This is a genomic window from Pseudomonas sp. BF-R-24 (genome assembly GCF_019947335.1).
GTDB lineage: Bacteria > Pseudomonadota > Gammaproteobacteria > Pseudomonadales > Pseudomonadaceae > Aquipseudomonas > Aquipseudomonas jessenii.
In genome coordinates this window covers 1-57,671 of sequence record NZ_JAGYGG010000009.1, presented here as the reverse complement: position 1 = coordinate 57,671, position 57,671 = coordinate 1, and the positions used below count along the sequence as shown (strand labels likewise).

47 protein-coding genes (1 of these 47 running past the window's edge) are annotated in these 57,671 nt (G+C 61.4%); 29 read left to right on the top strand and 18 right to left on the bottom strand.

What is annotated here, in order from left to right:
* The 10 genes from KGA98_RS09755 to KGA98_RS09710 form a co-directional block, all read left to right on the top strand.
* Nucleotides 1–163: the 3' end of an AAA family ATPase gene (locus KGA98_RS09755; protein WP_090455052.1), read on the top strand. The gene continues 818 nt to the left of window position 1, outside the view; 163 of the gene's 981 nt are visible here — the last part of the coding sequence; the start codon falls outside the window, past its left edge; it ends in the stop codon at nucleotides 161–163.
* Nucleotides 160–1,095, top strand: coding sequence for a DUF58 domain-containing protein (locus tag KGA98_RS09750; protein WP_223502200.1), 936 nt, complete (start codon nucleotides 160–162; stop codon nucleotides 1,093–1,095). Before KGA98_RS09755 ends, KGA98_RS09750 begins: the two co-directional genes overlap by 4 nt.
* On the top strand, nucleotides 1,092–1,676 hold the full coding sequence (locus KGA98_RS09745) for a DUF4381 domain-containing protein (protein ID WP_223502199.1): 585 nt from the start codon (nucleotides 1,092–1,094) through the stop codon (nucleotides 1,674–1,676). The genes KGA98_RS09750 and KGA98_RS09745 overlap by 4 nt, the downstream gene beginning before the upstream one ends.
* Nucleotides 1,663–2,655, top strand: a complete 993-nt coding sequence (locus tag KGA98_RS09740; protein WP_223502198.1) for a vWA domain-containing protein — start codon at nucleotides 1,663–1,665, stop codon at nucleotides 2,653–2,655. Before KGA98_RS09745 ends, KGA98_RS09740 begins: the two co-directional genes overlap by 14 nt.
* Nucleotide 2,656: 1 nt before the next feature.
* A complete protein-coding gene (locus KGA98_RS09735) occupies nucleotides 2,657–4,237 on the top strand; it encodes a VWA domain-containing protein (RefSeq protein ID WP_223502197.1) in 1,581 nt (526 codons plus the stop codon).
* Nucleotides 4,234–5,655, top strand: coding sequence for a hypothetical protein (locus tag KGA98_RS09730; protein WP_223502196.1), 1,422 nt, complete (start codon nucleotides 4,234–4,236; stop codon nucleotides 5,653–5,655). The genes KGA98_RS09735 and KGA98_RS09730 overlap by 4 nt, the downstream gene beginning before the upstream one ends.
* A complete protein-coding gene (locus tag KGA98_RS09725) occupies nucleotides 5,652–6,677 on the top strand; it encodes an HAD family hydrolase (RefSeq protein WP_223502195.1) in 1,026 nt (341 codons plus the stop codon). The genes KGA98_RS09730 and KGA98_RS09725 overlap by 4 nt, the downstream gene beginning before the upstream one ends.
* A 73-nt stretch (nucleotides 6,678–6,750) precedes the next feature.
* A complete protein-coding gene (locus KGA98_RS09720) occupies nucleotides 6,751–8,331 on the top strand; it encodes an arylsulfatase (protein ID WP_223502194.1) in 1,581 nt (526 codons plus the stop codon).
* 189 nt (nucleotides 8,332–8,520) lie between these two features.
* Entirely contained in the window at nucleotides 8,521–11,034 is a 2,514-nt protein-coding gene (locus KGA98_RS09715; RefSeq protein WP_223502193.1) for a fused MFS/spermidine synthase, read from the top strand.
* A gap of 224 nt (nucleotides 11,035–11,258) precedes the next feature.
* The gene (locus KGA98_RS09710) at nucleotides 11,259–13,619 is read left to right on the top strand and encodes a tetratricopeptide repeat protein (RefSeq protein ID WP_223502192.1); all 2,361 of its coding nucleotides are present in this window, start codon (nucleotides 11,259–11,261) and stop codon (nucleotides 13,617–13,619) included.
* A 121-nt stretch (nucleotides 13,620–13,740) separates the two neighbouring features.
* Here the strand turns inward: KGA98_RS09710 and KGA98_RS09705 are convergent, their stop codons facing one another.
* Together KGA98_RS09705 and KGA98_RS09700 are read right to left on the bottom strand one after the other, a co-directional pair.
* Nucleotides 13,741–14,220: a DUF934 domain-containing protein gene (locus tag KGA98_RS09705; protein ID WP_223502191.1), complete on the bottom strand. Its 480-nt coding sequence runs from the start codon at nucleotides 14,218–14,220 to the stop codon at nucleotides 13,741–13,743.
* Nucleotides 14,217–15,890, bottom strand: coding sequence for a nitrite/sulfite reductase (locus tag KGA98_RS09700; RefSeq protein ID WP_057714988.1), 1,674 nt, complete (start codon nucleotides 15,888–15,890; stop codon nucleotides 14,217–14,219). The genes KGA98_RS09705 and KGA98_RS09700 overlap by 4 nt, the downstream gene beginning before the upstream one ends.
* 359 nt (nucleotides 15,891–16,249) lie before the next feature.
* On the opposite strand from KGA98_RS09700, the gene ccoN reads away from it, so the two are divergent.
* Both ccoN and KGA98_RS09690 read left to right on the top strand, forming a co-directional pair.
* The gene (ccoN, locus tag KGA98_RS09695) at nucleotides 16,250–17,677 is read left to right on the top strand and encodes a cytochrome-c oxidase, cbb3-type subunit I (protein WP_090455042.1); all 1,428 of its coding nucleotides are present in this window, start codon (nucleotides 16,250–16,252) and stop codon (nucleotides 17,675–17,677) included.
* The gene (locus tag KGA98_RS09690; RefSeq protein WP_150813829.1) at nucleotides 17,677–17,898 is read left to right on the top strand and encodes a cbb3-type cytochrome c oxidase subunit 3; all 222 of its coding nucleotides are present in this window, start codon (nucleotides 17,677–17,679) and stop codon (nucleotides 17,896–17,898) included. The genes ccoN and KGA98_RS09690 overlap by 1 nt, the downstream gene beginning before the upstream one ends.
* A 57-nt stretch (nucleotides 17,899–17,955) precedes the next feature.
* Here the strand turns inward: KGA98_RS09690 and KGA98_RS09685 are convergent, their stop codons facing one another.
* The 4 genes from KGA98_RS09685 to KGA98_RS09670 form a co-directional block, all read right to left on the bottom strand.
* Nucleotides 17,956–18,450: a hypothetical protein gene (locus KGA98_RS09685; protein ID WP_154908955.1), complete on the bottom strand. Its 495-nt coding sequence runs from the start codon at nucleotides 18,448–18,450 to the stop codon at nucleotides 17,956–17,958.
* Between the two features lie 145 nt (nucleotides 18,451–18,595).
* Nucleotides 18,596–19,117: a GNAT family N-acetyltransferase gene (locus KGA98_RS09680; RefSeq protein WP_223502190.1), complete on the bottom strand. Its 522-nt coding sequence runs from the start codon at nucleotides 19,115–19,117 to the stop codon at nucleotides 18,596–18,598.
* A 173-nt stretch (nucleotides 19,118–19,290) separates the two neighbouring features.
* Nucleotides 19,291–20,271: a LysR family transcriptional regulator gene (locus KGA98_RS09675; RefSeq protein WP_223502189.1), complete on the bottom strand. Its 981-nt coding sequence runs from the start codon at nucleotides 20,269–20,271 to the stop codon at nucleotides 19,291–19,293.
* A 73-nt stretch (nucleotides 20,272–20,344) separates the two neighbouring features.
* On the bottom strand, nucleotides 20,345–20,785 hold the full coding sequence (locus KGA98_RS09670) for a carboxymuconolactone decarboxylase family protein (protein WP_057714994.1): 441 nt from the start codon (nucleotides 20,783–20,785) through the stop codon (nucleotides 20,345–20,347).
* Nucleotides 20,786–20,989: 204 nt separating this feature from the next.
* On the opposite strand from KGA98_RS09670, the gene KGA98_RS09665 reads away from it, so the two are divergent.
* The 5 genes from KGA98_RS09665 to KGA98_RS09645 all read left to right on the top strand — a co-directional run bounded on the left by KGA98_RS09665 (nucleotide 20,990) and on the right by KGA98_RS09645 (nucleotide 25,163).
* Nucleotides 20,990–22,423 carry a PLP-dependent aminotransferase family protein gene (locus KGA98_RS09665; protein WP_090455038.1) on the top strand — a complete coding sequence of 478 codons (1,434 nt, stop codon included), beginning with the start codon at nucleotides 20,990–20,992 and terminating at the stop codon, nucleotides 22,421–22,423.
* A 123-nt stretch (nucleotides 22,424–22,546) separates the two neighbouring features.
* Nucleotides 22,547–22,840 carry a putative quinol monooxygenase gene (locus tag KGA98_RS09660; RefSeq protein ID WP_218496030.1) on the top strand — a complete coding sequence of 98 codons (294 nt, stop codon included), beginning with the start codon at nucleotides 22,547–22,549 and terminating at the stop codon, nucleotides 22,838–22,840.
* Between the two features lie 239 nt (nucleotides 22,841–23,079).
* Complete coding sequence (locus tag KGA98_RS09655) at nucleotides 23,080–23,499, top strand: cupin domain-containing protein (RefSeq protein WP_223502188.1); 420 nt, start codon at nucleotides 23,080–23,082, stop codon at nucleotides 23,497–23,499.
* Between the two features lie 229 nt (nucleotides 23,500–23,728).
* A complete protein-coding gene (locus KGA98_RS09650) occupies nucleotides 23,729–24,442 on the top strand; it encodes an ATPase (RefSeq protein WP_223502187.1) in 714 nt (237 codons plus the stop codon).
* A 145-nt stretch (nucleotides 24,443–24,587) separates the two neighbouring features.
* On the top strand, nucleotides 24,588–25,163 hold the full coding sequence (locus tag KGA98_RS09645; RefSeq protein WP_223502186.1) for a hypothetical protein: 576 nt from the start codon (nucleotides 24,588–24,590) through the stop codon (nucleotides 25,161–25,163).
* A 90-nt stretch (nucleotides 25,164–25,253) separates the two neighbouring features.
* On the opposite strand, the gene KGA98_RS09640 is transcribed toward KGA98_RS09645, so the two are convergent.
* Nucleotides 25,254–30,152: an NAD-glutamate dehydrogenase gene (locus KGA98_RS09640; RefSeq protein ID WP_223502185.1), complete on the bottom strand. Its 4,899-nt coding sequence runs from the start codon at nucleotides 30,150–30,152 to the stop codon at nucleotides 25,254–25,256.
* A gap of 503 nt (nucleotides 30,153–30,655) precedes the next feature.
* Between KGA98_RS09640 and KGA98_RS09635 the strand changes: the two genes are divergently transcribed.
* From KGA98_RS09635 to KGA98_RS09590, 10 genes are all read left to right on the top strand, one after another.
* Complete coding sequence (locus tag KGA98_RS09635; RefSeq protein WP_057715001.1) at nucleotides 30,656–31,009, top strand: hypothetical protein; 354 nt, start codon at nucleotides 30,656–30,658, stop codon at nucleotides 31,007–31,009.
* A gap of 286 nt (nucleotides 31,010–31,295) precedes the next feature.
* Complete coding sequence (locus KGA98_RS09630; RefSeq protein WP_057715002.1) at nucleotides 31,296–32,255, top strand: AAA family ATPase; 960 nt, start codon at nucleotides 31,296–31,298, stop codon at nucleotides 32,253–32,255.
* Nucleotides 32,256–32,260: 5 nt separating this feature from the next.
* Nucleotides 32,261–33,205, top strand: a complete 945-nt coding sequence (locus tag KGA98_RS09625; protein ID WP_057715003.1) for a DUF58 domain-containing protein — start codon at nucleotides 32,261–32,263, stop codon at nucleotides 33,203–33,205.
* A complete protein-coding gene (locus KGA98_RS09620) occupies nucleotides 33,202–33,696 on the top strand; it encodes a DUF4381 domain-containing protein (protein WP_057715004.1) in 495 nt (164 codons plus the stop codon). Before KGA98_RS09625 ends, KGA98_RS09620 begins: the two co-directional genes overlap by 4 nt.
* Entirely contained in the window at nucleotides 33,689–34,771 is a 1,083-nt protein-coding gene (locus KGA98_RS09615; RefSeq protein ID WP_223502184.1) for a vWA domain-containing protein, read from the top strand. The genes KGA98_RS09620 and KGA98_RS09615 overlap by 8 nt, the downstream gene beginning before the upstream one ends.
* Nucleotides 34,768–36,501, top strand: a complete 1,734-nt coding sequence (locus KGA98_RS09610) for a VWA domain-containing protein (RefSeq protein ID WP_223502183.1) — start codon at nucleotides 34,768–34,770, stop codon at nucleotides 36,499–36,501. Before KGA98_RS09615 ends, KGA98_RS09610 begins: the two co-directional genes overlap by 4 nt.
* The gene (locus KGA98_RS09605) at nucleotides 36,498–38,147 is read left to right on the top strand and encodes a BatD family protein (RefSeq protein WP_154908946.1); all 1,650 of its coding nucleotides are present in this window, start codon (nucleotides 36,498–36,500) and stop codon (nucleotides 38,145–38,147) included. The genes KGA98_RS09610 and KGA98_RS09605 overlap by 4 nt, the downstream gene beginning before the upstream one ends.
* Nucleotides 38,148–38,436: 289 nt before the next feature.
* On the top strand, nucleotides 38,437–39,681 hold the full coding sequence (locus tag KGA98_RS09600) for an exonuclease SbcCD subunit D C-terminal domain-containing protein (RefSeq protein ID WP_223502182.1): 1,245 nt from the start codon (nucleotides 38,437–38,439) through the stop codon (nucleotides 39,679–39,681).
* A complete protein-coding gene (locus KGA98_RS09595) occupies nucleotides 39,678–43,319 on the top strand; it encodes an AAA family ATPase (protein ID WP_223502181.1) in 3,642 nt (1,213 codons plus the stop codon). Before KGA98_RS09600 ends, KGA98_RS09595 begins: the two co-directional genes overlap by 4 nt.
* Nucleotides 43,316–43,912 (top strand): glutathione S-transferase, encoded by a 597-nt coding sequence (locus tag KGA98_RS09590; protein ID WP_223502180.1) that lies wholly within the window; start codon nucleotides 43,316–43,318, stop codon nucleotides 43,910–43,912. Before KGA98_RS09595 ends, KGA98_RS09590 begins: the two co-directional genes overlap by 4 nt.
* 114 nt (nucleotides 43,913–44,026) lie before the next feature.
* Here KGA98_RS09590 and KGA98_RS09585 read toward each other — a convergent pair whose 3' ends face one another.
* The 9 genes from KGA98_RS09585 to KGA98_RS09550 all read right to left on the bottom strand — a co-directional run bounded on the left by KGA98_RS09585 (nucleotide 44,027) and on the right by KGA98_RS09550 (nucleotide 50,985).
* Complete coding sequence (locus KGA98_RS09585) at nucleotides 44,027–44,284, bottom strand: hypothetical protein (RefSeq protein ID WP_057715011.1); 258 nt, start codon at nucleotides 44,282–44,284, stop codon at nucleotides 44,027–44,029.
* Complete coding sequence (locus KGA98_RS09580) at nucleotides 44,281–44,493, bottom strand: hypothetical protein (protein WP_223502179.1); 213 nt, start codon at nucleotides 44,491–44,493, stop codon at nucleotides 44,281–44,283. Before KGA98_RS09580 ends, KGA98_RS09585 begins: the two co-directional genes overlap by 4 nt.
* A gap of 115 nt (nucleotides 44,494–44,608) precedes the next feature.
* On the bottom strand, nucleotides 44,609–44,734 hold the full coding sequence (locus KGA98_RS28435) for a hypothetical protein (protein ID WP_263287831.1): 126 nt from the start codon (nucleotides 44,732–44,734) through the stop codon (nucleotides 44,609–44,611).
* Nucleotides 44,735–44,950: 216 nt separating this feature from the next.
* Nucleotides 44,951–45,130, bottom strand: a complete 180-nt coding sequence (locus tag KGA98_RS09575) for a hypothetical protein (protein WP_057715012.1) — start codon at nucleotides 45,128–45,130, stop codon at nucleotides 44,951–44,953.
* 156 nt (nucleotides 45,131–45,286) lie between these two features.
* Nucleotides 45,287–46,456: a lactonase family protein gene (locus KGA98_RS09570; protein WP_223502178.1), complete on the bottom strand. Its 1,170-nt coding sequence runs from the start codon at nucleotides 46,454–46,456 to the stop codon at nucleotides 45,287–45,289.
* Nucleotides 46,449–46,787 carry a DUF5629 family protein gene (locus tag KGA98_RS09565; protein WP_057715014.1) on the bottom strand — a complete coding sequence of 113 codons (339 nt, stop codon included), beginning with the start codon at nucleotides 46,785–46,787 and terminating at the stop codon, nucleotides 46,449–46,451. The genes KGA98_RS09570 and KGA98_RS09565 overlap by 8 nt, the downstream gene beginning before the upstream one ends.
* A 133-nt stretch (nucleotides 46,788–46,920) precedes the next feature.
* On the bottom strand, nucleotides 46,921–48,501 hold the full coding sequence (locus KGA98_RS09560; protein WP_223502177.1) for an aldehyde dehydrogenase (NADP(+)): 1,581 nt from the start codon (nucleotides 48,499–48,501) through the stop codon (nucleotides 46,921–46,923).
* A gap of 10 nt (nucleotides 48,502–48,511) precedes the next feature.
* The gene (gene araD1, locus KGA98_RS09555) at nucleotides 48,512–49,504 is read right to left on the bottom strand and encodes an AraD1 family protein (protein ID WP_223502176.1); all 993 of its coding nucleotides are present in this window, start codon (nucleotides 49,502–49,504) and stop codon (nucleotides 48,512–48,514) included.
* A gap of 158 nt (nucleotides 49,505–49,662) precedes the next feature.
* Nucleotides 49,663–50,985 carry an MFS transporter gene (locus KGA98_RS09550; protein WP_223502175.1) on the bottom strand — a complete coding sequence of 441 codons (1,323 nt, stop codon included), beginning with the start codon at nucleotides 50,983–50,985 and terminating at the stop codon, nucleotides 49,663–49,665.
* 194 nt (nucleotides 50,986–51,179) lie between these two features.
* Between KGA98_RS09550 and KGA98_RS09545 the strand changes: the two genes are divergently transcribed.
* Together KGA98_RS09545 and KGA98_RS09540 are read left to right on the top strand one after the other, a co-directional pair.
* Complete coding sequence (locus tag KGA98_RS09545; RefSeq protein WP_223502174.1) at nucleotides 51,180–52,916, top strand: IlvD/Edd family dehydratase; 1,737 nt, start codon at nucleotides 51,180–51,182, stop codon at nucleotides 52,914–52,916.
* Nucleotides 52,917–53,087: 171 nt separating this feature from the next.
* A complete protein-coding gene (locus tag KGA98_RS09540; protein ID WP_032829613.1) occupies nucleotides 53,088–53,807 on the top strand; it encodes a FadR/GntR family transcriptional regulator in 720 nt (239 codons plus the stop codon).
* Nucleotides 53,808–53,978: 171 nt separating this feature from the next.
* Here the strand turns inward: KGA98_RS09540 and KGA98_RS09535 are convergent, their stop codons facing one another.
* Nucleotides 53,979–56,363 carry an efflux RND transporter permease subunit gene (locus tag KGA98_RS09535; RefSeq protein ID WP_102671985.1) on the bottom strand — a complete coding sequence of 795 codons (2,385 nt, stop codon included), beginning with the start codon at nucleotides 56,361–56,363 and terminating at the stop codon, nucleotides 53,979–53,981.
* A gap of 28 nt (nucleotides 56,364–56,391) precedes the next feature.
* Nucleotides 56,392–57,444, bottom strand: a complete 1,053-nt coding sequence (locus tag KGA98_RS09530) for a WD40/YVTN/BNR-like repeat-containing protein (RefSeq protein ID WP_057715021.1) — start codon at nucleotides 57,442–57,444, stop codon at nucleotides 56,392–56,394.
* Nucleotides 57,445–57,671 lie beyond the last annotated feature (227 nt).

Sequence of the window (57,671 nt, the reverse complement as noted above, 5' to 3'; positions counted from 1 at the left end):
CTGGTTGCAGGGTCAGGATTTCGTTTCTCCGGACAACGTCCGCGCCGTGGTGCACCCGGTGCTGCGCCATCGTCTGCAACTGAGCTACGACGCGGTGGCCGATGGTGTAAGCGCCGATCAGGTGCTCGACCGTCTGCTCGATAAAGTGGCGATTCCTGCGTGAACACCGACGGCCTGGTGTATGTCTCTCTGGCGCAGTTGATGGCCCTGGAGTTCAAGGCCCGTGACCTGAGTTTTCTGGCGCGTCAGCCCCAGGGCAGCATCCTGGCTGGCAACCACGCTTCGCGTTTGCGTGGCCGGGGCCTGAACTTCGATGAACTGCGGCGCTATCAGCCGGGGGACGATTTGCGTCACCTCGACTGGCGCGCGTCCCTGCGCACCGGCAAACCGGTGGTACGGACATTCACCGAAGAGCGCGACCGCCCGGCGCTGATCCTCGTCGACCAGCGCATGTCGATGTTCTTTGGTTCGCAACGCAGCTTCAAATCCGCGGTCGCCGCCGAGCTCGGCGCCCTGGCGGCGTGGATGGTGTTCAACGCCGGCGACCGCGTCGGTGGACTGGTCTTCAACGATCAACGCATCGACAGCATCGCCCCGCTGCGCAGCCGCAAACGGATCGAAGCGCTGTGCAGCCGCATCACCCAGCAGAACCAGGCGCTCAATGCCGCCAACCCGGACGCCGAGGGCGAAGACCAGCTCGACAAAGTCCTGCAGCATTGCCTGGCCGTGGCCGGTCACGATCACCTGATCTGCATCGTCAGCGACTTCGCCGGGGCCGGCGAACGCACCTTGCAACTGATGCGGCAACTGGCGGCGCACAACGATGTAATTGCCATGCAGGTGTATGACCCGCTGGCGCTTAACCTGCCGAAAAACGGCCGCGTGCTGGTCACCCAGGGGCAATTGCAGGTGGAGCTGGCGGTGGATCGGCAACAGGTGCACCAGCCGCTTGGGGATTTTCTCAGCGGGCGGCTCAAGGATGTCGCGACTTTGCTGCGCCGCAGCCAGGTGCCACTGATGATGTTCAGCACCGCCACAGAGCCCCACGAACAACTGCGCGCCGAACTGGGCAAGCTTACCGGAGGGCGCCGATGAACCCCGCTATCCCGAGCATCGACCAACTCAAGGAAATGGCGCTGCCGGTGCCGGTCAGTTATGCACCGCAAACCTGGGGGTGGTGGGCGTTGCTGGCGTTGTTGATCGTTACGCTGGTGGTGACCGGCGCGCGGCGCTACCGGCAATGGCGGCGCGATCGCTATCGGCGCGAGGCGTTGGTGCGGCTGGAGGAATTGCAGCAGCGCAGCAATGACCTGAGCGCGTTGCGTGAGCTTCCTGAGTTGCTCAAGCGCGTGGCCCTTTCCATGCCCTCCGCATCCCCTGTGGGAGCGGGCTTGCTCGCGAAGAGGGCCTTAAACGCAACATCCATGTCGACTGACCGGACGCATTCGCGAGCAAGCCCGCTCCCACAGGGCAATCCAGCGGGGTTGGGGAAAGAGGACTGGCAGGCATTTTTGCAGCGGCACAGTAAACAGCCGCTACCCGTCGACTTCAGCCAACAACTGTCGCTGCTGGCCTACGCCCCCGACGCAACATTGCGGGCCATGCCCAATGAACAGCGCCAACAGCTGTTCAGCACCTGCAAAACCTGGGTGGAGCGTCATCATGTGGCAGCTTGATTACCCCTGGCTGCTGATCCTGCTGCCGCTGCCGTGGTTCGGCTATCGCTACCTGTCCGACTACCGCGAAGCGCGCAGCGCCGTGCGTGTACCGTTTTTCGGGGCGATGAGCCGCGCCGTCGGCCAGGCACCGAGCCAGGCCGGCACCCGCAGCAACGGCTGGCAATTGCTCCTGAATCTGCTGGTCTGGACGCTGCTGCTGGTGGCGGCGAGTCGGCCGGTGTTGGTGGAAAAGCCCATCGAGCGCCAGCAGCCGGTGCGGGACCTGATGCTGGCCATCGACATTTCCCAGTCGATGGAAACCACCGATTTCACCGATGCCAACGGCCAGAAAATCAATCGCCTGGCCGCAGTCAAGGAAGTGGTGCACGGGTTCATCGACAAACGTAAAGACGATCGAATCGGACTGATCGTGTTCGGCACAGGTGCCTATCCACAGGCACCGCTGACCCTAGACCACGCCAGCCTGTCGCTACTTCTGGACGACACCGGCATCGGCATGGCCGGCCCCAACACCGCCATCGGCGACGCCATCGGCCTGAGCCTGAAACTGCTGGCCCAGGCCCACGAGCAGGAAAAAGTGCTGATCCTGCTCACTGACGGCAATGACACCAGCAGCGCCATTACCCCGGATCACGCGGCCGCCATGGCCGCGGCCAAAGGCGTGGTGATTCACACCATCGGCATCGGCGACCCGACTGCCGAGGGCGAAGCCAGGGTCAACCTGCAAGGCTTGCAGGACATTGCCCAAGCCACGGGCGGGCGTTTCTTCCGCGCCGAAGACCGCAACGCCCTGGATCAGGTCTACAGCACTCTGGACAAACTCACCCCGCATCAGGTGAAAACCCTCAGCCACCAGCCCAAACGCGAACTGTTCTGGTGGCCGCTGGGCGCTGCCATTGCCCTGCTGGCGCTTTATCACCTCGGCGCCCTGCTGCTTCCACGGCTGATGCTCGCCCGTCAACGGCAGGAAGCCTGACATGGACATCAACCTCAGCGACTTCCATTTCCTGCGCCCACTGTGGCTGTTGCTCGCGGTGTTCGGCGCATTGCTGCCATTGCTGTGGCGGCGCAACCAGGACCTGCAACGGCGCTTGCGCAGCAACATCGCCGCGCACCTGCTGCCGCATCTGCTGATCACCCCGCAGGACCGGCAACGTCTGCGTCCCGTGCATCTGGTATGTGCGCTGCTGGTACTGGGCGCCATCGCCGCCGCCGGGCCGACCTGGGAACAGGATCGGCCGGACTTTCTGGAAAACCGTGCGCCGCTGATCATTGCCATCGACCTGTCGCCCTCCATGGACGCCAGCGACGTTCCACCCAGTCGCCTGGAAGCGGTCAAGCACAAGCTCCACGACTTGATCCAGCGCCGCGCCGGTTCGCGCAATGCCTTGATTGCCTACGCCGGCAGCGCGCATCTGGTGTTGCCCGCCACCGACGACCCGGCGCTGCTCGATACGTTCATTCAGGCCCTGAGCACCGACCTGATCAGCAAACCGGGGAAAAATGTCAGCGCGGTCATCGATCAGGCCAAGCGCCTGCTCGCCGCCGAGAAAACGCCCGGCACCCTGCTGTTGATCACCGATGGCGCCGACATCTCGGCACTGGCCGGGCTGGACAAGCAACTGGCAGACAGTGCGCTGCAAGTGCTGATATTGGTGGCCGGCAGCAGCGACGGCGGGATCATCCGCGATGCCAGCGGCCAGCCACGCACCGACAGCGACGGTCGCCCGCAACTCGGCAGCTTCGATCAGGACGCCCTCAAGCAGCTTGCCTCAACGCTGGACGCCCCGCTGGGCAGCCTGACCCTCAACGATGACGATCTGGACTGGATCGAACTGCACGCCGAGCAGCACTTCCAGGCAGCCAGTGACGAGCAGCGCGAATTGCACTGGAAAGACGCCGGTTACTGGCTGTGCTGGCCGCTGTTGTTGCTCGCCTTCTTCAGCGTACGCAGGGGCTGGAGCCTGAACTGGATGGCTGGATTCCTGCTGGTGGTGGGCCTGGGCCTGCAACCGGTGCCGGCACAGGCCAACGCGCTGACCGATGCCTTTTTCACCCGTGACCAGCAAGGTCGCTGGGCCTTTGAACATGAGCACTACCCTCAGGCGGCGGCACTGTTTGTCGATCCGTACTGGAAAGGCGTGGCCGCCTACAACGCCGCCGATTTCGACCTGGCTCTGGCCAGCTTCGCTCGGCTCGATACACCGCAGGCGTATTTCTACCTGGGCAACATCTACGTGCGCCGGTTCAAGTTCGATCAGGCCATCGCGTCCTACACCCAGGCGCTGAAATTGCAACCGCAGTTCCCGGAAGCCACGGCCAACCTGGCCCTGGCCATTGCCTTGCAGAAAGACACCGAAAGCGCCGAGAAAAACACGCCTGAGGTCAAACCCGACGAAATCAAGATGGACAAGGCGCCGGGTAAAGGCCAAAGCAAAAAGGTGGAAACCCAGCAAGCGGCCTCGGATGAGCAATGGTTGCAGAACCTCACCACATCGCCGGCGAAATTCCTCAAGCAGAAATTCAGCTTGCAGGATCAGGCGGGGGCCAAGCCATGAGCGTTATTCGGCAAGACCGCGTCGCGGCATTCGCGAGCAAGCCCGCTCCCACAGGGGGCTTGTGGTGTCCTTGTGGGAGCGGGCTTGCTCGCGAAAGGGCCCGACCATTCGCCACAAAACTCGGCGCCCTGCTCATTAGCCTGATCAGCCTCAACACATTCGCCGCCGACCCTCAGTTGAAAGTCCAGGCCAGCCTGCAACCCGCCGACCCCGTCATGGTCGGCAGCCTGGTCAAGTTGCAACTCGATGTCTTCACCGACTCCTGGTTCACCAACGCCCCCACCCTTCCCGACCTGAAACTGCCCGGCGCATTGGTGATGCCACCGGACGGCCATGCCCAGCACATCAACCAGACCTTCGACGGCCAGTCCTTCAGCGGCATGCGCTACAGCTACCTGATCACCCCGAACCTGGCCCAAGGCTACGACATTCCGGCGCTGACGGTACAAGCCACACCGGGTCAGGCCAGCCACGAACTCAGCGCCCAAAGCCAGCCTTTGCACTTCAACGCCGCGCAACCACCGGGGTTCCAGCCCGGTGAGGCGGTGCTGGTGGCTCAAGGGCTGCGGTTTACCCAGAAGACCGTCAATTCGGCCACGCCGCTGAAGGTCGGCGACAGCATCACCCGGGAACTGACCTTGCAGGCCGATGGTGCCCTGGCCATGTCACTGCCGACACCGACGCAGGATGTCATCAAGGGCCTGAGCCGCTACCCGAAAGCACCGCAGATCCGCAATCTGGATGACGGTCGCGGCAACTTCAATGGCGGCCAGCGCATCGACAGCGTGACTTATCGAATCGACACCGAAGGCCACTACAGCCTGCCATCCGTCGAAATCAAATGGTGGGATGCCAGCAGCCAGCAAACCCGTACGGCCACGGTGCCTGCCGTGACCTTCGACGCGGTGGCCAACAGCGCCTACAAGCCGGTGTTTTCCATTACCGAAGACCTGAAAAAACTCGGCCAGCAGAATCGCCTGCACCTTTCCGGGCACTGGTTCGGACTATTGACACTGGTGTTGGCGGTAATGGCACTCGGCTGGTTCAGTCGCCCGCTCGTACACCGCACGCACCTCAAGTGGCAAGCCCGACGCCGCGCCCGACATGCCGCCTGGCTGGAGTCCGCCGACTACGCGTGGCGGCAGATCCCGCCGCAGATCGAAGGCAAACCGGTGCAACTCAGCGCCCTGTACCTGTGGACCCGACGCAGCCGCCGGGGCCTGAAACTGACCGGCCTCGGCCCACGCCTGCAAACCTTCCTGCGCGCCTGTTATAGCCGCGAACCGGACAAAGACCAGGCGCTGCGCCAAATCAGGGAATCCTTGTCTACGCTGCATAGTCAGGCCGAGCGTAACAGGGAATCAGTCGCACCTGCCCTGCGCCCACTCAACCCGGTTCACGAGAAGGAATTCCCATGACAAATCCGATGACGTTTCGCCACCCGGGCTTCAAGTTTTTGCTGACCCTGGCCTTGAGCCTGCCGCTGCTGGTCCAGGCAGCCGAGCCACTGCCCTCCTGGAACGACGGTCCGTCGAAAAAGCAGATCATCGAGTTCGTGCAGACGGTCACCGATCAAAACAGCAAGGACTTCGTCAAACCCGAGGACCGCATTGCCGTGTTCGACAACGACGGCACCTTGTGGAGCGAGCAACCGATGTACTTCGAGTTGCTGTTCGCCCTGGAAGAAGTCAAACGCACCGCGCCGCAGCACCCGGAATGGAAAACCACCCAGCCGTTCCAGGCCGTGCTGGAAAACGATCACAAGGCACTGGCCGCCAGCGGCATGGAGGGCCTGCTGAAGATCTTCGGTGCGACCCACACCGGCATGACCACCGAAGCGTTCGATGACTATGCCAAGACCTGGCTGAGTCAGGCCAGGCATCCGAAAACCGGCAAGCCGTACACCGAAATGATCTTCCAGCCGATGCTTGAGATGCTCGACTACCTGCGCGGCAAAGACTTCAAGACCTACATCGTCTCCGGTGGCGACACCGGGTTCATGAGAGCCTTCGCCGAGAAGGTCTATGGGGTACCGCCCGAGCAGGTTATCGGCACGACCTTCGTTACCACCTTTGAATACAAGGATGGCAAGGCGTCGATCCTGCGCACGCCGAAACTGGCCCACAACGACGATGGCCCGGGCAAACCGGAAAGCATCGACGCGGTGATCGGTCGTCGGCCAATCCTCGCCTTCGGCAACTCCGACGGCGACTTGCAAATGCTCCAGTGGACCGCCGCCGGTCCCGGCAAACGTTTCATGGGCCTGGTGCATCACACCGACGCCAAGCGCGAATGGGCATACGACCGGCAGTCGCAGATCGGTCGTCTGGACAAGGCCCTGGACGAAGCAAACAAGCGTGGCTGGACGGTCGTCGACATGGCGTCCGAATGGCGTCGGATCTACCCGTTCGATGCCGCCACTTCCGAGCAAGTGCAATAAAAAGACGTTACGCAGGACCGCAATGAACGTTTGTCGCAGCACGCGACGCAAGTGAGCATAAGGAGCCAGTCAGATGACTCGCATACGTAAGTGGATACCGAAACTCGCCTTGGTGGCGACTACGGTCATGGCGTTTTCGGCAACCGCCGGGGCCGCTGAGAAACCCAACATTCTCGTGATCTTCGGCGACGATATCGGCCAGACCAACATCAGCGCCTATTCCATGGGTGTGGTCGGCTACAAGACTCCGAACATCGACCGCATCGCCAAAGAAGGCATGATGTTCACCGACTATTACGCGGAGAACAGCTGCACCGCCGGCCGGTCGTCGTTCATCACTGGCCAGACACCTTTGCGTACCGGCTTGTCGAAAGTCGGCATCCCGGGTGCTCCGGTGGGTTTGCAAAAGCGTGACATCACCATTGCCCAGGCGCTGAAGTCCCAGGGCTATGCGACCGGCCAGTTCGGCAAGAACCACTTGGGCGACAAGGATGAATACCTGCCGACCAACCATGGTTTCGACGAGTTCTTCGGCAACCTGTACCACCTTAACGCCGAAGAAGAACCTGAGCGTCCGTACTGGCCAAAAGACGATGCCGAGTTCCTCAAAGCCAACACCCCGCGAGGCGTGATCCACAGCTTCGCCGATGGCAAGATCGAAGACACCGGCGCGCTGACCACCAAGCGCATGGAAACCATCGACGACGAAACCACTGCGGCGGCGCAGGCATTCATCGAGAAGCAGGCCAAGGCGGACAAGCCGTTCTTCGTCTGGATGAACACCACACGCATGCACTTGTTCACCCACGTGCGCGAGTCGATGAAGGGTCAGAGCGGCATGCCCGGCAACGATTACGCCGATGGCATGATCGAGCACGACGGTGACGTCGGCAAACTGCTGAAAACCCTCGATGACCTGAAAATCACCGACAACACCATCGTCGTCTACACCACCGACAACGGGCCGAACCAGTTCTCCTGGCCGGACGCGGCGACCACGCCGTTCCGCAACGAGAAAAACTCTAACTGGGAAGGTGCCTATCGCGTGCCGGCAATCGTTCGCTGGCCGGGCAAGATCAAGGCCGGTGAGGTGTCCAACGAGATGTTCTCGGGCATGGACTGGTTCCCGACCTTGCTGGCCGCCGCTGGCGATGCCGACGTGAAAACCAAGCTGCTCAAGGGTTGGGCACCGACTTCCGGCGGCACCAACTTCAAGGTGCATCTGGACGGTTACAACCAACTGCCGTACCTGACCGGCCAGGCGCCCAAGGGTGAGCGCAAGGAGTTCTACTACTTCAACGATGACGGCGTGCTGGTGTCGATGCGTTTCGACAACTGGAAAGCCGTGTTCTGCGAACAGCGCGCACCCGGCGGCTTCAAGGTCTGGAGCGAACCCTTCGTATGCTTGCGCGTACCGAAGATCTTCAACCTGCGGATGGACCCGTATGAACGTGCCGACGTGGTTTCCGATCAGTATTACGATTGGCAAACCAAAAACGTCTACCTGGCCGGTCAAGCGGTACAAAAGTCTGCCGGATTCCTGCAAACGTTCATTGAATACCCGCCGAGCCAGAAACCGGCCAGCTTCAGCATTGACCAGATCCGTGCTGCGGTAGATGCCAAAATCGCTGAAAAAATGAAAGCTGCACAGTAAGACCGCTGGACCACCGCTCGCCCTAATCGGCGAGCGGACTTTTTTGACTTGGGACCGCGTCGGCCCCAATCGCGGGCAAGCCCGCTCCCACAGGGATTTTGTCGTACCGAAGATCCAGTGTGGGAGTGGGCATGCCCGCGATGAGGCCCGCACAGTCGCAGTTTTCTTGAATTGCAAAGGCAATCCGCAATGACCTCACGTGTCGCCAGCAAATCGTCGGCCATACCTGCCCCGCAAGTCGCCTCCCCGGCGCTGTTGATCCCCGCCCTGCTGCTGTTTGTCTCCGGCGCCGCGGCGCTGGTGTATCAGGTACTGTGGATCAAGCAGTTGTCGTTGGTCGTAGGCGTCGAGGTCTATGCCATCACCACCGGGATCAGCGCGTTCTTTGCCGGGTTGGCCCTGGGTGGCTTGCTGTTCGGGCGCTGGGCGGACCGGATGCAGCAACCGGTTGTGCTGTACGCCGGGCTGGAAGTGCTGGTGGCCGTGCTCGGTGTCGCTGCGACCTTTGCCATGAGCCTGGCGGCCAGCCCGTTTGCCTGGCTGGAAGCACACGTGGGCTTGCTGGCCTGGGTGCTGCCGTTCGCGCTGGTGGGTATTCCTGCCCTGTTGATGGGCGGCACCCTGCCGGTGCTGGTTCGCTCCCTGGCCACTGACCCGCAACACCTGGGCAAGGCCGGCGGGCAGCTGTATGCGGCGAACACCGCCGGAGCCATCGCCGGCACCCTGCTCGCCGCGTTCGTGCTGATTGCCACCCTCGGTGTGCGCGGCAGCGCGCTGGCCGCCGCCATGCTGAACCTGCTGGCCGCCGCAGGGGCCTTGTGGTTCCAGCGCCAGCGCGGGGTACCCGTCGATGCCCCGGTGAAACATCACACTGAAAAAGCCCCCGACCGCCTGGCCCTGTGGCTGTACTCCATTGCCGGTGGCGTAGCCCTGGGCTACGAAGTGGTGTGGTCACAATCGATCGTGCAATTCATGAGCACCCGCACCTACGCCTTTGCCGTGGTGCTGGCGACTTACCTCACCGGCTTGTTCCTGGGCAGCATGCTGCTGGCCCGTCGGGTCGATCGCCTGCGCGATCCCTGGGGAGTGTTCGGCGTGCTGATTGCCGCAGCCGGCGCGATTGCCTTGCTGGAAGTGGCGTTGCTCGGACGCTGGCTGGTGCTCGCCCAGACCCTGGCCGAATCCTGGGTATTGTCATTGGGCGGCAGTGAACTGGCTGGCATGAGCACGCGGTTTGCGGTGGCTGCCTTGAGCATCGTGTTTGTGCCGACCCTGTTGCTGGGAGCTGCGTTCCCCTTGGCCCTGCGCTTGAGCGTCGGCGGCGAACAGGTGGGGCGCCATGTCGGCGAAGTCGTCGCGTTCAACACCCTTGGCGGGATTGTCGGCGTGATGCTCTGCGGCTTTGTCCTGATCCCGATGCTGGGTCTGGTACGGACCCTGGGCCTGCTGGCGCTGATTGCCGCCGGTATCGCGTACCTCGCCGTGCGCAAGGGCCATGGTGTGAAGAAAGGCCGGCGTCAGGCGGTGGTTGCCATTGGCCTGGTGTCCCTGGCGCTCGCCGTGTTCACGCCGGTCAGCAAGCTCGCCAGCCTGCTGCCGGGCGCGCGCAATGGCACGCTGACGTTCTACGAAGAAGGCCGTGGCGGCACCGTCGCCGTGGTCACCCAGGGCAAGGGAGAAAGGGCATTCCAGCGTTTGTACATTCAGGGCGTGTCCAATACCGGTGACGCCATGCCGTCCCTGCGCTACATGCGGATCCAGGCGCTGCTGCCCCTGCTGATCCACAACGGTGAGCCGCGCTCGGCACTGGTGATCGGGTTCGGTACCGGCATCACCGCGGGCGCCCTGACCCGCTATCCCGGCCTGGAACATCGCGTGGTTGCCGAACTGCTGCCTTCGGTGGTCAAGGCAGCCCCCTTGTTCAAAGGCAATTTCAACGCCGCGACCGATCCGGGGGTCGATGTGCGCTTGCGTGACGGTCGCCAGGAACTGCTGCGCAATCCGCAGCGCTACGACCTGATTACTCTCGAGCCACCACCCCCCTCCGCTGCCGGCGTGGTCAACCTGTATTCCCGGGACTTCTACCAACTGGCCGCCAGCCGTTTGCACAAACAAGGCCTGGTCGCCCAATGGCTGCCGCTACCGACGCAGAACATCGACGACTCGCGCTCACTGGTGCGCAGCTTCCTCGACGTGTTCCCGTACGCGACCCTGTGGACCAGCGAGTTCCACGAGATGCTGCTGGTGGGTTCGATGGAGCCGATTGAGCTGGATTCAGCAAAGATCAACGCGCGCTTCCAGCAGGACAGCGTTCGCAGCACCTTGCAGGATGTCGGCGTCGGTTCGGCCGCAGCATTGCTCGCGACATGGGTGACTGATCGTGAGGGGCTTGAACGCTTCGCTGGCGATGCGCAACCGGTGACGGACGATCAACCGCACATCGAGTACGCACCCTGGGTTCGCTCGAAAGAGATCAGCCGCGTGTTGCCCGCCCTGCTCGCCCTGCACCAGTCGCCAGCCGTGTTGAACGCCGACGCCGGGTTCATCGAGCGCATGAACACCCAGCAACAACGCCTGATGCAGTTCTATCGGGCGAGCCTGCATGCGTACGACGGAAACCGTGACGCTTGGGCCAGGGATATGCGCGAGGTGATGCGTGGGGATTCCGGGAATCCGTATTACCGGTGGTTTGTCGGGGAGTGACGTGGCGCCTGACAGATCGCCTTCGCGGGCAAGCCCGCTCCCACAGGTTCGGTGTCGATCACAACATTTGTGCACGACACAAGACCTGTGGGAGCGAGCTTGCTCGCGATGGGGGCATCAGCTTCACAACATCCGCCATTTGACACACGCCGACCATCCGGCAAAGCTGCATCGAGCGTCATCGCGCGCCGCAAGGCAATCGCACCTGGACCATGGAAGTCGTAATGCCGAAACATAAAAATAAAGCTGCAACCCCAAACCCTGATTCGCAACCGACCCTGATCAAGCGTTATCTGTTCCCTGTCACCATCGGCATCCTGCTGCTGGCTGTGGCGGGTATTGGCTGGTTTTTGCTGAGCAGTACACCGACGCCGCTCAAGCCAGTCCCCGTCAGCGCGCCTGCCGTGCAACCGGCCAAACCGCAACCGGTCGCTGTCGAGCCTGCGAAAATGGTCGATGAGCAACAATGCCAGGGCTGCCACGGCAAGCAGGTCAAGGATTGGCAAGGCTCCCATCACCAACTGGCGATGCAGCAAGTCAACGCGGACACCCTGCTCGGCGACTTCAACAACGTCACCTTCAAGGCCGAAAAGGAGACCACGGTGTTCTCGCGCAAAGGCGACGAATTCTGGGTCAACACGCCGGGTATCGATGGCAAGAATGCCGATTTCAAGGTCGCCTATACCTTTGGCATCGCCCCCTTGCAGCAATACCTGATCGAGGTCGGCGAAGGCCGGCTCCAGGCCCTCGGCGTGGCCTGGGATACCGAGAAGCAGCGCTGGTTTCACCTCTATCCGGGTCAGGGCGTGACCTTCAAGAACCCGTTGCACTGGAGCAAGCCGAGCCAGAACGCCAACTTCATGTGCGTCGAGTGCCATACCACCGGTTACAAGCGCAACTTCGATGCGGCGAAAAACACCTTCGACAGTCACTGGAACAGCCTCGGTGTCGGCTGCCAGGCCTGCCATGGCCCGGCGTCCAATCACCTGGAATGGACCGCGAAGAAAACCGACCTGATCCACGTAGGCTTTGCCGTCGACCTCAAGGACAAGAACGCCACCGTCGAAATCGAAACCTGCGCCCGCTGCCACTCTCGCCGCGCGCCCCTGGACGATGGCTACACGGTCGGCAAACGGCTGATGGACGACTACCTGCCGAGCGTCCTGACCCGCGAGTTGTACGCGCTGGACGGCAAGATCAAGGACGAAGTGTTCGAACACGGCTCCTTTGCCCAGAGCAAAATGTTCGACAAGGGCGTGCGTTGCAGCAACTGCCACAACCCCCACAGCACACAGTTGAAGGCACCCGGCAACGGCGTTTGCCTGCAATGCCACAACACCGCTGGCAGAACCACCGTGGAAGGCGTCGACGGCAAGGGCCTGCAAGCGAAAAACTACGATTCCATCGAACACACTCGCCACACCATGGGCCAGCCGGGTTCGCAGTGCGTGGATTGCCACATGCCCGGCAAGCTCTACATGGGCAACGACTTGCGGCATGACCACAGCTTCAGCATTCCCAATCCTGAGCGAGCAAAGAAACTCGGTACGCCTGACGCCTGCCTGACCTGCCACAAAGGCAAGGCCGGCGACAAGGTCACCGAGCAGTTCAAGCTGTGGAACACCGCCAATGCCAGCACGGTACAAGCCCCTCGCTACGACGACAGCCTGTGGCTGATTCGCAACGGCCAGCCCGGCGCCGCGCAGGCGTTGTTCGAGCAACTGCAACGCAGCAACCTGCCGGCGATTCAGCGCGCGACGCTGCTGGCCGAACTGCCGGCGTACCCGAGCGAACAGGCGTTGAAACTGGCTACCAGGGACCTGGGCAACCCGGCGCCACAAGTCCGCGAGAACGCGGTGCGGGCTGTCAGTGCCTTCCTGCCGCCTGCGGAGCGCGCGCCATTGCTGACGCCGTTGCTGAGCGACCCGGTGCGGGCTGTGCGCATCGCCGTCGCCCGGGACCTGCTCAGCGTCGCACGCAATGGCTTGGGCAGCGCCCAGGACGCCTGGAATGCCGCCATTGCCGAGTACGAAGCGGTGCAAAAAAGTCTGGCCGAGCGTGCCGAGGCCAACCTGAACCTGGCCATGCTCTATCAGGCCGATGGCCGCAGCACAGAAGTCGAAGCTTTGCTGCGTACCGCCCTGCAGCGCGATCCGGACTTCTACCCGGCGCTGGTCACCCTGGTGCAATGGCTGGAGGCCAACGGACGCAGTCAGGAAGCCCATGCCCTGCTGGCTCAAAGCCTCAAGGACCACCCCGACTCTGGCCTGCTGCAACACACCCAGGGCCTGGCGCTGATTCGTGCGGGCCAGGCCGCTCAAGCCATGCCGTACCTGCGCAAGGCCGCGCAACTGGATCCCCAGAGCGGGCAGTTCGGCTATGTGCTGGCAGTGGCCCTGCATGACAGCGGCAAGATTGACCAGGCGTGCGCCGAACTGGAACGGCTGTTGAAGGTGCAGCCTGCCAATCGCAATGCCCGGTTGTCGTTGATCCAGTATTACCTGGACAACGGGCAGGAGCCCAAGGCGCAAGTGCTGTTGCAGGGCTGGAAGAAAATGAACATGGGGGATCCGGCGTTGAAATGACGGGAGATTCTTGTAGGAGCGAGCTTGCTCGCGATGGCGTTACAGGCGACGCGTTCATCCAAAAAAATCGCGTTTTCGTTGGCGTCCATCGCGAGCAAGCTCGCTCCTGCAGGGACCGAATTCAGCGGCGCCTGAACAACGGCCGCGGCTCAATCACCGAACGCCCGTACAACACGCTCATCCCCGCCAATCCCTTCAATGCATCTTCTGCGGATTTGTCTTCACGCACGGCAAAGCTGTCGAAACCGCATTGGCGCATGTGGCTGAGTTGATCGCGCAAGACATCGCCGATGGCGCGCAACTCGCCGGCCCAACCCAATCGCACACGCAGCAGATACGCCTGGCTGTACCCGCGGCCATCGCGAAAGCTCGGAAAATCCAGGGCGATCAAGGGCAGTTGGGTAAACCATGGCTGAAGGCTTTCCACTTCATCGTCCGGCCCCAGCCACACGCCGTTTTGCGACGGGTTTTCCAGCCAACGGCTCAGCGGCACAATCGTTGCACCCACTGACAGCGGTGCTTGCGGGTCGCGCACGAGCTTCCACGGATCATCCGCGACAATCCGCGCTACGCCCGCTTCCAGCCGCAACAGATTGTTCATGCCGACACCTCCAGCACTTTCGCATAGACCGCCTCCTTGAACGGCTCTAGCCCGATCCGTTGGAAGGCGTCAACAAACAGTTCTTCGCTCTCGCGATAACGCACGAAGGTGTCGATGATGCGCTCGATCACCTCGGGCACTTCGGCGGAGCTGAAGGACGGGCCAATGACCTTGCCCAACGCACTGTTCTTGCCCTGGGCGCCGCCGAGGGTGATCTGGTACCACTCGGTGCCGTTCTTATCGACCCCCAGAATGCCGATGTTGCCGATGTGATGGTGACCGCAGGCATTCATGCAGCCGGAAATATTGAGGCTGATATCGCCCAGGTCGTGCAGGTAGTCGAGGTCTTCGAAGCGTGCGGCAATAGCCTTGGCGATGGGGATCGACTTGGCGTTGGCCAGCGCGCAGAAGTCGCCACCGGGGCAGGCGATGATGTCGGTGAGCAATCCGGCGTTGGCGCTGCCCAGATTGTGTCCGCAGGCCAGGCGCCACAGGGTGAACAGATCGGCCTTGGACACGTCCGGAAGGACGATATTCTGCTCATGGGCAATGCGGATTTCACCGAAGCCAAAGCGCTCGGACCACTCGGCCACCGCCTCCATCTGCTCGGTGGTGACATCGCCCGGTGGCGCAGCGCTGCCGGGCTTGGTCGACAACACCACGCTGGCATAGCCCGATATTTTGTGCGGCTGCACGTTACGCTGCACCCAACGAGCGAACGCCGGGTTTTCGGCCAGGTGCGTGCCGAAATCGAGACTGGTGTCGGACAGATCACGATAGGGCGGTGCGACGAACGCACTGGCCACCCGCTCGAACTCGTCAAGGGTCAGTTGCGCCGGGCCGTCCTTGAGGAACTGCCACTCTTCTTCCACTTCCCGGGCGAAGGCCTCGATGCCCAGGGCTTTGACCAGAATCTTGATTCGCGCCTTGTACTTGTTGTCCCGCCGGCCATGGCGGTTATACACCCGCAGCACCGCCTCTACGTAAGACAGCAGGTGCTGCCACGGCAAGCCTTCGCGGATCTGCACGCCGAGGATCGGCGTGCGCCCAAGACCGCCGCCCACCATGACTCGCAGGAGCATGTGTCCTTCGGAGCCTGGGTAAAGATAAAGGCCGATGTCATGCATCATGATCGCCGCGCGGTCCTGCTCGGCCGAGCAGATGGCGATCTTGAACTTGCGCGGCAGGAACAGGAATTCCGGGTTGATGGTCGACCACTGGCGCAGAATTTCCGCCAACGGTCGCGGGTCAATCATTTCGTCGGCCGCAACCCCGGCAAAGGCTTCGGTGGTGATGTTGCGCACACAGTTGCCGGAGGTCTGGATCGCATGCATTTCCACCTCGGCCAGGCGTTCGAGGATCGAAGGTACCTGGGCCAGTTCGATCCAGTTGAACTGCATGTTCTGCCGGGTGGTGAAATGGCCGTAACCGCGATCGTAATCCCTGGCGATGCTCGCCAACGTACGCATCTGCCGGGCACTCAGCGTGCCGTAGGGAATCGCCACCCGCAGCATGTAGGCGTGTTTTTGCATGTACAGGCCGTTCTGCAGGCGCAATGGCAGGAACTCTTCTTCGTTCAGCTCACCGGCCAGAAAGCGCTCGACCTGATCACGAAACTGCGCAACTCGTTCGAGCACCAGTGCCCGGTCGTAGTCGTCGTACTGATACATCTGGCTACCTCATCAGAATTAGGCACAGAACCCTGTAGGAGCGAGCTTGCTCGCGATGGAGTCAAAGGCGACGCGTTTATCCAGGAGGTTCGCGTTTTCGTTGACGTCCATCGCGAGCAAGCTCGCTCCTACAGGGGGCGCAAGTCGGGCTCTGCGGCTCGTTTCGAGGTAACGACTATGAGCTTGCGGCGCAGTACGTTACAGATTCACTTGAACTCTAAGAAACCGTATCAGATCACGCTGGACCGCCACAGGAGTGCCGAAAAATCTGATCCGCACAAATGAGTTTTTCCTGAGTCTGTTTTGTTTTTACCGGTGTTTTTACAGTGCACGACTTTGCAACCGTGGAAGCATTGACCATGAGCACAACAACTATCGGACAGGCCTATAACTACAAGGTCGTCCGCCAATTCATCGTGGCGACCGTAATCTGGGGCATCGTGGGGATGGCGATGGGCGTGTGGATCGCCTCGCAACTGGTGTGGCCGCAGATGAACCTGGACCTGCCGTGGACCACCTTCGGCCGCTTGCGCCCGCTGCACACCAGCCTGGTGATTTTCGGTTTCGCCGGCAGCGCGCAATTCGCCGCCAGCTATTACGCGGTGCAACGTACCTGCCAGGTGCGGCTGTTCTCGGACACACTCGCTGCCTTCACGTTCTGGGGCTGGCAGTCGGTGATTGTGGTGATGCTGATCACCCTGCCGCTGGGCTACACCACCACCAAGGAATACGCCGAAATCGAATTCACCGGCGCGGTGTGGATGACCGTGGTCTGGGTTGCATACGCCGTGGTGTTCTTCACTACCGTAGTGCAACGCAAGACCAGACACATCTACGTCGGCAACTGGTTTTTCGGTGCATTCATCGTGGTCATCGCCATGCTGCACGTGGTCAATCACCTGTCGATTCCAGTCGACTGGTTCAAGTCCTATCCGGTGTATTCCGGGGCCACCGACGCCATGGTGCAATGGTGGTACGGGCACAACGCCGTGGGCTTTTTCCTGACCACCGGTTTCCTGGGGATGATGTATTACTTCGTGCCGAAACAGGCGGGCCGGCCGGTGTATTCCTATCGCCTGTCGATTGTGCACTTCTGGGCGCTGATCACCCTGTACATCTGGGCCGGCCCGCACCACTTGCACTACACCGCGCTGCCGGACTGGGCGCAGTCGCTGGGCATGGCCATGTCGCTGATCCTGCTGGCGCCGAGTTGGGGCGGAATGATCAATGGCATGATGACCCTGTCCGGTGCCTGGCATAAGTTGCGTACCGACCCGATCCTGCGTTTCCTGGTGTTGTCCCTGGCCTTCTACGGCATGTCGACCTTCGAGGGGCCGATGATGGCGATCAAGACGGTCAACGCCCTCTCCCACTATACCGACTGGACCATCGGCCACGTGCACGCCGGGGCGCTGGGCTGGGTGGCGATGATTACCTTCGGTGCGACCTATCACATGGTGCCGAAGGTATTCGGGCGCGATCAGATGCACAGCACGCCGCTGATCAACCTGCACTTTTGGCTGGCGACCATCGGCACCGTGCTGTACATCGCCTCGATGTGGGTCAACGGCATCACTCAGGGCCTGATGTGGCGCGCGATCAACGATGACGGCACGCTGACGTACTCCTTCGTCGAAGCCCTGCAGGCAAGCCATCCGGGATTCGTCGTGCGCTTTGCCGGCGGGGTGTTCTTCCTCAGCGGTATGCTGCTGATGGCCTACAACGTGTGGCGCACGGTGCGGGTAACGGACGTGGCGATGGCCGAACGCGAGGCGCGGTTTGCCTGATGATTGAAGTCATATTGAACATTCTGGGTGTGGCATTTTTGTGGTTCGCCGTCGAGTATTGTCTGCGCCACCAGACCGCCGAGAGCCTGGACGATGCAAGCCTGATCCCGTTTGCGGATGACCCGGAAGTGGCGCGGCGGGTGGAATTGGCGACCGGAAAAACCGTTAGAACACTGCCGCCGCAAGAGGCGAACCCGGATTGGGAAACCCTCGATATCTGATGTGGCACCGATTACTGTGGGAGCAAGCTCGCTCCCACAGGGTTGTATGTCGAGATTTCAGGCACGCTCCCGGGGAATCAGGCTTTGCAGTTGTTGCGCCAGGAAGTTTGCATCGAACTCAAAAGTGTCCGGGTCTTTCAAGCCATTGGTCTTGCGCCACTGCCAGCCAGTGGATGGCGGCAGGCACACCAGTGACACGCTGCCATAACGTGCTGCTGTAAAGCCCATCACCGCCACGGAAATCTGCCCGCCGACACCCATCACCTCCGGCACGAATTCCACCGGTTTGCCAGCGATCAGAATGCTCAGCTTTTCGGTCTTGAACGGAGAGCTCTCCACCAGAACACTCGGCCCCGACGCGACGTACACTTCGCGGTTCACTTCGAGCAGGTCAGGTGCCTTGACCGGTTCCAGCCACTGCTGGATCTGATCGAACAGCGCACCAATGCGCTTCGCCCACTCGGCCGATTGCGACTCGAACACTTGCTTTTTGTGCGCTTCGCTTTCGGCGTAGTGGCGAAGCATTTCGCCCAGTTGCTGTACATCGTCCATAGCGGTGTTCCTTTGGTTGAAGCGGTGTTGCGGATATTAAGCATGGCAGATGCGCGTGGCGGGCGTACGAGTAAAAGCGTGAGCGGTACTGCCACCGCCGGACCGAATGTGCAGGAGGCGGTGGCTTTCGCCCTGGGCGACTGACTCAGCCGGCCTTGGGCGTGCGGCGCAGGCGCGCCATGCTCAAGGTGTCCACCAGCACACCGTCACGCACGGCGTAGTCACGGAACAGGCCTTCGGTTTCGAAGCCGAACTTGCGGTACAGGGAAATGGCCGCTTCGTTGTCGGCATACACCGAAAGCTCGATGCGCTGCAGATTCATCCAGTTGTCGGCGATATCCAGCGCCGTTGCGAGCAGCTTCGAGCCCACCCCCTTGCCCTGCCACGCCACCGCAACGCCCATGCCGAAACTGCCGGCATGGCTGCGACGAATGCGTGAGAACTGCTCCAGGCCAATGTTGCCGATGACCGTGCCTTGATGCAGGGCCACCACTTTCACCAAGCGTTCGTTATCCAGCGCCAGGCGACTGCGCCAGAGTTCGGTGGACTGAAACGGCATTTGCAGGGTTTGACGGGCGATGGCCGGGTCGTTGTACAGCGCCGCAACGCCTTCGATATGGGATTCGTTGAAGCGTTCGAGGGTAATGACGGGGTCGGTGGCTGGCATGGGTGAATCATCCTTGAAGCAGACATGGCCGTTCACTCTACAACGCGACCTTCGCGTGTGGCGAGAACCAATGTGGGAGCGGGCTTGCTCGCGAATGCGGTTGACCAGTCGCCTTCAATGTTGAATGTGATGGCGCCTTGGCGAGCAAGCCCGCTCCCACATTTTAATCATGCTCAGCTTTCGAACCACTCCCGGCGCTCGCTGAAAGTGTTTTCGATCAATTCGACGATCATCCGTACCTGCTCGTCGTCCCCGGAATCAGCATTGACCGCCATCCACACCTGACGCCGCATAGGCTGGTCAAACAGGCCCGGTAGGGCAATCAGCCCGCGGTCGAAGTGGCTCATGTAGTGCGGCAGCAGGCCGATGCCGGCACTGCAACGGATCATCTCCAGCATCAGCTCCCGGGATTGCAGTTGCACCACCCCGGCCGGGCGCTGATCCACCAGCGTATTCCATGGCCGGAAGCTCTCAACCTGGCCGTCCTGCCGCCATTGCACCAGGAGAAAATCGGCCAGGTCATCCAGGCATTCCGGCCTGGAGGCAACCCGCGAGTAGCGCTTGGCAATGTGCGGCAGGTAATCGAGTTGCGCCAGGCGCCGGGGTTCGGTGGTGGCAAAGCTCGGTCCCGGCAACGGCGATCCGGTCTCGCCCAGCCACACCACCACGTCGGCGCTGACTGCCTGCAAGGCCAACTCGCTGTCGAGCGTCATGATCTCCAGCCGAACGCTGGCGTTGCGCCGCAGCAGTGCAACCAGGTCACGTCCGAGAATGTCATGCAGGATCGAATCCGCCACGGCCAGGCGAATCAACGGCTGCTCGACCACCGGCAAACCGCGCTCATGGGCCAGGGCGATCAATTGTGCGTGCAAGCGCAAGCCATCGCGGCTGAGGCTCAAACCATTGTCGCAATGGTTGAACAGCGAACATTGGAGCTGCGTTTCCAGCAGCACCAGTTGCCTGCGCAGGCGGGTGGTCTTGATGTTGAGACTGCGGGCGGCCTGCATGAAGCAACCGCAACGGGCGCTGACGGTGAAACACAGCGCCAGTTCGGGGTCGATAGCCGCCGCCAGCTGGCGCCAGGACGCATTTTTATCAATAGCTACACGATATTCCGCAGCCCCCTGGTGGGCGCTGGCTTCCATGAATGACATCGAGGACTCCCTGTCGATCTGACACTGACAGGTGCATCCTGCGGATCGTTCATGAACCTGCTGTGACAATGACTCAGGCGCTGGGTGTCTGCCGAAAGCTCACGGCCAGGCGATTCCAGCTGTTGATGGTGGTAACGGCAATGGTCAGGTCGACCATTTCGCTTTCACTGAACTGCTCCCTGGCTTGCGCGTAGACATCGTCCGGCACATGGCTTTCGGAGAGCAAGGTGACCGCCTCGGTCCAGGCCAGCGCGGCTCTTTCCCGAGGATTGAAAAAGTTGCTGTCGCGCCAGACCACAATGGAATACAGACGCCGGTCGCTTTCGCCCAGGCGCCGTGCATCCACCGAGTGCATATCGGTGCAAAAGGCACAGCCATTGAGCTGCGAAGCACGAATCTTGATCAGGTGCAGCAGGCCCTGCTCGATACTCAGGCTGCTGGCCAGGGCCTCCATGGCGATCATGGCTTTCATCGCTTTGGGCGACGCGCTGTAGTAATCCAGGCGGGGGTTCATGGGGCGATCTCGTGCAGGCGTGATGTGATCTTCACGGTAGTCGCTGGCGCGGGGGCATGACAGTTCCAATCAGGCGATTTCCCCGGGGACCACCGTCGCCAGACCAATTGACGGTTTTTCCACTGCACAACTTCTGTACCACAAGCGGATAAGAGTAATCTTGCGCGACGCACACGCGCCCAACAGCCCCGGAGCCTCGCCGGTATGGAACTACATGTTGTCATCAACGGTCGCAAGGACCTGGCCGGCCAGCTGTACAACCAACTGCGCAGCGCTATCGAGTCCGGTCGCCTGACCGCCGGGACACAACTGCCCCCCAGCCGCTTGCTGGCCGAACAACTGGGTATTTCGCGCAAGACCATTTCCGACACCTACGCCCAACTGACTTACGAAAACTTCCTCACCGGGGTGGTCGGCAAAGGCACCTATGTCAACGCGCGCTCGTCGAAGGTGCAGCGTAAACAGAACCACACCGAACTCGGCGGCTTCGAGGTGATCGAGTACTGGCGCAACCTGCCGGTGTTTCTGCGTCATCCGACCCTGGAAGGCTCGCTGCGCTACGACTTCATTGGTGGCGCCACCAGCAAGGGCCAGTTTCCCCAGGATGACTGGCGGCGCTGCACCTCTCATGCAATGCGCCAGATTGCCGGTTCCAAGGGCTTATACAGCCAGCCCGAGGGCTTGCCGGCGCTACGTAACGCCATTGCGCAGCACATCGCGTTCTCCCGCGGGGTCAATTGTCAGGATGAGGATGTGGTGGTGTGCAACGGCGCGCAGCAGGCGCTGGACCTGATTGCCCGGGTGCTGATCAGTCCGGGCAGCCTGGTGGCCATGGAAGACCCCGGCTACCCGCCGGCGCGCCTGCTGTTCGGCACCCATGGCGCCACGGTCATTGGCGTACCGGTGGACGCCGAAGGCATTGTGGTGGACCAGATTCCTCGCGGCACGCGCCTGATCTACGTCACCCCCTCGCACCAGTTCCCGCTGGGCATGCCGATGAGTCAGGCGCGCAGGGAAGCACTGCTGGCCAAGGCCCATGAGTTGGGTGCGATCATCATCGAGGACGACTACGACAGCGAGTTCCGCTATGAAGGCCGCCCCACCGATTCCCTGCAAAGCATGGATGAACGGGGAATCGTCGCGTACGTCGGGACGTTCTCCAAAACCCTGTTACCGGAACTGCGGCTCGGCTACGGGATCCTGCCGCCGGCGATCCTCGAGGCCGTGGTGCGCGCCAAGCAGCTCACCGACCTGCACACCTCGACCCTGCCGCAATGGGCGCTGGCCAAGTTCATCGCCGAAGGTTGCCTGCTCAAGCACATCCGGCGCTGCCATACGATCTATGCCGGGCGCCGCGAGCGGATCCTGGCGCGCATGGCGGGCGATCTTTCGCCCTGGCTGGAGGCGGTACCGTCCACTGCCGGCTTCCACATGGTGGTGATGTGCAAAGTGCCGATGGATATTCCATTGGTGATCGAACTGGCGAAAAAAGTCGAAGTCGGGCTATATGCCATCGACAGCTTTTTCTATCAGGAAACGCCCAGGGCCGGGCTTTTTTTCGGTTTTGGCGCCATCGAAACCCTCGACATCGACATCGCCCTGGACCGTTTGCGCGACATCCTGCAGCAAGTGGCTTGACGGATTGGCCTGCGGTTTTATCCGGCTATTGGCTATTGGCGGTCCCGGGGGCCGGGCCTATCCTGCATAGGCGTTATCCCTCAATGAGCAGGATTCGTCCGGCCTGATTCAGGAGTGTGAGCAATGTCCCATGAAGTGATCAATACCGTACAGGTACAAGCCGCCGCCGGGCGCTCGGATGAACTGGGTAAGCAACTGCAAAAGATTGTCGAAACCCTGCGTGAACTTCCCGGGTGCGAATCCTATATGGTCGACCGCTGCCCCGAGGACACCAATCGCTGGACCGTCAGCGCCCACTGGCAATCGGAAGAGGCCATGCGATCGCATTTCAACAGCCCGCAAGTCCAGGGTTTCATCGACCTGATCGATTGCCAACTGGCCAACTCCGTCGACTTCAACAGCTTTCCGATCCGCTAGGCCCCCCCTTGTAGGAGCGAGCTCGCTCGCGATGGTCGTCAACGATAACGCGTGCTTCCTGGTTAAACGCGGCGAATCTGAATCCATCGCGAGCAAGCTCGCTCCTACAGAATTACCCCCCGCTGGAGCGAGCTGCCCAGACATTGGTCCCCTGGCCTTCCCGAATATTGGCTGTTTGATTGCCCCTCGCGGCGGACTAGATTGGTTCCTGACCACTTATCCAACGCAGGTAATGAACCATGAACGTTTTGCGCTTCTGTGCCGCTCCCCTTGTTGCCCTGACCCTGGCCGTCGGTGCCCCGGCATTCGCCCATGAAGCCGGTGACCCCTCGGAAAAAGTCACGGTATTGCAGGACCACATGCTGAAAAACGTGCCGGGCAAAAAAGCACTGATGATCGAAGTCGACTACAAGCCCGGCCAATCGTCCATTGCCCACAAGCACGACGGTACAGCCATGGCCTACGTCCTTTCAGGGTCTGTCACCTCTCACGTGAAAGGCGAGAAAGCCGTGACGTACAAGGCGGGCGAATACTGGTACGAAGCAGCCGGCTCCGAGCATCTGGTATCGAAAAACGCCAGCGTTACCGAGCCTGCCAAGTTGCTGGTGTTCATGGTGTTGTCGCCGGACGAACAGGTGCTGGTCCCCCTGAAAAACTGATCGCTGATCGAATAGCCATAAATAAACACGCCCAAATTCGCTATTCGGGCGTTTTTTAATTCCCGGGGCAATTAACCCGACTTGTTTAAACCAAACAAAACTATGGGCCAGCCAATAAGCACGCAATTGGCTATTTCATTCTTCACTTTGCGGTTTAGTCTGGAGCAACTGCCGAACACTTGCGGCATTTCCAACTTCCTTACTGATGTTGTTTCACTGGAGTAACACAATGAAACTTGCATTTGTCAGTACGCTTACCCTATCAGCTGCGCTTTTGGCTGGCTGCTCGGTTCCCACCGCACCCTCTGCGGGGCCTTCGCTGGAAAGTGTGTTCACCGAACCGGTGGGCCGCAGCAACGCGACTCGTATTCCCAACGGCAGCAATGTGGCCCTGGGCGTGGTGTACAGCCAAAACACCCAGGCTAACCGTGCCTATCTACAGGATTACCAGGCCAATGCCGGCACGGGTTTCGGCCAGAGTCTGCTGGTACGGGAGATCCACGACGCCTATGTCGCCACCTCCAGACCCGACCTCGCGGTGGATTGGGTCAAGGCCTCCCTTCAACGGCAATTCGGATCGGTCACCGTGTACCCGGACATGCAGAGCCTCAAGGCGGCGAAACCGGATATGGTAGCCATTGTCGACAGCCGCAGCCAATTGATCACCTCGCGCAGTTCGGACGTCGAGTCCAAAGTCAGTGCCGATTTCTATGACAGGCACTTCAACTACATTGGCACCGCACAAGGTTATGACGCCAGAGCGCTCAGCCCGGTATGGGCGGACTATAAACGCAGTGAAGAGATAGTTGCCGATATCAACGAGCAACAAAATGTGCAAGTAAGGGCATTGCAGAAGTTTGACCAGTCGCTCAGCAATTTATTGACTAATCCGACAAGTAACGTCTCGATGATCGACCAAACCCCAGAGCAGAAATTGCATTAAGACTGTGACAGATAGTGTGAGCAAACCTCGACCAGTACAGGAAGGGTTTGCTCACAATTAATCAAAACGATGATTTTTAAATAACGGTATCTTCCAATCCGCGCTACAGCGCCAACTACCATTTTCTACAGACAAGGACGTCTTCATGACTAAAGACCAGGAAAGATCCTTCATTGCCCGCATCACGTGCAATGGAGTCAACATGACATTTTTTGACCAGATATTGAGCGCGGGTCATTTTGAATCTGGCAGAGGCAAATCGCCGATCCCGCCAAATATTGTGACTACCTTTGAAGCCTATGATCCTGCTAGCCGAACAATGCTCCCTGTAGGTGGCGGAAAACGGACGGCCGTGGTCATCCACTTCAGGTGTTATGACGACTACTACAACATGCAGATTCTGAGCGAAGCGTACTATCAGAAATATTTCAGCCAGGGCGACCAAGGGGTGCTTGGCGCCTATCCGGCGGCCGGCGGTGATACCACCTCCTTCAATTTGCTGGATGGTTATCATCAAATTATTACACTGGATGATTTGAACGCCTCTAAAGCCAGCGTTTATTTGAAAGCACGTAACGCAGGAATTATCAGACAAGAAATCTGGCGTGATCCGGCGTACAGCAGGTGCTTTACCGATAAGACTGGCGACGCTGTCACTTTCGAGCTGGAAATTCTGGAAAGGCAGGTCTCTTCGCCCGCAAGCTCTACACCCTACAGCTGAGTTCCAAACATGGGCCGGCGTGTTGTCTTGCCCCTGGAATGAAAAAAGCCCCGCATCTCTCGATGCGGGGCTTTTTCATTCAACGCCTGATCAGGCAGCCGGTTCCAGCTCGGCGGCGGCGACGGCGGCAGGCACCACCGCTTGACCGCTCAACGCCAGGTCCAGCAGTTCGCGGTTGGCCACCGCGTACATGGCGTAGTCGGTGCCGCTGGCGGCACGGATTTCCACCAGCATGGCACGCCAGCGTTCGATCATGCCTTCATGCTGCTGCATCCACAGGTCCAGGCGTGTTTCCACCTCCTGGGAACCGTCGCCCTGTTGCAGGACCGAGATGGTGATCGCACGTTGCTGCCAGTCGACATCATCACGGAACGCTTCACGGGCCAGGGCCTGCCAGTTGTTTTCAACCGGCAGAGCGCTGATCTGTTGCAGGTACCAGGTGATGTCCAGTGCACTGCCCACGGCGAAGTAGGCCTTGGCCACGTCGGCAGGATCCTGGCCGGTCACGTCGGAAGCCTCGATGATCGGCAGCAGCGTATACAGGTGCGTGGTGCCCGCCACCATGCGCGCCAGCAACTCCGGCACACCGGCTTCGACGTACGCCTGATAACGGGTCTGCCAGGTTTCGCGGATCTCGCCACTGAGCAATTCGTCGAGTTTGAGGCCCAGCGCCGCCAGATGCGGACCGAAGTGCGCGACGTCACGGGCAGCGTTCTGCTCGTTGCGACGGGCACGCAGGAACCAGCGCGTGGCGCGACGGCCCAGGCGCATCAGCTCGTCCATCAGTTCCAGTTGTACGTCGGCGGAAACCTTGTAGTCCAGGTTTTCAATCTGACGGAACCAGTGCGGGAGGTGGAAAATGTCACGCACGATCACATAAGCACCGGCCACGTTCGCCGGGCTCATGCCGGTCGACTCTTTGAGTCGTTGAACGAAGGTGATACCCATGTGGTTGACCAGATCGTTGGCGATCTGGGTGCTGACGATTTCGCGCTTCAGACGGTGACGACGCATCGCCGCGGAGAACTTGCTCACCAGTGTTGGCGGGAAAGCGGTTTCCATGTCGCGGGTCAGGTAGTCGTCGTCCGGCACCAGGGAGCCCAGCAACTGCTCCTTGAGGTCGATCTTGCTGTACGAGATCAGCACCGACAGCTCGGCACGGGTCAGGCCATGACCTTCGGCGATGCGCTCGTTGATCGCTTCTTCGGCCGGCAGGAACTCGATGGCGCGATCCAGCTTGCCGCGACCTTCCAGGTCGTTCATCAGGCGCTTGTATTCGGCAATCCGCGGCAATGCGCGGCGGGCTGCCAACGACAGGGCCTGAGTCTGCTTGTAGTTGTTACCCAGCACCAGACCACCGACTTCGTCGGTCATGCTCGCCAGCAACTCATTACGTTGCTTGTCGGTCATGTCGCCGGCCTGAACCACTTCGTTGAGCAGGATCTTGATGTTCACTTCGTGGTCGGAGCAGTCCACGCCACCGGCGTTGTCGATGAAGTCGGTGTTGGAACCGCCGCCATTGAGGCCGAACTCGACGCGACCCAGTTGGGTCATGCCCAGGTTACCGCCCTCGCCCACGACTTTGCAGCGCAGTTCGTTGCCGTTCACCCGCAGTGCATCGTTGGCCTTGTCGCCGACATCGGCGTGGCTTTCGCTGCTGGCCTTGACGTAAGTACCGATACCGCCGTTCCACAACAGATCCACTGGAGCCTTGAGCAAGGCGTTGAGCAGCTCGGTCGGGGTCAGCTTGTCGGCCTGGATATCGAAGCGTTCCTGCATTTGCGGGGAAATCGCAATGCTCTTCGCGCTACGGGAGAAGATGCCGCCGCCTTCGGACATGAGGCTGGTGTCGTAGTCCGACCAGGCCGAACGTGGCAGGTCGAACAGGCGCTGACGCTCGGCGAAGCTCGACGCCGGCTCAGGGTTCGGATCGATGAAAATGTGCAGGTGGTTGAACGCTGCGACCAGTTGCAGCTTGTCGGACATCAGCAAGCCGTTACCGAACACGTCACCGGCCATGTCGCCGACACCGACCACGGTGATGCTGTCTTCCTGGACATTGATGCCGCGCTCGCGGAAGTGGCGCTGTACGCCGACCCACGCGCCCTTGGCGGTGATGCCCATTTTCTTGTGGTCGTAACCGGCCGAACCGCCGGACGCAAACGCGTCACCCAGCCAGAAACCGTAGTCGATGGCGATGCCGTTGGCGATGTCGGAGAAGGTCGCAGTGCCCTTGTCCGCCGCTACGACCAGGTACGGGTCATCGTCGTCATGACGCACGACGTTGGCCGGCGGCACCAGGGCGCCGTCCTTCAGGTTGTCGGTGATGTCCAACAGACCCGAAATGAAGATGCGGTAGCAGGCGATGCCCTCGGCCGCGATCTCGTCACGGCTGCCGCCCAGTGGCAGGCGACGCGGCAGGAAGCCGCCCTTCGCACCCACCGGCACGATCACCGAGTTCTTCACTTGCTGGGCTTTTACCAGGCCCAGGACTTCGGTACGGAAGTCTTCTTCACGGTCGGACCAGCGCAGGCCACCACGGGCCACGTTGCCGAAGCGCAGGTGCACGCCTTCGACGCGCGGCGAGTAAACGAAGATTTCGAACTTCGGTACAGGCTTGGGCAGCTCGGGAATCAAGTGCGGGTTGAACTTGAAGCTGAAGTACGACTTGTTATGGCCGTTGGCGTCAGTCTGGTAGAAGTTGGTGCGCAGGGTGGCCTTGATCAGGTCCAGGTAGCGACGCAGGATGCGGTCTTCGTTCAGTACCTGGACGTCGTCCAGGGCGCTGAGGATCGCGTGTTCCAGGCGTTGCTGCTTGTCTCCCAGATCTTCGCCGGTCAGCTTGCGCGCCAGGTAGAAACGGGTCTTGAACAACCGGGTCAGCTCGTGAGCGATGTCGGTGTGGTTGTTCAGGGTGCTGGCGATATAGCCCAGGTCGAAGCCCAGACGGATCTGCTTCATGTAGCGGGCGTAGGCACGCAGCAGCGCCACGTCGCGCCATGGCAGGCCGGCGGTCAGTACCAGACGGTTGAACCCGTCGTTCTCGGCATCGCCACGCACGATGTGGACGAATGCGTCCTGCAGCGTGTCGTTCAACTGCTGGATGTCGAGTTCCAGGCCTTCGGCGGCGGTGAACGCGAAATCGTGAATCCAGAACTCGCGGCCACTGTTGTGGCGCAGGCGATACGGGAACTCACCCAGCACGCGCAGGCCGAGGTTTTCCAGGATCGGCAGCACGTCGGACAGCGCCAGCGGGGTATCGGCGTGATACAGCTTGCAGTGCAGCATGCGCTGGCCGGAAACCTGACCCAGCGGCTGGTAGAAGCTCATCACCAGCGGATTTTTTTCGTTGAGGCTCAGCAGGTGCTGCATGTCGACCACAGCCGAGTGGGCTGCGAAACGCTCGCGGTAACCGGCCGGGAAGCCTTTCGGGAAGTCGGCCAGCACGTTGGTGCCATGGGCTTCACCGAAGCTTTCAACGGTCAGGGCGGCGTAGTCGTCCTGCCAGCTGCGGCAGGCCTGCACCACTTCTTTTTCCAGCAGCAGCGGGTCGATATCGAGGCGGTTTTTCGGGTCGACGCGCAGAATCAACTGCACGCGGGCCAGCACGGACTCGGAGAAGAAGGTCCAGAACTCGCAGTCCGAGGCTTTCAGGCGATCCATCAGCACCTGCTGGATCTTCTGGCGCACTTCGGTGGAATAGATGTCACGCGGCACGTAGGCCAGGCAGTAGCAGAAACGACCGTACGGGTCTTTGCGCAGGAACACGCGAATCTTGTTGCGCTCCTGGATCTGCACGATCGACATCACGGTGCTGAACAGCTCGTCCACCGGGGTCTGGAACAGATCGTCGCGCGGCAGCACTTCGAGCACCTGCGCCAGTTCCTTGCCCAGGTGAGCCTTGGCCTGGAAGCCGGAACGGCGTTCGATTTCCTCGACCTTGCGGCGGATGTACGGGATCACCCGCACGCTCTCGCCATAAACCGACGAGGTGTACAGGCCCATGAAACGGCATTCCTTGATGACCTTGCCGTCGGCGTCGATTTCGCGGATCGACACGTAGTCCGGGTAAGCCGGACGGTGTACACGGCTTGGGTGCGCGGCCTTGGCGAACGACAGCAGGGTCGGTTCGCGCAGGTAGTTCACGGCGTAGTCTTCGATGCGCAGGTCATCGTAGGTCAGGCCGGCACGCAGCAGCTTGGTCAGGCCGAGGAAGGAGTCCTTGTCGTAGACGATATGGCCGCCATCGGCTTCGTCGCTGACCACGAACTCTTCATAACCGAGGAAGGTGAAGTGGTTGCCCACCAGCCATTCCAGGAAGCTCTTGATTTCGTTCTTCTCGTCGCCATCGACGACGAACTGGCTGTTGTCCAGCTTGGTCAGGATGTCCTGGACCTTGGCCTTCATCGGCTCGAAATCGCCGACGGCCACGCGGACTTCACCGAGCACCTGCTCCAGCTCTTTGCTCAGCACATTGAGCTCGGCGGTGTTGGCGCAGCGGTCGATCTCCAGGTACATCAGCGACTCTTGCTGAATGTCGTCGCCCTGGGTGCCTTTAGGCAGGATTTCCAGCAACTCGCCCTTGCTGCCACGACGCACGCTCAGCACGGTGGTTTGCAGGGTATGGATGCTGTAGCCGCGGCGGTTCAGCTCGGTACGCACCGAGTCCACCAGGAAAGGCAGGTCGTGGTGCAGCACTTCGACCGCGGTATGGGTCGACTGCCAGCCGTGGCGTTCGTAATCAGGGTTGTAGACGCGCACTTGCGGCTGCGCGTGATCAAAGCGCTCAAGCATGCGCCATGCAGAAAGGGTGCAGCCAGCAAGGTCGGACAACCGACGCTGGGTCAGCTCGTCAAGGGAAATGATGCCGAAGAATTGTTCAGAAAACAGCGCCACTTGTGGCAGTGCCTGTTCACTGATGTGCTGCGCCAGTGCCGCTTGCAGTTGGTGCTGGAAGTCGGCTTTGCTGGCTGCGGTGAAGAACGCCATCTGTGGTACTCCGCTTGGGCTTGTTATTGATGAAAGCGTCGCGTGCAAAACCCCTTTCGGGGTGGTCCGTCACCCGGTTCCTGATTCTCGGGCAGAGGAAACAGGGTGACAGGTGGGTGAAGCTGGACGAGACACTCAGGTCACATTCACCTTCCGTGAATGGGCATCTGCAAAAACGACTGGACTGCGTGCAGCGCAATGTCTTTACGGGTGCTCATCCGTTGCGCAGCTTAACGAGTGCGGCAAGGCCCGTGCTTGCGGTGCTGCGACATATTCGGTCAACGGTACGCTGCTCAACGCATGCGCATCGAACAACACTAGCATTCGCACAGGAAAATGACGGTTTTCCGTCCGGTTTTACGGGACATGCGTACCAGAAATGACCAGTAACACTCTGGCCGCCCACGACCCGGTCATCGACACTCGGACAAGCAGAAATGTGCGCGGGCTGGCAGAATCGCCCGTTATTGCGTTTACCACGCTCGTCGAACCAGGAATTTCCCATGAAAATGAAAACTGCCCTCTTGATCGTCAACCCTTGCGACGACGAAGAAGACAACATGGCCATGCTCTGCTGCCACAGCGACCAGGGCGAAATGTTCCTGATGAGCCGCTACCCGGATGAAGACGAGCTGGAAATCACTCTGGACGGCGAGCCTTCGACCCTGGACGGCGTGAAAGTCACCCTAAGCCCTTCCCTGCTGAAGATCGAAATTGCGGCTGCGGATGCTGATGCGCTCAACGGCGACGATGTACTGGAAATCACCTTTGATGCCGACATGGTGGATATGGATGAAGTTGAGCTGACCTTGAAGAACATTCTTGATGGCACTGGCACCTTCATTAGCCAGCTCTGAATATCAGCGCCTGTTCCGACCTCATCGCGAGCAAGCTCGCTCCCACATTTGATTGCATGCCTCAGTGACGGCGTGGCCCCCTGTGGGAGCGAGCTTGCTCGCGATGGCGTCAGTAAGCCCGCCACAATACTGAAATGGAACGAACCTCCAACAATTTCACCCATCTTTTCCCGCACTTTGCGCAAAATGCCGTTAGTCGCCACCCCCCGCGATGGATTAAAGTAACGCCCCCAGCCCTGGCGCATTTCGAACGTCCTCGGCCACCCTTTTGCAGGAACAGTCATCGATGGAACATCGTGAAGCGCTGCTAGCGCTGCGAACCTTTCTTTCAACGCAGATTCTCGGCCAGGAAAAACTCATCGAGCGATTGCTCATCGCCCTGCTCGCCGACGGCCATATGCTGGTCGAGGGTGCTCCTGGCCTGGCCAAGACCAAGGCCATCAAAGAACTTGCCGAAGGCATCGAAGCGCAGTTCCACCGCATCCAGTTCACCCCTGACCTGTTGCCGGCCGACATTACCGGTACGGAAATCTACCGCCCGGAAACCGGCAGCTTCGTGTTCCAGCAAGGCCCGATCTTCCACAACCTGGTATTGGCGGACGAAATCAACCGTGCCCCGGCCAAGGTTCAGTCGGCCTTGCTCGAAGCCATGGGCGAGCGGCAAGTCAGTGTCGGGCGCAGCACCTATGAGCTGTCGCCGCTGTTCCTGGTGATGGCCACGCAGAACCCGATCGAGCAGGAAGGCACCTACCCGTTGCCGGAAGCCCAGCTTGACCGGTTCCTGATGCACGTGAAAATCGGCTTTCCCGATGCCACTGTCGAGCGCCGGATTCTGCAGCAAGCCCGTGGAGAAGCCCTGAACGGCGAAGCGAAGCCTGAGCGTCGGGTTACTCAACAGACGATTTTTGTCGCACGCAAGGAAATCCTCGGTCTGTACATGGCCGACGCCGTGGAGGAGTACCTGGTACAACTGGTCATGGCCACCCGCACCCCGGCCAAATTCGACCCGGAGATGGCCGAGTGGATCGCCTACGGCGCCAGCCCCCGAGGCTCGATTGCCCTGGACCGCTGCGCCCGCGCCCACGCCTGGCTGGCCGGGCGTGATTTCGTCAGCCCGGAAGACATCCAGGCCGTGCTGTTCGACGTGCTGCGCCATCGCATCATTCTTTCCTTTGAAGCCGAAGCCGCTGGCATCGATCAGGACCGTGTGGTCCAGCGGATTCTCGACGTCGTAGCCGTCGCTTGACCCCGATGAACGCCAGCCTGCCGCCCGAGCCGGGCATCCGTGTCAGCCTCGCCGACCTGATCGAGATGCGCCATCGCGTGCGCGAAGTGCAGCTGTTTTCCACGCCTGGCCAACGCAGCCCACTGATCGGCCTGCACCATTCCAAATTGCGCGGGCGTGGCGTCGACTTCGATCAGGTGCGGGTCTATCAGGCCGGCGACGATGTGCGCACCATTGACTGGCGTGTGACCGCGCGCACCCAGGAGCCTCACACCAAACTGTTCCACGAAGAACGTGAGCGACCGATTTTCATCATGGTCGAACAAAGCCACCGGCTGTTTTTCGGGTCAGGCCTGATGTTCAAGTCGGTGCTCGCCGCCCAGGCCGCGAGCCTGATCGGTTGGGCAGCCCTGGGCCACAACGACCGGGTCGGCGGGCTGGTGTATGGCGACAATGAGCACTATGAAATCAAGCCTCGGCGCAGCAAGCAAAGCCTGCTGCAGTTGCTCAACCGGCTGGTGCGGGTCAACCGGTCGCTGACCACCGAGGGCGAGCCGGACCGCGACGCCTTTGGCATTGCCTTGCGCCGAGCGCGTGAGGTGTCACGTCCGGGCAGCCTTGTCATTGTGATTTGCGACGAACGCGCGCTATCGGAAAGCGCCGAGCAACAGCTGAGCCTCTTATCGCGTCATTGCGACCTGTTGCTGCTGCCGGTATCCGATCCGCTGGATCATGCCCTGCCCGCCGCCGGTCTTTTACGTTTCGCCGAGCGTGGAGCGCAATTGGAACTCGATACGCTGAATTTCGACCTGCGCCAGGCTTACCGGGCCCAGGCTGAAGCGCGTATCGCGCGCTGGGAGCTGCTCGCGCAAAAACTGCGGGTGCTGATGATGCCGTTGAGCACTCAGAGCGAGATGGTCGAGCAACTGCGCGAATACCTGAACCCACAGAAACCGGGGAAAGGTCGATGAGCAGCCTTGATCAACTGCAACCACTGATATCCCCGCCACCGGTGGAATTCTGGCCTCCGGCACCAGGTTGGTGGTTGCTGCTTCTGTTGGTGCCGCTGATCGGTTTGGGCCTGTGGAAGCTGCGTCGTTTTATTCCGGACAGGCGCCCCGTGGTGCGTGCAGAACAGCCGCTTGACCCGGTGCGTCTTGCCGCCCTGGCGGAGCTGGCCTTGATGCCCAAACCCTACGACGGTGCGCCGGCCGGTGCCTGGCTGCAGCAACTCAACGGTTTGCTCAAACGCCTGTGCCGCAACCACTACCCCTACAGCCAGAGCCACACCCTCAACGGGCGAAAATGGCTGGCGTTCCTCGACAATCGCTGCCCGGCCGCCGGCCTGACTCGCTGGATGGTGCTGGTCGAAGGCGCCTACAAACCCGAATGCAAACTCGACGACAAGGCCATCGCCGGCCTGACCCAGGCCGTCGACACATGGATTCGCAAGCATGTTTGAGTTCGCCTGGCCGTGGATTTTCGCCCTTCTGCCGCTGCCGTGGCTGATGCGCATCGTATTGCCGGTGGCCGACAGTGGCGAACCGGCGCTCAAGGTCAGCTTCCTCAGCGACCTGGAAGGCCTCGCCGGGCGTCGCGCCCGGGCCAATCTGCCAGCATGGCGCCAGCAGGCACCGTTCATAGTGCTGTGGCTGTTGCTGCTGGTCGCGGCGGCCCGCCCGCAATGGCTCGGCGAACCCTTGCCGATTGCCGCCAGTGGCCGTGACTTGCTGGTGGCGGTGGACGTTTCCGGCTCCATGGACTTCCCTGACATGCAGTGGCAGGACGAAGAAGTCAGCCGACTGGCGTTGGTCCAGCACCTGCTCGGCGATTTCCTCGAAAGCCGCGAAGGTGACCGGGTCGGCCTGATCCTGTTCGGTAGCCAGGCCTACCTGCAGGCGCCGCTGACCTTCGACCGCCACACCGTGCGCGTCTGGCTCGATGAAGCGCGTATCGGCATTGCCGGCAAAAACACCGCCATCGGCGATGCTATCGGCCTGGCCCTCAAGCGCCTGCGCTCGCGTCCGGCAACAAGCCGCGTGCTGATTCTGGTCACCGACGGCGCCAACAATGGCGGTGAAATCGACCCGCTCACCGCAGCCCGGCTGGCGGCCAAGGAAGGCGTGAAAATCTATCCGATCGGCATTGGCGCCGATCCAGAGGAAAGCGGCTCCGTGGGTTTCCTCGGCGTGAACCCGAGCCTGGACCTCGACGAGCCGGCCCTCAAGGCCATCGCCGAAGTCACCGGCGGTCAGTACTTCCGCGCCCACGATGGCAAGGAACTGCAATCGATCAAGGACACCCTTGACCAACTGGAGCCCGTGGCCCAGCAACCGACCCAGGCCCGCCCGGCCCAAGCGCTGTATCACTGGCCGCTGGCCCTGGCGCTGTGGTTGAGCATGCTGCTGCTGGCCCCCGTACTCTGGCCGGACAACCCGTTGCAACGCCTGTTTACCAGGGATCTGTTTTTGCAAACGCAATTGCTGCCCGACTGGCGCCAGCGTCTCAAACGCCTGCGCCTGCGGAGGCGCCGATGAGTGTACTGTGGCCGTACTGGTTCCGCCCCTGGTGGCTGCTGTTGCTGCCGGTGCTTGGCTGGTTGCTCTGGCAACTCTGGCACCGCAAGAAGCGCGCCGGGCGCTGGCAAATGATCCTGCCTGCGGCCTTTCACACGACATTGCTCAGCGGTGGCAGTGGACGTGACAGTAAATTGCCCTGGATCGCCCTCGGTCTCGCGTGGCTGTTGACCGTGCTCGCCCTGCTGGGTCCGGGCTGGCAGCGTGTCGAGCAGACCAGTCAAAAGCCCGCCGATCCGCTGGTGGTGATTCTCGAGCTGACCCCGGAGATGCTCGCCACCGACGTCACACCCAACCGACTCGAACAGGCACGACGCAAGGTGCTTGATCTGCTGCAGATTCGCAGCGACGCGCAAACCGCCATCGTCGTCTACGCCGGCAGTGCCCACACACTGGTGCCGCTGTCAGATGATCTTTCCACCAGCCGCAATCTGTTGGATGCACTGAAACCGTCGTTGATGCCAGCGGCCGGTCATCGCGCCGATCTGGCGGTGCTCAAGGCCCTGGCGCTGCTCGAACAGGCTGCTTTGGGCGATGGCCGGATCCTTCTGATTGGATCGTCCCTGACCGAGCAGGAGCGGCTGGGCATCCGTCGCGCGCTGAACGGCAAATCGACTCAATTTTTGATGCTCGGCATCGGCACCGCCGAAGGCTCGCCGATCACCCAGGAAGACGGCAGCTTCCTCAAGGATGAACAAGGCGCCATTCTCGTGCCGCGCCTGGATGAGCCCGGCTTGAAAAATTTTGCCAACGACCTGGATGGGCGCTATCGCCAGGCGCGCCTGGACGATAGCGACCTGCACGCCCTTGGCCTGCTCGACGGTCCACGCCACTTGCGCAACGACGGTCAGACCTTGCGCCTGGACACATGGGCCGATCAGGGGTACTGGCTGCTGCTGCCACTGCTGCTGCTCGCGGCCTGCGCGGGGCGTCGCGGTTGGCTGTTGTGCCTGCCGCTGCTATTGGCGCTGCCTCAACCGAGCTACGCCTTCGACCTCGCAGACCTTTGGTTGCGTCCGGATCAACAAGGCTCGCATTTACTCAAGCAGAAACGCCCCGCCGAGGCCTCCCGACGCTTCGAAAGCCATCAGTGGCAAGGCGTGGCGCTCTATGAGGCCGGCGACTACGCAGGCGCCGCCGAGCGGTTTGCCGAAGGCGACGATGCCCACTCCCACTACAATCGAGGCAATGCCCTGGCCAAAAGCGGTGAGCTGGAGGCAGCCCTGGACGCTTACGAACAGGCACTGGAACGTCAACCGGACTTGCGTCCGGCACTGACCAACAAGGCGCTGGTCGAACGCCTGCTCAAGGAGAAAAATACTCCTCCTGAGCCAGACGCCGCCAGCAACGCCCGGCCCGAAGCCGAATCGCCGGAGCCACCGCCCGGTGCCGCCGCCCAACCCTCGAGCAGCGGCGAACCGAAAACCGAGGGGCAACCGAGCCGCCCGGGTGAGGAACAACCACCCACCACACCGCCGAAACCGGGGGGCAACGAGGTTCCGGGCAGCGAACTGGGTGACGAACAACACACCACACCGCCCTTGCGCCCGGCCACCGACAGTATCGAAGGTGAGCAGCGCCAGGCACTGGAGCAATGGCTGCGACAGATCCCGGATGACCCCGGTGAACTGCTCAGGCGCAAATTCTGGTACGAACAGCAACAACATCAGGATCAGGAAGAAACTCGATGACCCGCTTCACCGTTTTATTGCTCGCGCTGCTGCATGGCCTGTTGTTCTGCACCGTTCAGGCACAGGCAGCAGAACTGGTCGCCAGTGTTGATCGCAGTCGCCTGAGCTCAGGCGAGACGGTCGAGCTGACCCTGGAATCCAGCGATGTCACTCAGTTCGGCAAACCGGACCTGGCGGCGCTGGAGCCGTTGTTCGAAGTGCGCGGCACACGCCAGGTCAACCAGCTGAACACCCTGAGCGGAGAAAACCAGGCCACCACCCGCTGGATCGTCACCCTCCTGCCCCGGCAAAACGGCAGCGTGGTGATTCCGTCATTGCAACTGGGGGAACTGCAGAGCCAGCCGATCACCCTGCAAGTGGTCGAGAGCGAAACACCGGACAACCCGAACCAGCGGGCCGCGGTGTTCATCGATGCCAGCCTCGATCAAACCAGCGTGTACGTGCAGGCCCAGGCGGTCCTGACCCTGCGCATCTACCATTCGGTGTCGCTGTACGACGACAGCAGCCTGCCACCCTTGCAGATACCTGACGCACGCATCGAACAATTGGGCGACTCACGCACCTACGAAAAGGACATCGACGGCCTGCGCCATGGCGTGATCGAAATGCGCTACGCGATCTACCCGCAACACAGCGGCGAACTGATCATTCCGGCACAGGTCTTCAACGCCGCGCTGGTCGACCCACAACCGGTACAGGACGCAGCCCAGGGGCCAAAAGCCGGCAAGCTGATGCGCGTCACCTCGGCCGAACTGCTGTTGACGGTCAAGGCCAAACCCCTCACCTATCCGGCCGACGCGCCCTGGCTGCCTGCCCGCAGCCTGACCCTGAGCGAAATCTGGAACCCGGAGCCGGATCACACTCAGGTCGGCGATTCGCTGACCCGCAGCCTGACGGTGAAGGCCGAAGGCTTGTCCAGCACCCAACTGCCACCGCTACCCGGCACCGATGTCGGCGGCCTGCGCCGCTACCCGGATCAACCGGTGCTCGGCAACCAGAACAGCGAACGCGGCCTGGTCGGCAGTCGTGAAGACCGCGAGGCCCTGGTGCCGACAAGGACCGGCGCCATCGAGCTGCCCACCGTCGACGTGATCTGGTGGAACACCTTCGAAGATCATCTGGAACACAGCAGCCTGCCTGCTCGCACGCTGCACGTGGTGGCCAATCCGAGCCTGCTGGCCGACACCCCGGCCGGCGCCTCACCGGTCGATGTAGGCGCCAACAGCGAAGCACTCTGGCGCTGGAAGCTCAGTACCTTGATCCTGGCCTGCACCACCCTGCTCGGCTTTGGCCTCTGGTGGCGTGGCCGCTGGCAACCGGCGGTGGCGCGTGTCGCTCAAACCGGCCCGAGCCCGCGCACCGTGCTCGATGACCTCAAGCGCGCCTGCCAGGCCAACGACTCCCACGCCACCCGCCAGGCCCTCGACGCCTGGGCCCGCCAGCAGCCGGAAACCCTGGCCGACATGGCCGCCCGCTTCGTACCTCTGTCCGACGCCCTCGACGGCCTGAACGGCGCGCTGTACAGCGAAACCGGCCAGTACTGGCAAGGTGACGAACTGTGGCGGGCGATCAAGGCGATCCCGATGGCCGAACGGGTTCAGGACCCTGTCGGTGACAGTGGGTTGCCGCCGCTTTATCCCAAGTAAACACCGACCTGGCGACAAAGATGCATTTGTGGCGAGGGGGCTTGCCCCTGTTCGGGCGCGAAGCGGCCGTAAATCCGGGTGGCTCGGTGTACCAGGAAAAACCTGGGGCCGCTCCGCAGCCCAACGGGGGCAAGCCCCCTCGCCACAGGCAGCCGTCCTCGCCACAGAACTCCCTGCCATAAGAAGTTTGGTGTGCAACCACACCCGACCGGTTTACCAGTAAACTCTTCCCCCTTTCGCCGCCTTCATTTTTCACGCGGCCATTACCTATTTTGTAGCGGAGTTCGCCTTGCGCTTGTTTCACACCTCCGACTGGCACCTCGGGCAGAACCTGCACGGCCAGGATCGCGATTTCGAACACGGCTGTTTTCTCGAGTGGCTGTTGCGTCAATTGAAGCTCGACCAGCCGGATGTGCTGTTGATTGCCGGCGATATCTTCGACACGGTCAATCCGCCGGTCAAAGCCCAGGAGCGTCTCTACGACTTCATCGTCAGCGCCCACGAACAGCAGCCGTTGCTGACCATCGTGATGATTGCCGGCAACCACGACTCCGGCTCGCGGATCGAACTGCCCGCGCCGTTGATGCGCCGCTTGCGCACTCACGCGCTCGGTCGTGTGTTGTGGCTGGATGACGGGCAACTGGATGCCGAGCGTTTGCTGTTGCCGCTGCCGGATGCCAAGGGCAAAACCGTCGCCTGGTGCCTGGCGCTGCCGTTCCTGCGCCCTGCCGAAGTCACCGGCGCGCATCTGGGCGACAACTACCTGCGTGGCATTGGCCAAGTCCATGAATGGCTGATCGAGGCGGCGAACGCAAAGCGCAAGAAAGGCCAGGCACTGATCGCCATCAGTCACGCGCACATGGCGGGCGGTTCGGTGTCGGAAGACTCGGAGCGCAGCCTGATCATCGGCAATGCCGAAGCCCTGCCCGCCAGCCTGTTCGGGCCGAGCATCAGTTATGTGGCCCTCGGTCACTTGCACAAGCCGCAGAAGGTCAACGGCGAAGAACGCATCCGCTACAGCGGCTCGCCGATTCCGTTGTCGTTCTCCGAGATCAGCTATCAGCACCAGATCCTCGACATCAAACTCGATGGCGAAACCCTGGTCAGCGTCGAGCCGAAACTGATCCCCCGCGCGGTCAACCTGCAACGCATCGGCCCGGCGCCATTGAGCGAGATCCTGGTGCAACTGGCGGACCTGCCGAACATCGACCTGTTGGCCGACATCCAGCGCCAGCCATGGCTGGAGGTGCGGGTGCGCCTCGACGAACCGCAGCCCGACCTGCGCAATCAAGTGGAAACCGCCCTGCAAGGCAAGGCCGTGCGCCTGGTGCGCATCGCCGCCGAGTACGCCGGCAACGACGGCCGTGACGGTGTCGACGAAGGCAGCGCGCTGATCGAACTGGACCAACTCACGCCTCAGGAACTGTTCAGCCGCGCCTGGCAGGACAACTACGGCAGCGAGGTCGACGAACAGACCCTCAAGGACTTTGCCGAGCTGTTGCAGGACGTGCAGATGGAGAGCGAACAACCATGAAAATCCTCGCGATCCGCCTGAAAAACCTCGCCTCCCTGGCCGGGCCATTTGAAATCGACTTCACTGCCGAACCCCTGGCCAGTGCCGGACTGTTCGCCATCACCGGCCCCACCGGCGCTGGTAAAAGCACCTTGCTCGATGCCCTGTGCCTGGCGCTGTTTGGCGCCGTACCGCGCCTGAACAACACCGGGCGCGACGCCAAGGTGCCGGACGCCGACGGCGAAATCGCTACCGGCGACCCGCGCACCCTGCTGCGTCGCGGCACGGGTGAAGGCTATGCGGAAGTGGATTTCGTCGGCGTCGACGGCCGCCGCTACCGCGCCCGCTGGGAGGCCAATCGCGCCCGGGACAAGGCCGCTGGCAAGCTGCAGGCCAGCCGCCAGAGCTTGCGTGACATCGATCAGGATCAATTGCTCGCCAGCCAGAAAGGCGAATACAAGACTCAGCTCGAAGCCGCGCTGGGGCTGAATTTCGAACAGTTCACCCGCGCGGTAATGTTGGCGCAAAGCGAGTTCAGCGCGTTTCTCAAGGCCGACGACAACGACCGCAGCGAACTGCTGGAAAAACTCACCGATACCGCGCTCTACACTCGCCTCGGTCGTCGGGCCTTCGACAAGACCAAGGAGGCCCGCGAGACGCACAAGCTGCTGCAGGATCAGGCCAGCGGGGTAACGCCGCTGTCACCTGAAGCTCGCGCCGAACTGGATGAGCGCTTCAGCCAGGCGCAGCAACAACTCAAGACCCAACAGGCACAACTCAAGCAGCTTGAACTGCAGGACACCTGGCTCAAGGACCTGCGTCGATTGCAGGACGAGCATCTGGCCGCCAGCGAACAACTGCAATCGGCGCAGACCCACTGGGAGGCCTTGGCCAGCGAGCGGTTGAGGCTCACCCGTCTCGAACAGCTGGCCCCGCAACGGCACCAGTTCGCCCGTAAAGCCGAGGTCGACGCGCTGCTGACACCCTTGGCGGCGCAAATTGCCTTGCAGACGCAGCAACATGGCGAACTCGGTGAGCGCCAGACGCTGCTTGAGCAACAGCTCGGCAGCGCCCGGATCGCCTTGAGCGAAACCCAACAGCGACAAGCCGACAGCGCACCGTTACTGCGTCAGGCCTTCGAAGCCCAAAGCACCCTCGCCCGCCTGGCCAAGGACACCGCCCTCAGCGCCGAAGCCAGGCAACAGGCGCAACAGGCCTGCACCCAAGGCCAGGGCACGATTGAGGCCTTGCTCAGTCAGCAAGCCCGAGGCGCCGGGGACTTGCAGCGCATCGCCACGGGGCTTGAGCAAAGCACGCATCTGGCACCGCTGAGCGATGCCTGGAATGCCTATCGCGACCGGCTGCAACAGTTGATGCTGATCGGCAATCGACTGAATCAGGGCCAGGCCGAACTGGCCAGCCTCGAACAAAACGCCGCGAGCACCGACCAGGCGCTCACCGCGCAGAAGCAGCAACTGGAGGTGCTGTTCAAGGAGGCCGGTGCCGAACCGGATGCCGTCGCCGAACAGATCGGCATCCTGGGTAGCCTGTTGCAGGACAACCGCAAGCAACTGCGCGCCGTCGAAGACCTTGCGCGCCTGTGGGCCAGCCGGCAGGACCTGGACAAACGCAGCGCCGAGCTGCAACAGCGCCAGCTCACCGCGCAGCAGGAGCGCGAACGCCTGACCCAGGACGGGGTCAAGGCCAAGGCTGATCTGAGCGTTGCCGAACAGACCCTCAACGTTACTCGCGAACTGCTGGAGCGTCAGCGTCTGGCGCGCAGTGCCAGTGTCGAAGAGCTGCGCGCGCAGTTGCAGGACGATCAGCCATGTCCGGTCTGCGGCAGCAACGAGCATCCCTATCATCAGCCGGAAGCCCTGCTGCAAAGCCTCGGTCGTTTTGATGAAAGCGAACAGGCCAACGCGCAAAAGGCCGTCGACCTGCTCAAGGAAAAACTCACTGACCTGCGTGCCGAAGTCGGCGGGCTGATCGCCCAGCAAAAGGAACTGCTGCAACAGCAGGAGCAACTGGCGACCCAGCAGCAAGCCCTCGCTCCGAGCCTGGAAGCGCACCCGCTGGCGGCCCAACTGCTGAATCAGGATGCCGCCAAACGCGATGCCTGGCTCGTCCAGCAAAACAGTCAGCTCAACCAAAGCATCAACCAGGACGAGCAACGGCAGAGCGCGCTGCTCACCCTGCAACAGGATGCCGCACGCCTGACCCAGCAACTGCGCCATGCCGAAACCGCGCACCAGCAAGCGGCCCAGCACCTGAGCAATCAACAGCGCGAATTGAACAACGACCGCCAGCGTCTGGACGAAGAACTCAAGGCATTCGCCAACCTGCTGCCGGCCGAAACCCTGCAAGCGCTGCGCGTCGAACCGGCCGCGACCTTCCTGCAGCTCGACCGGCAGATCGCCGAGCGCCTGGCGCAACTCGAACAACAAAAGGAAGAACTGGCCGAGCAGCAACAGCGCCAGCAACACCTGGAGAAGGAACAGGATCGCCAGCAAAGCCGCGTGCAGCAATTGCAGGCCGCCGAACAGCAATTCACCGGGCTGGCCGAGCAGCAACAGGCGAGCCAGCACACACTCGGGCAATTACTCGGCGAACACAGCAGCGCCGAGCATTGGCAGCAGCAACTGGAACAGACCGTGGAACAGGCACGCAGCGCCGAAGCCAGCACTGCGCAGACGTTGCAAAGCGTCGTCACGCAGTCAGTGCAAATCGCCGCCGAGCTCAAGGCCCAGCGCGAACGCTTGCATGCACTGGAAGGCGAAGAACTTGAGCTCGCCGGCAAGATCGGCGACTGGCGTGCCCGTCATCCCGAGCTGGATGACGGCGGCCTGGAAAACCTGTTGAGCGTCGACGACACCCAGGTCAGCGAACTGCGCCAGCGCTTGCAGCACAGCGAGAAAGCCATCGAACAGGCCAACGTCCTGGTACAGGAGCGCAACAAACACCTGCTCAATCATCAGGCACAACAGAACGGCAACCTCGATGCCGAGCAATTGGCCAGTGCGCTGATCGACCTGCAAAACCTCGCTGCCGCCAGCGAGCAACACTGCGCCGAACTGCGCGCCGAGCAAGCCGAGGACCAGCGCCGGCAGAACGCCAATCAGGCCCTGGCGCAGCAGATTGCCGACGCCTACAACGAGTATCAACGCTGGGCACGCCTGAATGCGTTGATCGGCTCCGCCACCGGCGACACCTTCCGCAAGATCGCCCAGGCCTACAACCTCGACCTGCTGGTGCATCACGCCAACGTGCAATTGCGCCAACTGGTGCGCCGCTATCGCCTCAAGCGCGGCGGCAGCATGCTCGGGTTGCTGGTGATGGACACGGAAATGGGCGACGAACTGCGCTCGGTACACTCACTGTCCGGTGGCGAGACCTTCCTGGTGTCACTGGCGCTGGCCCTCGGTTTGGCGTCGATGGCGTCAAGCACGTTGAAAATCGAGTCGCTGTTCATCGACGAAGGCTTCGGCAGCCTCGATCCCGAATCCCTGCAACTGGCCATGGATGCCCTCGACGGCTTGCAGGCCCAGGGCCGCAAGGTCGCGGTGATTTCCCACGTACAGGAAATGCATGAACGTATTCCGGTGCAGATTCAGGTCCAGCGCCAGGGCAACGGCCTGAGTACCCTGGAGGTGAAATGAACACGCTGTATTCCTTCCGCCGCTGCCCGTACGCCATGCGCGCACGCATGGCCCTGCGTTATTCGGGAGTGGCCGTGGACATCGTCGAAGTCAGCCTGAAGGCCAAGCCCGCCGAGATGCTCGCACTGTCGGGCAAAGGCACGGTCCCGGTACTGAGCGCCGATGGCCGGGTGATCGACGAAAGCCTCGACATCATGCGCTGGGCCCTGGCTCAGAACGATCCACAGGACTGGTTGCTTAAGGATGATCCTGTCGCAGCGGAGCAAATCGCCTCTTTGATTGAACAGAACGATCAGGTGTTCAAGGTGCACTTGAATCGCTACAAGTACGCCGAGCGTTATCCCGAGCAGCCGATGGAGGTTTATCGCAGCGAGGGTGAGGTGTTCCTGCGCAGTCTGGATCAGTTGCTGGAAGGCCGCGACTATTTGCTGGCGGACCATCCGAGCCTGGCGGATGTGGCGTTGATGCCGTTTGTACGGCAGTTTGCGCATGTGGATCGCGAGTGGTTCGGGCAGACGCCTTACCTGCGCTTGCAGGCATGGCTACAGCGGCTTTTGGAGTCGGACCTGTTCACATCAATCATGAAGAAATAACCATCCCCTGTAGGAGCCAGCTTGCTGGCGAAGGTGTGTCAGTTGACGCTGTGGTGCCTGATACACCATCGCCAGCAGGCTGGCTCCTACAAAGGTCCGTGGTGCGTCGAAGACTCAGGCCAGAACCTGACACATCCCGATGGCCGAGCAATCGACCTGGAACGGGCCGAAAACCACACCTTCACTCCTGATCGGCGGATTGCCGGCCAGCATGCCCTGGGCATTGGCGTTTTCGATGTTGCGGGCAATGTTGTGGTTGGCTTCGATGGCCCGTGCCACCGAGCCTGCCGAGCCCTGGCCGATCCCCAACAGGGAGGATCCGTTGGTCATGAACGCCAGGAAGGCGATGACCCAAAGTCTGTGCCCTTTCATGCGCCGACGACTCCTGCGAGTTCAGCCTGATCAACGCTGGCATTCTGCGCACGGTGTTCAAACTGGATGCCGGGATGAGCGACCTGGATCGGTGTTTCAAAGCTGGATTGCGACTGGGCTGAAAGGCTGACCACCAGCACCATGGCAAGGTAAAGACCGATCGCCACATAGGCGCCGTGTTTGGCAGAAGTGAGAATTGCGCTGGCCATGATGTTCTCCGCAGGCATGTTTCAATGCCCACAGAATCGATCAAAAAAGCCGGGTTAACCACTCAGGGTTATCCATAGTGACCATCAACTTCATTGATCATTAAGCCAGACTATTTCACTCTTCAATAAAACTCATCAAGCGCTCGCGCGCAGCATCCGGCTCACCCGGAACAGGGTCGGCTGCCGACAGAATGGGGGTTGAATAGAGAAAAAGTAGAACCAATGCCAGACGCGTCACCATGCTGTCGATCCTTGCCGTGAGGATGAGTCAAAAAATCAGCGTCAATTTAAACTCATGGCAATGTGATATCAAGCGCGACATTAATGGCAAAGTGATGCTGTCGCAAATGCGTTATGCAGGAGCGACATCACTCTGATCGTTTTCAACACCTGTTTTTCAACATCAGGCTCTTCGATCATCAGTGACTTCCCTCCTGCATAAAGGCAGGGCTGACGTTCAGGCTTGGGTTTTGTGATCCAGCGCGGCGTAGAAGTTGGCGCTCTGTTGCAGGTACTTCGGGGTGTAGCTCTGGGTGTGGGCTTTTTTGTCGCTGATTTCAACGTTGGCACTGGCTGGCAGCGCAACGGTGGCGGAAATGGCGGAAGCGGCGATGACAGAGAAGATGTTGAAGTTCATGGCGGTATTCCTCGGATTCGGTTGGCTTGCTTGCCCGGTGGGGCTGTGAAGCAAACTTAACCCTCGAGGGTTCGTGCCTTGAAATGCTTTGTAGCAGTACCAGATATCAGCGTCATTGATAAAAGCAGGCAGGCCCCATCAACCGGGGCCTGCGGCTTATTGACGCAGCAGAAACCTGAGGTCGCTCGGGGCATCCATCGGCAGTTTTTGCACGGTCTTGCCCAGCAGACCGGTCCTGACGTCGCGTTCGACGACGACAATCTGGTTGCTCTTCTGGTTGGCGATCAACAGGAATTTGCCGCTCGGATCGAGGCTGAATTCCCGTGGATGATCGCCCTCCACCGCCCGCCGTTGCAGCTCACTGAGGTGGCCGGTCGCCGGATCGATGGCAAACACCAGCAGTTGATTGGCCGTGCCACGGTTGCTGACGTAGAGGAACTTGCCATCAGCCGAGGCATGCAACGCCGCCGCAGCCTTGTCCGATACCGGTTGCCCGGCAGCCAGATCGACCATCTGCGTCTGTTCGAGTTGGCCGTCGTGGTAATCGAACACCGCCACTTGCGCGCTCATTTCCATGGTCAGCCAGGCGTGTTTGCCATCGGCGCTGAACAGCAGGTGGCGCGGCCCGCTGCCCGGCGGCAGTTGCACGAATGCCGGGGTGGCCGGGGTCAACGGCAGTTCCGGGTTGGCCTTGGGGTCGAAGCGGTAGGCAAACACCTTGTCGGCGCCCAGGTCATTGGCGAACACGTATTTGCCGTCCGGCGACGGGATCGTCGAGTGCACGTGGGCCGAGGCCTGGCGTTCGGGATTGACCCGGCTCGCCGGGTGGCTGCTCATCTGCACCACCGGTTTGAGCTTGCCATCGGCCGCCACCGGCAATACCGCCAGGGTGCCGCCCGGGTCTTCGGCCACCGAGTAATTGCTGACAAACAAATGGCTGCCATCGATGCTGAGGCTGGAATGGGTCGGCTCGTTGCCCAGGCTTTGCACCTGGCTGATCAGGCTCAGCGCGTGGGTCTTGGGATCAATCGCGAAACTGCTGACGCGCCCTACCGGATCGGTCTGACCCGGGCCGTTTTCGTTGACCACGAACAGCTGTCGCTGATCCTTCGACAGGGTCAGCCACGACGGGTTTTCGCTCTTGAGCACTTGCAGGGGGCTGGCATCGATCTGCCCGGTGCGGCTGTCGAACGCCAGGCGGTAGATGCCCTGGCTTTGACCGGCGGTGTAGGAGCCCACCAGCAGTTGATAGTCCTCGGCGGATGCGACCTGAACGCCCATGGCGCCGATGCTGCCGGCCATCAACAGTGGCCAGAGGTTATGCATCGTCTTGGTCGTCTTCTTCGTTGTCACCGCTGACGACATCGCCCAGGCACACCAAACGGTGTTCACCCGAGTCACCGGTGATCAACCAGCTTTGCAGCGTAGAGTCGAAGGTCGCGGCCTGGACCTGCGCCGGAGTGAACTCCCAGTGTTTGGCCGCACGGCCATCCATGCATTCAATGTGCAGGTTATCGAACTCGTCGAGGGCGAATTCGAAGGCATGCAGCCCGTCGATCTCCACCATTCCGCAGTGTTCGAGGGCATTGAGCAAGGTGTCGGTTGGGGAAGTCATGGCAATCAATCTTTGAATGAGAAAGACGCAATGATAGCTCATGCACCCGACCAAAGTTTCACACAAACCTGTGGGAGCGGGCTTGCTCGCGAAAGCGCAGTGTCAGCCAACAGAGATGTTGAATGATAAACTGCATTCGCGAGCAAGCCCGCTCCCACAGGAGTTGTGTCAGCCGCTAGAGTGCCTCGCGGGACGACTGCCCATCCACCAGTCGCTGGATGCGCAGCGGATTGCCGTTCTTCAGCGCATCCGGCAGCAAGCTGTCCGGGTAGTTCTGGAAGCACACCGGGCGCAGGAAACGATCGATGGCCAGTGTGCCCACCGAGGTGCCGCGCGCATCGGACGTTGCCGGGTAAGGCCCGCCGTGGACCATCGATTCGCAGACTTCCACGCCCGTCGGATAGCCATTGAGCAGGATGCGTCCGACCTTCTGCTCCAGCAACGCCGTCAGTCCGGCGAACTGTTCGAAGTCTTCCGGCTCGCCAATGACGGTGGCGGTCAACTGGCCGTGCAGGCCATTCAGGGCGGCCATCAGTTGCGCATGATCGGCCACTTCAACCACCACCGTGGTCGGACCGAACACTTCCTCCTGCAGCACTTCATCGCCATCGAGCAGCAGGCTGACATCGGCCTTGAACAACTGCGGCTGTGCCTGATTGCCCTGTTGCGGATTGCCGGCCAGGTGCTCAATCCCCGGATGCGCGAGCAGTTTTTGCAAGCCCTGACCGTAGCTGCTCAGGGTTCCCGCATTGAGCATGGTTTGCGCCGGCTGATCGCCCATCAACCCGGCCACTTGCTGCACAAAGGCACTGAACGGCGCTGAGCGAATGCCGATCACCAGGCCCGGATTGGTGCAGAACTGGCCGCAGCCCTGAACCACCGACGCCGTTAGATCCCGGGCGACCGTGTCGGCCCGCGCCTGCAACGCCTCGGGCAAGACGATCACCGGGTTGATGCTCGACATCTCGGCAAACACCGGAATCGGTTGTGTACGGGCCGCCGCCATGTCGCACAAGGCTCGACCGCCCTTGAGCGAACCGGTGAAGCCCACGGCCTGAATCGCCGGATGCTTGACCAGCGCCTCGCCGACGCCAGCGCCATAGATCATGTTGAATACACCCGCCGGCATCCCGGTTTTCTCGGCGGCACGAATGATCGCGTCAGCCACCCATTCAGCCGTGGCCATGTGACCGCTGTGGGCCTTGAACACCACCGGGCACCCGGCGGCCAGCGCCGAGGCGGTATCGCCGCCGGCGGTGGAGAACGCCAGCGGAAAGTTGCTGGCACCGAACACCGCCACAGGCCCCAAGCCGATACGGTATTGACGCAGGTCCGGACGCGGCAACGGTTGACGCTCCGGCAATGCCCGGTCGATCCGTGCGCCGTAGAAATCACCGCGACGCAGGACTTTGGCAAACAGGCGCATCTGCCCGCTGGTGCGTCCACGCTCGCCTTGAATCCGGCCGGCGGGCAGCGCCGTCTCGCGGCAGACCACAGCGACAAAATCATCACCGAGGGCATCCAGTTCATCGGCAATGGCCTCGAGAAACTGCGCCCGTCGCTCCGCGCTCAGGCTGCGATAGGCCGGATACGCGGCCGCCGCCGCGGTGGCCGCCGCAGCGACTTCCTGCGCTGTCGCCTGATAAAAGGCGTGAGGCAAAGCCTCGCCCGTTGTTGCATCGACACTCTGCAACTTGATGCTGCCGGCGGCGCTGCGCTGGCCGCCGATGTAGTTGTGACCAAGGATCCGGGTCATGGGTAACTCCTCAAAGTGTGCCGACGGTGCCGGGCTCGAAAGCCGCTGCGACCGGTGCGATACCGTTGATCAATGGCGCGCCGAATTCAGCCTGGGTGATCTCGAACACGTCACCCGGTTGCGTGCGAATGCCGTCGGCAAAGGATAGGGTCGCCGTGCCGAAGAAGTGAATGTGCACGTCCCCCGGGCGCAGGAACTGGCTGTACTTGAAATGATGGAATTCGAGGTTGGCGAGGCTGTGGCACATGTTCGCCTCGCCACTGAGAAACTCGTTCTGCCACAGCACTTCGCCGTCGCGCAGGATGCGGCTGGTGCCCGCCAGATGCTGCGGCAGTTCGCCAACCCGCAGTTCCGGGCCATAGCTGCAGCTGCGCAGTTTCGAGTGGGCCAGGTACAGGTAGTTCTTGCGCTCCATGACGTGGTCGGAGAACTCGTTGCCCACGGCAAAACCCAGGCGATACGGCTTGCCGTCGTGACCGATCACGTACAGGCCAGCGATCTCCGGCTCTTCGCCGGCATCTTCGGCAAACGGCGGCAGGGGAAACGGCTGGCCCGGCCTGACGACGATGCCGCCATCGCCTTTGTAGAACCACTCCGGCTGCACACCGGCTTCATCCGCCGCCGGCTTACCGCCCTCCACGCCCCATTTGAAGATGCGCATGGTGTCGGTCATCGCGGTTTCATCGCCACTTTGCTGGTGCATCTTGTCCCGGGCCGAGGCGCTGCCCAGATGCGTCAGGCCCGTGCCGCTGATCAGCATGTGCGCCGGGTCCGCATGGTCCAGGGGCGGCAGGATGCGCCGTTGCGTCAGCAGTTGGGCGTAGTCATGGCTGATCCCCAGCCCCAGGCTCTGTACCTGTTGCTCAAGGCTTGCGCCCGCCTCGATCGCCGCCAATGCCAGATCGCGAACGGTGCGCGCGTCCTGTACTTCACGGATCAGGCCCGCCTCGACCACGCCGACACGGCGTTCGCCGTTACTCAATTCGAACTGAACCAAACGCATGAATTTTCTCCTGTAAACAATACGTCAGAACACCGCAGAACCCATGTGGGAGCGGGCTTGCTCGCGAAGAGGTCGTCATACCCGACATCATCGGTGACTGACACTGCGCTTTCGCGAGCAAGCCCGCTCCCACATTTGGTCGGTGTGAACCCTCAAAATCAGGTACGGGAAGCCCCACGCGCACTCGCCGCAAACTCATCGGCTGGCAGGACGTGCTTGCGTTCCAGCAGGCGATACACCACGCCAGTCAGAATCAGCCCGAACACCATCACCCCGGAGAGGAAATACAAGCCGGACGCAAGGTTGCCGGTGTACTCCTTCAACGCGCCGATCACGAACGGACCGAGGTAACCGCCGAGGTTGCCCACCGAATTGATCAACGCAATCCCCGCCGCCGCACTGGCACCGGCGAAGAAGCGGCCCGGCAAGGTCCAGAACACCGCCGTGCAGGAGAACAGTGCAAACGCCACCAGGCACAGCGCCGCCAGTTGCAGCACAGGCACCGACAGCCAGGCGCTGAGAAACAGGCCAATCGCACCCAGCACGTAAAGCACGGCGAGGTGGCCGTAGCGGTCGTTCAAGCGGTCGGAACTGCGCGGGATGATCAGCAGACCGACGATGCCAAAGATGTACGGCACCGCCGAGACGAATCCGGTCACCAGGTCGCTGCCGCCGAACTGTTTGATCAGGGTCGGCAGCCACAAACCCAGGCCATAGATGCTCAGGGTCACCGGCAGGTAGAACAGCGCCAGCAGCAGGACGCGCTTGTCCTTGAGGGCGTGCAACGGGTTGCCGTGACGGGTCTGGCCGTAGGCATCCAGATCCTTTTTCAGCTCGCCACTGAGCCAGTCCTTTTCCGCCTGGTCCATCCACTTCACTTGCTGCGGGCCGTCCGGCAGGTAACGCAGCACCGGCCAGGTCAACAGGATCGCCGGGGCACCAATGACGATGAACAGCCACTGCCAGCCGTGCAGCCCCAACACGCCGTCCATGCCCAGCAAGCCACCGGACACCGGGCCGGTGATCATCATTGCGATGGGTTGCGACAGGATGAACAGCCCGAGGATCTTGCCGCGATGGCGCACCGGGAACCATTGGGTGATGTAGTACAGAACGCCCGGGAAGAACCCGGCTTCGGCGGCGCCGAGCAAAAAGCGCATCACATAGAAGCTGTTCGGCCCCTGGACGAAGGCCATGCCGATGGTGATGGCGCCCCAGGTGACCATGATCCGCGCGAACCAGCGCCGTGCGCCGAAGCGGTCGAGCATCAGGTTGCTGGGGATTTCCAGCAGGAAGTAGCCGATGAAGAACAACCCGGCGCCAAGACCGTAGGCGGCATCGCCCAGGCCGATGTCTGCGCCCATGTGCAATTTGGCGAAGCCCACCGCGGAGCGGTCCACATAGGCGATCAGGTACAGCAGGATCAGGAAGGGAATCAGTTTCAGCGTGATGCGGCGGATAAGCCGCAGTTCCTGGCTCATGAGAACGGTCTCCGATTGTTGTTGTTATAGAACCTCGGGGGACGCCTCTCGCGAAGAATTCGCCAGGGCCATCCCTCCGTTTGAGCGGACTATATAGTAATACTATTTACCCAACAACACTTCCAAAGCGCAGAATTTGCGCTTATGTTACGCCTCAGCTCGAACAATATAGTCATACAATAAGAGAATCGATCATGTCTGATAAGAAACCCACCCTGCGCTCCGCCCAATGGTTTGGCACCGCCGACAAGAACGGCTTCATGTACCGCAGCTGGATGAAGAATCAGGGCATCGCCGACCACCAGTTCCATGGCAAGCCGATCATCGGCATCTGCAACACCTGGTCAGAACTGACCCCGTGCAACGCGCACTTCCGCCAGATCGCCGAGCACGTCAAACGCGGGGTGATCGAGGCCGGGGGCTTCCCGGTGGAATTTCCGGTGTTCTCCAACGGCGAATCGAACCTGCGCCCTACCGCCATGCTCACCCGCAACCTGGCGAGCATGGACGTGGAAGAAGCCATTCGCGGCAACCCGATTGACGGCGTCGTACTGCTGACCGGTTGCGACAAAACCACCCCGGCCCTGCTGATGGGCGCCGCCAGTTGCGACGTGCCGGCGATCGTCGTCACCGGTGGGCCGATGCTCAACGGCAAGCACAAGGGCAAGGACATTGGCTCCGGCACCGTGGTCTGGCAGCTCAGCGAACAGGTCAAGGCCGGCACCATCAGCATCGACGATTTCCTCGCGGCCGAGGGCGGCATGTCCCGCTCGGCCGGTACCTGCAACACCATGGGCACCGCCTCCACCATGGCCTGCATGGCCGAAGCGCTCGGCACCTCCCTGCCCCACAACGCGGCGATTCCGGCCGTGGACGCGCGCCGTTATGTGCTGGCGCACATGTCCGGCATGCGTGCTGTGGAGATGGTGCGCGAAGACTTGAAGCTGTCGAAGATCCTCACCAAGGAAGCCTTCGAAAACGCCATCCGCGTCAATGCCGCCATCGGCGGTTCGACCAATGCAGTGATCCACCTGAAAGCCATCGCCGGGCGCATCGGCGTCGAGCTGGACCTGGATGACTGGACCCGTATCGGTCGCGGCATGCCGACCATCGTCGACCTGCAACCGTCCGGGCGCTTCCTGATGGAAGAGTTCTATTACGCCGGTGGCTTGCCGGCGGTGCTGCGTCGCCTCGGCGAAGCCAACCTGATCCCGAACCCGAACGCCTTGACTGTCAACGGCAAGTCCATCGGCGAGAACACCAGGGACGCGCCGATCTATGGCGAGGACGAAGTGATCCGCACCCTCGACAACCCGATCCGCGCCGATGGCGGCATCTGTGTATTGCGCGGCAACCTGGCACCGCTGGGCGCCGTGCTCAAGCCGTCCGCCGCCACGCCCGAACTGATGCAGCATCGCGGCCGTGCGGTGGTGTTCGAGAACTTCGACATGTACAAGGCACGGATCAACGATCCGGAACTGGACGTGGATGCCAACTCGATCCTGGTGATGAAGAACTGCGGGCCGAAGGGTTATCCGGGCATGGCCGAAGTGGGCAACATGGGCCTGCCGGCCAAGCTGCTGGCCCTGGGTGTGACGGACATGGTGCGTATTTCCGATGCACGCATGAGTGGCACGGCGTACGGCACGGTTGTGCTGCACGTCGCCCCGGAGGCCGCTGCCGGCGGTCCGCTGGCCGCAGTGAAGGAAGGCGACTGGATCGAACTCGATTGTGCCAGCGGCCGTTTGCACCTGGATATTGCGGACACCGAGCTGGCCGCGCGCATGGCCGATCTGCAACCGCCACAGAACCTGATCGTCGGTGGGTATCGTCAGTTGTACATCGACCACGTGCTGCAAGCGGACCAGGGTTGCGACTTCGACTTCCTGGTCGGTTGCCGTGGGGCCGAGGTGCCGCGCCACTCCCACTGACACCCCCCTTGTAGGAGCGAGCTTGCTCGCGATGGACCCGAGACCGCCGCGGGGTGTCAGGTTCCCCACGTTATCGTTGACGTCCATCGCGAGCGAGCTCGCTCCTACAGTCGACTCGCCGCGCCTGCTATCATGCGCGACACCTCTTCGCACAGGACCGTGCCGCTTCCCATGGATTACCGCAAACCCTCCGACCGCAAAAGCATGCACTCGCGCATCGTCCAGGAACTGGGCATGCAGATCGTCTCGGGACGTTTCCTGCCCGACGACAAACTGCCCGCCGAAGCGCTGTTGTGCGAAGAATATGCGGTCAGCCGGCCGGTGCTGCGTGAAGCCACCCGGGTACTGGTCGCCAAGGGCCTGGTGTATTCCCGCCCGCGGGTCGGCACCGTGGTCAAGCCGCGCAAGGACTGGCACATGCTCGATCCGGACGTGCTGCACTGGTTGATGCAGAGCAGTCCGCAGAATCAGTTTTTCGACCTGCTGACCAGCGTGCGCAGCATCATCGAACCGGCCGCTGCCGCCCTCGCCGCGCAATTCGCCACGGAGGCGGACATTGCCTCCATTGGTGAAGCCTACCAACGCATGGAAGCCGCCCCGACGCCAGAGGCGCTATTGCAGCCGGACCTGGATTTCCACAGTCGCATCGCCGATGCCACGCACAACGACTTGCTGGCCAACCTGTGCAACATGCTCTCGGTGGCCATCGCCGAAGCCTTGAAGCATTCGAACCAGCGGCCGAACCTGCATGAACTGGCGCTGCCCCGGCACAAGGCGATCCTGACCGCCATCGAAAACCGCGATGCCCTCGGCGCGCGGCATGCGACGTTGGTGCAGCTGGACGATGCCCGCAGCGCGCTGAATGTGGTGCTCGGCAGCGATCCCGCCTGATCACCGGCCCCTTGTAGGAGCGAGCTTGCTCGCGATGGAGTATCAGTCGGAGTCAATGTAGCTGACACACCATCGCGAGCAAGCTCGCTCCTACAACAGGGAATGGTGTGAATTTGAGATATAAAAAAAGCCGCAACCCTGAGGTTGCGGCTTTTTTGTTTCAGCTGTCGATCAGTGGGCGAACAACGAATTGCCCTTCTGCCCCGCCAGTTTCTCCGGCTTGATCAGGAACCGCGCCAGTGCCGGCAACAGCCACAGCGCACCGAACATGTTCCACAGCAACATGAAGGTCAGCATCAGACCCATGTCGGCCTGGAACTTGATGGCCGAGAAGATCCAGGTGCACACGCCGATGGCCAGGCACAGACCGGTGAACAGCACCGCCTTACCGGTGGACTTCAGTGTCTGGTAGTACGCCTCTTGCAGCGGCAGGCCGGCACGCAGGAAGCTTTCCAGGCGGCTGTAGATGTAGATGCCGTAGTCCACGCCAATCCCCACCCCGAGCGCCACGACCGGCAGGGTCGCCACTTTCACGCCGATACCCATGAAGGCCATCAGGGCATTGCCGAGTACCGAGGTCAGCACCAGCGGCAGCACGATGCACAAGGTCGCCGCCCACGAACGGAAGGTGATCATGCACATGACCGCGACGCAGATGTACACCAGGACCAGAATGGTCAGTTCGGACTTCTTGATCACCTCGTTGGTGGCCGCCTCGATCCCGGCGTTACCGGCAGCGAGGATGAACTCCAGGCCTTCCTTGTTGTTTTCCTTGGCGAACTCCTGCACCGCATGTACCGCGCGATCCAGGGTCTCGGCCTTGTGATCGTTGAGGAACACCAGCACCGGCGCCACGGAACAGCTGTTGTTGTACAGGCCGTCAGCGCGGGCAATGGAGTTGTTCAGCACATCTGGGTTACGCGACAGGGTTTCCCATTTCAGGTTGCCCTCGTTCATGCCCTTGATCATTTGCTTGGACACGGTCACCAGGGAAATCGCCGACTGCACGCCCTCGGTGTTCTGCATCTTCCACATCAGCTCGTCGATCGGCGCCATGGCTTCGTAGCGCGAACAGCCTTCGGACTTGGTCTTGACCATCACCACCAACACGTCGGAGCTGGTGGAGTAGTTGTTGATGATGAAGTTGTTGTCCTTGTTGTAGCGCGAGTCCGGACGCAGCTCCGGGGCACCCTGGTCGAGGTCGCCGATTTTCAGGTTCTGGCTGTACCACAGGCCGCCGCCAAAGGCGATCAGTGCCAGCAGAATGGAAACCGGGGCCACTTTCGCGCTGGCAAAGTTCGACAACAGGCGCCAGAACGGATGCTCGCGAGTCGCGTCCTTTTTGCTGCGGTCGACGGCACGCTTGCTGATGCCGACATAGGAAATCGCCACTGGCAACAGGATCAGGTTGGTGAACACGATCACCGCCACACCGATGGATGCGCCGATGGCCAGCTCACGGATCACACCGATATCGATGATCAGCAGCGTGATGAAACCCACGGCATCGGCGAGGATCGCGATCATCCCCGGCAGGAACAGTTGACGGAAGGTGCGACGCGCCGCCGTCAGGGCGTTGTCCGCCTCACTCGATTGCAGGGCGATCCCATTGATCTTCTGCACGCCGTGGGAAATACCGATGGCGAAGATCAGGAACGGTACCAACATCGAATAGGGATCGAGCCCGAAGCCGAAGAAGTGCATCAAGCCCAGTTGCCAGACCACTGCCACCAGCGTCGTACTCAACACGGCGACGGTACTGCGCAGGCAATTGGTGAACCACAGCAAGAGGATCAGGGTGATGACGAAGGCAACGCCGAAGAACATCACCACCATCACCAGGCCATCGATGAGGTCACCGACTTTCTTGGCGAAACCGACGATGTGGATCTTCACGTTCGGGTTCTGTGCTTCGAACTTGGTGCGGATCTTGTCCTCAAGCTCGTGGGAGAACTGGCGATAGTCCAGCGCCAGCAGCTTGCCCTGGTCCTGCGGGTCCGGATAGGACTCCAGCAACGGAATGTCGACGATGCTCGACTTGAAATCGTTGGACACCAACCGCCCGACCTGACCCGACTTGAGCACGTTGTTGCGCAACAGATCGAGGCTGGCCTGGGAGCCGTTGTAGCTTTGCGGAATCACTTCACCGCCGGCGAAGCCCTCTTCCGTCACTTCGGTCCAGCGAACGCTGGGGCTCCACAGCGACTTGAGGCCGGAACGGTCGACGCCGGAGATGTAGAACACTTCGTCGTTGATCTGACGCAGGGTCTCCATGTACTCCTTGGAGAAGATGTCGCCATCGGTGGCTTCCACCGAGATCCGCACGGTGTTGCCCAGGTTCGCCAGATCGTTGCGGTGCTCCATCATCTTCTGGATGAAGGGGTGCTCCAGCGGGATCATTTTTTCGAAGCTGGTGGACGGACGGATCAGCGTCGCCTGCCAGAACAGAAAAATACTGACCAGCAGGCAGATCGTGATCACTGCCGGGCGGTTGTTGAAGATCAGGCGCTCGAGGAACGTCGCCTTGTCCTGGTGATGAGTACTCAAGGAAGTCATAGCTCCGCCTTCTTATTATTAACCCGGCTCATTTGCCCGACTCGGTGCCGCTTGGCGAAGTGACGCGAACGCCGCCCTGCCCGGCCAGAACCAGATTGCCATTGCCTGCCGCAGTCACTGCCGAGACGGAAATACGGTCCGGACGGTTGACCACCTTGAAGGTTTCGCCATTGTCACTGCTGCGAATGACCGAACCGCCGTTGCCGACGATCACGATGGAACCATCGTCGAGCAGCGTACCGCCGGACAGCCCGAACTCCAGGTCGCCACGTTCAGCCTTGAGCTCGACCTGGTCCCAGGTGGTGCCGAAATCCGTGGAACGGTAAAGATTGCCGCGCAGGCCGTAGGCCAGCAACGTATTGGACTGCGCCGTACCGATCACGCCGAACAGCGAGCCTTCGTAAGGGCCTTCGAGTTTCTCCCAGGTCTGGCCCCAGTCCGCGGAGCGGAACATGCTGCCCTGCTCACCGACGATGAACAGCCCGGCGTCCTTGACCGCGGCGATCGCGTTCAGGTGGTACTGGTCTTCGTTGTCCAGGCGGTCGCTGGCGTCTTCCCAATGCTTGCCACCGTCGGTGGTTTCCATCAGCGAGCCGTAGGCGCCCACGGCAAAGCCGCTGTCGACGTCCTTGAACCAGACATCGAGCAGCGGCGATTCGCGTTTCAGATCTTCGAATTGCTTGGTCCAGGTCGCGCCGCCGTCCTCGCTCGCGAGGATCTGCGCGTCATGGCCGACGGCCCAGCCGTGCATGTCATCGACGAAGAACACCGACGTCAGCAGGGCCCGGGTCGGGACCTTGGCCTGGGTCCAGGTAGCGCCCTGGTCATCGGAATACAGGATGTGCCCACGATCCCCGACCGCCACCAGGCGCTTGCCGGCGTGGACGACATCGAGCATCAGGCTTTTGGCGGCCTTGGCCGATTCAATGGAATAGACAACATCGGATGCTGGCGCCGCCGCGGCCAGCGCAGGCGCCGACAGCATGGCAGAGCCCAACAGCGAGAGCGCTGTGGCCAGCAACGCGAATTTGCGTAATGCCGGCGGGCGGCAGATACCCACACCCATGACAGGCTCACTCATAGACCTTCTCCCATTATTATTGTTAGGTCGTTCAACCTTACTGGGCGCCGCAAGGGTGCGTGTCCGGACCGGCTGTTTCAGAGCATAGTCCTGAAACCCGCAATCCAGAGCCCCTTCGGAAGCTGGCCTATCCTATCGGTGTTTTTTAATGTCTGACAATCGACGCCACGTTATGTTTTGTTAACCGGGGGGATGGGGGTGGGGTTCTGAATGGTTGGGTATCAGGT

Coding starts and splice junctions, on each gene's coding strand:
- KGA98_RS09745 (WP_223502199.1), top strand. CDS start 1,092: ATGAACCCCGCTATCCCGAGCATCGACCAACTCAAGGAAATGGCGCTG.
- KGA98_RS09740 (WP_223502198.1), top strand. CDS start 1,663: ATGTGGCAGCTTGATTACCCCTGGCTGCTGATCCTGCTGCCGCTGCCG.
- KGA98_RS09735 (WP_223502197.1), top strand. CDS start 2,657: ATGGACATCAACCTCAGCGACTTCCATTTCCTGCGCCCACTGTGGCTG.
- KGA98_RS09730 (WP_223502196.1), top strand. CDS start 4,234: ATGAGCGTTATTCGGCAAGACCGCGTCGCGGCATTCGCGAGCAAGCCC.
- KGA98_RS09725 (WP_223502195.1), top strand. CDS start 5,652: ATGACAAATCCGATGACGTTTCGCCACCCGGGCTTCAAGTTTTTGCTG.
- KGA98_RS09720 (WP_223502194.1), top strand. CDS start 6,751: ATGACTCGCATACGTAAGTGGATACCGAAACTCGCCTTGGTGGCGACT.
- KGA98_RS09715 (WP_223502193.1), top strand. CDS start 8,521: ATGACCTCACGTGTCGCCAGCAAATCGTCGGCCATACCTGCCCCGCAA.
- KGA98_RS09710 (WP_223502192.1), top strand. CDS start 11,259: ATGCCGAAACATAAAAATAAAGCTGCAACCCCAAACCCTGATTCGCAA.
- KGA98_RS09705 (WP_223502191.1), bottom strand. CDS start 14,220: ATGAACAATCTGTTGCGGCTGGAAGCGGGCGTAGCGCGGATTGTCGCG.
- KGA98_RS09700 (WP_057714988.1), bottom strand. CDS start 15,890: ATGTATCAGTACGACGACTACGACCGGGCACTGGTGCTCGAACGAGTT.
- ccoN (WP_090455042.1), top strand. CDS start 16,250: ATGAGCACAACAACTATCGGACAGGCCTATAACTACAAGGTCGTCCGC.
- KGA98_RS09690 (WP_150813829.1), top strand. CDS start 17,677: ATGATTGAAGTCATATTGAACATTCTGGGTGTGGCATTTTTGTGGTTC.
- KGA98_RS09685 (WP_154908955.1), bottom strand. CDS start 18,450: ATGGACGATGTACAGCAACTGGGCGAAATGCTTCGCCACTACGCCGAA.
- KGA98_RS09680 (WP_223502190.1), bottom strand. CDS start 19,117: ATGCCAGCCACCGACCCCGTCATTACCCTCGAACGCTTCAACGAATCC.
- KGA98_RS09675 (WP_223502189.1), bottom strand. CDS start 20,271: ATGTCATTCATGGAAGCCAGCGCCCACCAGGGGGCTGCGGAATATCGT.
- KGA98_RS09670 (WP_057714994.1), bottom strand. CDS start 20,785: ATGAACCCCCGCCTGGATTACTACAGCGCGTCGCCCAAAGCGATGAAA.
- KGA98_RS09665 (WP_090455038.1), top strand. CDS start 20,990: ATGGAACTACATGTTGTCATCAACGGTCGCAAGGACCTGGCCGGCCAG.
- KGA98_RS09660 (WP_218496030.1), top strand. CDS start 22,547: ATGTCCCATGAAGTGATCAATACCGTACAGGTACAAGCCGCCGCCGGG.
- KGA98_RS09655 (WP_223502188.1), top strand. CDS start 23,080: ATGAACGTTTTGCGCTTCTGTGCCGCTCCCCTTGTTGCCCTGACCCTG.
- KGA98_RS09650 (WP_223502187.1), top strand. CDS start 23,729: ATGAAACTTGCATTTGTCAGTACGCTTACCCTATCAGCTGCGCTTTTG.
- KGA98_RS09645 (WP_223502186.1), top strand. CDS start 24,588: ATGACTAAAGACCAGGAAAGATCCTTCATTGCCCGCATCACGTGCAAT.
- KGA98_RS09640 (WP_223502185.1), bottom strand. CDS start 30,152: ATGGCGTTCTTCACCGCAGCCAGCAAAGCCGACTTCCAGCACCAACTG.
- KGA98_RS09635 (WP_057715001.1), top strand. CDS start 30,656: ATGAAAATGAAAACTGCCCTCTTGATCGTCAACCCTTGCGACGACGAA.
- KGA98_RS09630 (WP_057715002.1), top strand. CDS start 31,296: ATGGAACATCGTGAAGCGCTGCTAGCGCTGCGAACCTTTCTTTCAACG.
- KGA98_RS09625 (WP_057715003.1), top strand. CDS start 32,261: ATGAACGCCAGCCTGCCGCCCGAGCCGGGCATCCGTGTCAGCCTCGCC.
- KGA98_RS09620 (WP_057715004.1), top strand. CDS start 33,202: ATGAGCAGCCTTGATCAACTGCAACCACTGATATCCCCGCCACCGGTG.
- KGA98_RS09615 (WP_223502184.1), top strand. CDS start 33,689: ATGTTTGAGTTCGCCTGGCCGTGGATTTTCGCCCTTCTGCCGCTGCCG.
- KGA98_RS09610 (WP_223502183.1), top strand. CDS start 34,768: ATGAGTGTACTGTGGCCGTACTGGTTCCGCCCCTGGTGGCTGCTGTTG.
- KGA98_RS09605 (WP_154908946.1), top strand. CDS start 36,498: ATGACCCGCTTCACCGTTTTATTGCTCGCGCTGCTGCATGGCCTGTTG.
- KGA98_RS09595 (WP_223502181.1), top strand. CDS start 39,678: ATGAAAATCCTCGCGATCCGCCTGAAAAACCTCGCCTCCCTGGCCGGG.
- KGA98_RS09590 (WP_223502180.1), top strand. CDS start 43,316: ATGAACACGCTGTATTCCTTCCGCCGCTGCCCGTACGCCATGCGCGCA.
- KGA98_RS09585 (WP_057715011.1), bottom strand. CDS start 44,284: ATGAAAGGGCACAGACTTTGGGTCATCGCCTTCCTGGCGTTCATGACC.
- KGA98_RS09580 (WP_223502179.1), bottom strand. CDS start 44,493: ATGGCCAGCGCAATTCTCACTTCTGCCAAACACGGCGCCTATGTGGCG.
- KGA98_RS28435 (WP_263287831.1), bottom strand. CDS start 44,734: ATGGTGACGCGTCTGGCATTGGTTCTACTTTTTCTCTATTCAACCCCC.
- KGA98_RS09575 (WP_057715012.1), bottom strand. CDS start 45,130: ATGAACTTCAACATCTTCTCTGTCATCGCCGCTTCCGCCATTTCCGCC.
- KGA98_RS09570 (WP_223502178.1), bottom strand. CDS start 46,456: ATGCATAACCTCTGGCCACTGTTGATGGCCGGCAGCATCGGCGCCATG.
- KGA98_RS09565 (WP_057715014.1), bottom strand. CDS start 46,787: ATGAGCTATCATTGCGTCTTTCTCATTCAAAGATTGATTGCCATGACT.
- KGA98_RS09560 (WP_223502177.1), bottom strand. CDS start 48,501: ATGACCCGGATCCTTGGTCACAACTACATCGGCGGCCAGCGCAGCGCC.
- araD1 (WP_223502176.1), bottom strand. CDS start 49,504: ATGCGTTTGGTTCAGTTCGAATTGAGTAACGGCGAACGCCGTGTCGGC.
- KGA98_RS09550 (WP_223502175.1), bottom strand. CDS start 50,985: ATGAGCCAGGAACTGCGGCTTATCCGCCGCATCACGCTGAAACTGATT.
- KGA98_RS09545 (WP_223502174.1), top strand. CDS start 51,180: ATGTCTGATAAGAAACCCACCCTGCGCTCCGCCCAATGGTTTGGCACC.
- KGA98_RS09540 (WP_032829613.1), top strand. CDS start 53,088: ATGGATTACCGCAAACCCTCCGACCGCAAAAGCATGCACTCGCGCATC.
- KGA98_RS09535 (WP_102671985.1), bottom strand. CDS start 56,363: ATGACTTCCTTGAGTACTCATCACCAGGACAAGGCGACGTTCCTCGAG.
- KGA98_RS09530 (WP_057715021.1), bottom strand. CDS start 57,444: ATGAGTGAGCCTGTCATGGGTGTGGGTATCTGCCGCCCGCCGGCATTA.